Origin of the sequence: Pseudodonghicola xiamenensis DSM 18339 (assembly GCF_000429365.1) — a bacterium.
In the GTDB taxonomy this organism is placed as follows: domain Bacteria; phylum Pseudomonadota; class Alphaproteobacteria; order Rhodobacterales; family Rhodobacteraceae; genus Pseudodonghicola; species Pseudodonghicola xiamenensis.
Window position 1 is genome coordinate 1 of record NZ_AUBS01000030.1, and the last position, 49,574, is coordinate 49,574.

The 49,574-nt window shown below is 65.0% G+C and carries 50 protein-coding genes and 1 tRNA gene; 26 read left to right on the forward strand and 25 right to left on the reverse strand.

All coding sequences use genetic code 11. The annotated features are described in order from the left end of the window. Positions 1 to 202, forward strand: a 202-nt coding sequence (locus G455_RS26820; protein ID WP_035366968.1) for a hypothetical protein, incomplete at its 5' end; no start/stop codon positions are given. 47 nt (positions 203 to 249) lie between these two features. Here G455_RS26820 and G455_RS0117550 read toward each other — a convergent pair. Genes G455_RS0117550 through G455_RS26980 form a run of 3 tightly spaced genes read right to left on the reverse strand, consistent with a single transcriptional unit; the run spans position 250 to position 1,843 of the window. Beyond that, on the reverse strand, positions 250 to 522 hold the full coding sequence (locus G455_RS0117550) for a hypothetical protein (protein ID WP_028094893.1): 273 nt from the start codon (positions 520 to 522) through the stop codon (positions 250 to 252). Continuing rightward, positions 522 to 1,079: a tyrosine-type recombinase/integrase gene (locus tag G455_RS26975; protein WP_229861830.1), complete on the reverse strand. Its 558-nt coding sequence runs from the start codon at positions 1,077 to 1,079 to the stop codon at positions 522 to 524. Before G455_RS26975 ends, G455_RS0117550 begins: the two co-directional genes overlap by 1 nt. Continuing rightward, complete coding sequence (locus G455_RS26980) at positions 1,019 to 1,843, reverse strand: tyrosine-type recombinase/integrase (protein ID WP_051312601.1); 825 nt, start codon at positions 1,841 to 1,843, stop codon at positions 1,019 to 1,021. Before G455_RS26980 ends, G455_RS26975 begins: the two co-directional genes overlap by 61 nt. A 344-nt stretch (positions 1,844 to 2,187) precedes the next feature. Here G455_RS26980 and G455_RS0117560 point away from each other — a divergent pair. After that, positions 2,188 to 2,262 (forward strand) — tRNA-Glu (locus G455_RS0117560). Positions 2,263 to 2,466: 204 nt separating this feature from the next. On the opposite strand, the gene G455_RS0117565 is transcribed toward G455_RS0117560, so the two are convergent. Next, positions 2,467 to 3,090 (reverse strand): cytochrome b/b6 domain-containing protein, encoded by a 624-nt coding sequence (locus G455_RS0117565; RefSeq protein ID WP_028094894.1) that lies wholly within the window; start codon positions 3,088 to 3,090, stop codon positions 2,467 to 2,469. Positions 3,091 to 3,303: 213 nt separating this feature from the next. Between G455_RS0117565 and G455_RS0117570 the strand changes: the two genes are divergently transcribed. The 3 genes from G455_RS0117570 to G455_RS24525 are packed head-to-tail and all read left to right on the forward strand — an operon-like array spanning position 3,304 to position 5,650. Continuing rightward, on the forward strand, positions 3,304 to 3,612 hold the full coding sequence (locus G455_RS0117570; RefSeq protein ID WP_229861829.1) for a PepSY domain-containing protein: 309 nt from the start codon (positions 3,304 to 3,306) through the stop codon (positions 3,610 to 3,612). Continuing rightward, positions 3,612 to 4,274, forward strand: coding sequence for a response regulator transcription factor (locus tag G455_RS0117575; RefSeq protein WP_028094896.1), 663 nt, complete (start codon positions 3,612 to 3,614; stop codon positions 4,272 to 4,274). Before G455_RS0117570 ends, G455_RS0117575 begins: the two co-directional genes overlap by 1 nt. Further along, entirely contained in the window at positions 4,271 to 5,650 is a 1,380-nt protein-coding gene (locus tag G455_RS24525; RefSeq protein WP_051312602.1) for a sensor histidine kinase, read from the forward strand. Before G455_RS0117575 ends, G455_RS24525 begins: the two co-directional genes overlap by 4 nt. Here G455_RS24525 and G455_RS0117585 read toward each other — a convergent pair. From G455_RS0117585 to G455_RS0117620, 8 genes are all read right to left on the reverse strand, one after another. Beyond that, entirely contained in the window at positions 5,647 to 6,738 is a 1,092-nt protein-coding gene (locus G455_RS0117585; protein WP_028094897.1) for a DUF1513 domain-containing protein, read from the reverse strand. The two genes, G455_RS24525 and G455_RS0117585, sit on opposite strands and share 4 nt — an antisense overlap. 2 nt (positions 6,739 to 6,740) lie before the next feature. Further along, complete coding sequence (locus tag G455_RS0117590; RefSeq protein ID WP_028094898.1) at positions 6,741 to 7,760, reverse strand: imelysin family protein; 1,020 nt, start codon at positions 7,758 to 7,760, stop codon at positions 6,741 to 6,743. Beyond that, positions 7,761 to 9,335, reverse strand: coding sequence for a di-heme oxidoreductase family protein (locus G455_RS0117595; protein WP_084437121.1), 1,575 nt, complete (start codon positions 9,333 to 9,335; stop codon positions 7,761 to 7,763). It lies immediately after the preceding gene. Beyond that, on the reverse strand, positions 9,271 to 9,756 hold the full coding sequence (bfr, locus tag G455_RS0117600; protein WP_028094900.1) for a bacterioferritin: 486 nt from the start codon (positions 9,754 to 9,756) through the stop codon (positions 9,271 to 9,273). The genes G455_RS0117595 and bfr overlap by 65 nt, the downstream gene beginning before the upstream one ends. Positions 9,757 to 9,763: 7 nt before the next feature. Next, positions 9,764 to 10,015, reverse strand: a complete 252-nt coding sequence (locus G455_RS0117605) for a (2Fe-2S)-binding protein (RefSeq protein WP_028094901.1) — start codon at positions 10,013 to 10,015, stop codon at positions 9,764 to 9,766. Between the two features lie 167 nt (positions 10,016 to 10,182). Next, positions 10,183 to 11,202, reverse strand: a complete 1,020-nt coding sequence (locus G455_RS0117610) for a hypothetical protein (protein WP_028094902.1) — start codon at positions 11,200 to 11,202, stop codon at positions 10,183 to 10,185. Positions 11,203 to 11,321: 119 nt separating this feature from the next. Continuing rightward, positions 11,322 to 12,581: an imelysin family protein gene (locus G455_RS0117615; RefSeq protein ID WP_028094903.1), complete on the reverse strand. Its 1,260-nt coding sequence runs from the start codon at positions 12,579 to 12,581 to the stop codon at positions 11,322 to 11,324. A 259-nt stretch (positions 12,582 to 12,840) separates the two neighbouring features. After that, positions 12,841 to 14,385: an acetolactate synthase large subunit gene (locus G455_RS0117620; protein ID WP_028094904.1), complete on the reverse strand. Its 1,545-nt coding sequence runs from the start codon at positions 14,383 to 14,385 to the stop codon at positions 12,841 to 12,843. A 659-nt stretch (positions 14,386 to 15,044) separates the two neighbouring features. Here G455_RS0117620 and G455_RS24530 point away from each other — a divergent pair. Together G455_RS24530 and G455_RS0117635 are read left to right on the forward strand one after the other, a co-directional pair. Beyond that, positions 15,045 to 15,986 (forward strand): HNH endonuclease, encoded by a 942-nt coding sequence (locus G455_RS24530; protein WP_229861828.1) that lies wholly within the window; start codon positions 15,045 to 15,047, stop codon positions 15,984 to 15,986. 239 nt (positions 15,987 to 16,225) lie between these two features. Continuing rightward, a complete protein-coding gene (locus tag G455_RS0117635; RefSeq protein ID WP_028094905.1) occupies positions 16,226 to 16,918 on the forward strand; it encodes a sirohydrochlorin chelatase in 693 nt (230 codons plus the stop codon). Here G455_RS0117635 and glpD read toward each other — a convergent pair. Then, positions 16,908 to 18,455, reverse strand: a complete 1,548-nt coding sequence (glpD, locus tag G455_RS0117640) for a glycerol-3-phosphate dehydrogenase (protein ID WP_028094906.1) — start codon at positions 18,453 to 18,455, stop codon at positions 16,908 to 16,910. The genes G455_RS0117635 and glpD overlap by 11 nt on opposite strands. 209 nt (positions 18,456 to 18,664) lie before the next feature. Between glpD and G455_RS0117645 the strand changes: the two genes are divergently transcribed. The 11 genes from G455_RS0117645 to selD all read left to right on the forward strand — a co-directional run bounded on the left by G455_RS0117645 (position 18,665) and on the right by selD (position 31,052). Continuing rightward, positions 18,665 to 19,531: an FAD binding domain-containing protein gene (locus G455_RS0117645; protein ID WP_028094907.1), complete on the forward strand. Its 867-nt coding sequence runs from the start codon at positions 18,665 to 18,667 to the stop codon at positions 19,529 to 19,531. After that, entirely contained in the window at positions 19,528 to 20,007 is a 480-nt protein-coding gene (locus tag G455_RS0117650; RefSeq protein ID WP_028094908.1) for a (2Fe-2S)-binding protein, read from the forward strand. Before G455_RS0117645 ends, G455_RS0117650 begins: the two co-directional genes overlap by 4 nt. After that, on the forward strand, positions 20,007 to 22,253 hold the full coding sequence (locus tag G455_RS0117655; protein ID WP_028094909.1) for a xanthine dehydrogenase family protein molybdopterin-binding subunit: 2,247 nt from the start codon (positions 20,007 to 20,009) through the stop codon (positions 22,251 to 22,253). The genes G455_RS0117650 and G455_RS0117655 overlap by 1 nt, the downstream gene beginning before the upstream one ends. Next, positions 22,246 to 22,491 carry a MoaD/ThiS family protein gene (locus G455_RS0117660; protein ID WP_028094910.1) on the forward strand — a complete coding sequence of 82 codons (246 nt, stop codon included), beginning with the start codon at positions 22,246 to 22,248 and terminating at the stop codon, positions 22,489 to 22,491. The genes G455_RS0117655 and G455_RS0117660 overlap by 8 nt, the downstream gene beginning before the upstream one ends. Positions 22,492 to 22,955: 464 nt before the next feature. Further along, on the forward strand, positions 22,956 to 25,814 hold the full coding sequence (locus G455_RS0117665) for a monovalent cation/H+ antiporter subunit A (protein WP_028094911.1): 2,859 nt from the start codon (positions 22,956 to 22,958) through the stop codon (positions 25,812 to 25,814). Between the two features lie 3 nt (positions 25,815 to 25,817). Beyond that, positions 25,818 to 26,159: a Na+/H+ antiporter subunit C gene (locus G455_RS0117670; RefSeq protein WP_028094912.1), complete on the forward strand. Its 342-nt coding sequence runs from the start codon at positions 25,818 to 25,820 to the stop codon at positions 26,157 to 26,159. Next, entirely contained in the window at positions 26,156 to 27,706 is a 1,551-nt protein-coding gene (locus tag G455_RS0117675) for a monovalent cation/H+ antiporter subunit D (RefSeq protein ID WP_028094913.1), read from the forward strand. Before G455_RS0117670 ends, G455_RS0117675 begins: the two co-directional genes overlap by 4 nt. Before the next feature lie 3 nt (positions 27,707 to 27,709). Next, positions 27,710 to 28,207, forward strand: coding sequence for a Na+/H+ antiporter subunit E (locus G455_RS0117680; RefSeq protein ID WP_028094914.1), 498 nt, complete (start codon positions 27,710 to 27,712; stop codon positions 28,205 to 28,207). After that, positions 28,204 to 28,476 (forward strand): K+/H+ antiporter subunit F, encoded by a 273-nt coding sequence (locus G455_RS0117685; RefSeq protein WP_407636250.1) that lies wholly within the window; start codon positions 28,204 to 28,206, stop codon positions 28,474 to 28,476. The genes G455_RS0117680 and G455_RS0117685 overlap by 4 nt, the downstream gene beginning before the upstream one ends. A gap of 12 nt (positions 28,477 to 28,488) precedes the next feature. Next, positions 28,489 to 28,878: a Na+/H+ antiporter subunit G gene (locus G455_RS0117690; RefSeq protein WP_028094916.1), complete on the forward strand. Its 390-nt coding sequence runs from the start codon at positions 28,489 to 28,491 to the stop codon at positions 28,876 to 28,878. Between the two features lie 14 nt (positions 28,879 to 28,892). Further along, on the forward strand, positions 28,893 to 31,052 hold the full coding sequence (gene selD, locus G455_RS0117695) for a selenide, water dikinase SelD (RefSeq protein ID WP_028094917.1): 2,160 nt from the start codon (positions 28,893 to 28,895) through the stop codon (positions 31,050 to 31,052). Here the strand turns inward: selD and G455_RS0117700 are convergent. Further along, complete coding sequence (locus G455_RS0117700) at positions 31,049 to 31,591, reverse strand: DUF2087 domain-containing protein (protein WP_028094918.1); 543 nt, start codon at positions 31,589 to 31,591, stop codon at positions 31,049 to 31,051. The two genes, selD and G455_RS0117700, sit on opposite strands and share 4 nt — an antisense overlap. Before the next feature lie 186 nt (positions 31,592 to 31,777). Beyond that, on the reverse strand, positions 31,778 to 32,836 hold the full coding sequence (gene mnmH / locus G455_RS0117705; protein WP_028094919.1) for a tRNA 2-selenouridine(34) synthase MnmH: 1,059 nt from the start codon (positions 32,834 to 32,836) through the stop codon (positions 31,778 to 31,780). A gap of 318 nt (positions 32,837 to 33,154) precedes the next feature. Between mnmH and G455_RS0117715 the strand changes: the two genes are divergently transcribed. Next, the gene (locus G455_RS0117715; RefSeq protein ID WP_028094920.1) at positions 33,155 to 33,406 is read left to right on the forward strand and encodes a hypothetical protein; all 252 of its coding nucleotides are present in this window, start codon (positions 33,155 to 33,157) and stop codon (positions 33,404 to 33,406) included. Positions 33,407 to 33,414: 8 nt separating this feature from the next. On the opposite strand, the gene G455_RS0117720 is transcribed toward G455_RS0117715, so the two are convergent. Together G455_RS0117720 and G455_RS0117725 are read right to left on the reverse strand one after the other, a co-directional pair. Continuing rightward, complete coding sequence (locus tag G455_RS0117720; protein WP_028094921.1) at positions 33,415 to 34,089, reverse strand: SOS response-associated peptidase; 675 nt, start codon at positions 34,087 to 34,089, stop codon at positions 33,415 to 33,417. A gap of 291 nt (positions 34,090 to 34,380) precedes the next feature. Continuing rightward, positions 34,381 to 35,961: a bifunctional metallophosphatase/5'-nucleotidase gene (locus G455_RS0117725; protein ID WP_028094922.1), complete on the reverse strand. Its 1,581-nt coding sequence runs from the start codon at positions 35,959 to 35,961 to the stop codon at positions 34,381 to 34,383. A gap of 158 nt (positions 35,962 to 36,119) precedes the next feature. Here G455_RS0117725 and G455_RS0117730 point away from each other — a divergent pair, with 158 nt between their 5' ends. Continuing rightward, complete coding sequence (locus G455_RS0117730; RefSeq protein WP_028094923.1) at positions 36,120 to 36,575, forward strand: carboxymuconolactone decarboxylase family protein; 456 nt, start codon at positions 36,120 to 36,122, stop codon at positions 36,573 to 36,575. Beyond that, positions 36,565 to 37,458, forward strand: coding sequence for an RNA polymerase sigma factor SigJ (gene sigJ / locus G455_RS0117735; protein ID WP_028094924.1), 894 nt, complete (start codon positions 36,565 to 36,567; stop codon positions 37,456 to 37,458). Before G455_RS0117730 ends, sigJ begins: the two co-directional genes overlap by 11 nt. On the opposite strand, the gene G455_RS0117740 is transcribed toward sigJ, so the two are convergent. Beyond that, a complete protein-coding gene (locus tag G455_RS0117740) occupies positions 37,455 to 38,057 on the reverse strand; it encodes a TetR/AcrR family transcriptional regulator (RefSeq protein ID WP_028094925.1) in 603 nt (200 codons plus the stop codon). The genes sigJ and G455_RS0117740 overlap by 4 nt on opposite strands. 83 nt (positions 38,058 to 38,140) lie before the next feature. On the opposite strand from G455_RS0117740, the gene G455_RS0117745 reads away from it, so the two are divergent. From G455_RS0117745 to arsC, 4 genes are read left to right on the forward strand one after another with little or no spacing between them, the layout of a single operon-like run. Then, positions 38,141 to 38,377: a hypothetical protein gene (locus tag G455_RS0117745; protein ID WP_028094926.1), complete on the forward strand. Its 237-nt coding sequence runs from the start codon at positions 38,141 to 38,143 to the stop codon at positions 38,375 to 38,377. Between the two features lie 52 nt (positions 38,378 to 38,429). After that, positions 38,430 to 38,768, forward strand: coding sequence for a DUF952 domain-containing protein (locus G455_RS0117750; protein WP_028094927.1), 339 nt, complete (start codon positions 38,430 to 38,432; stop codon positions 38,766 to 38,768). Beyond that, on the forward strand, positions 38,765 to 39,823 hold the full coding sequence (locus G455_RS0117755; RefSeq protein ID WP_028094928.1) for a quinone-dependent dihydroorotate dehydrogenase: 1,059 nt from the start codon (positions 38,765 to 38,767) through the stop codon (positions 39,821 to 39,823). Before G455_RS0117750 ends, G455_RS0117755 begins: the two co-directional genes overlap by 4 nt. Then, on the forward strand, positions 39,820 to 40,164 hold the full coding sequence (gene arsC, locus G455_RS0117760; protein WP_028094929.1) for an arsenate reductase (glutaredoxin): 345 nt from the start codon (positions 39,820 to 39,822) through the stop codon (positions 40,162 to 40,164). Before G455_RS0117755 ends, arsC begins: the two co-directional genes overlap by 4 nt. Before the next feature lie 139 nt (positions 40,165 to 40,303). On the opposite strand, the gene mraY is transcribed toward arsC, so the two are convergent. From mraY to mraZ, 7 genes are read right to left on the reverse strand one after another with little or no spacing between them, the layout of a single operon-like run. Continuing rightward, on the reverse strand, positions 40,304 to 41,386 hold the full coding sequence (gene mraY, locus G455_RS0117765; protein WP_028094930.1) for a phospho-N-acetylmuramoyl-pentapeptide-transferase: 1,083 nt from the start codon (positions 41,384 to 41,386) through the stop codon (positions 40,304 to 40,306). A 16-nt stretch (positions 41,387 to 41,402) separates the two neighbouring features. After that, positions 41,403 to 42,815 carry a UDP-N-acetylmuramoyl-tripeptide--D-alanyl-D-alanine ligase gene (locus G455_RS0117770; protein ID WP_028094931.1) on the reverse strand — a complete coding sequence of 471 codons (1,413 nt, stop codon included), beginning with the start codon at positions 42,813 to 42,815 and terminating at the stop codon, positions 41,403 to 41,405. Continuing rightward, positions 42,812 to 44,293: a UDP-N-acetylmuramoyl-L-alanyl-D-glutamate--2,6-diaminopimelate ligase gene (locus G455_RS0117775; RefSeq protein WP_028094932.1), complete on the reverse strand. Its 1,482-nt coding sequence runs from the start codon at positions 44,291 to 44,293 to the stop codon at positions 42,812 to 42,814. The genes G455_RS0117770 and G455_RS0117775 overlap by 4 nt, the downstream gene beginning before the upstream one ends. Positions 44,294 to 44,321: 28 nt before the next feature. Beyond that, positions 44,322 to 46,109, reverse strand: coding sequence for a peptidoglycan D,D-transpeptidase FtsI family protein (locus G455_RS0117780; protein ID WP_028094933.1), 1,788 nt, complete (start codon positions 46,107 to 46,109; stop codon positions 44,322 to 44,324). Then, positions 46,106 to 46,462, reverse strand: coding sequence for a cell division protein FtsL (gene ftsL, locus G455_RS0117785; protein WP_028094934.1), 357 nt, complete (start codon positions 46,460 to 46,462; stop codon positions 46,106 to 46,108). Before ftsL ends, G455_RS0117780 begins: the two co-directional genes overlap by 4 nt. Beyond that, the gene (gene rsmH, locus G455_RS0117790) at positions 46,459 to 47,472 is read right to left on the reverse strand and encodes a 16S rRNA (cytosine(1402)-N(4))-methyltransferase RsmH (RefSeq protein WP_028094935.1); all 1,014 of its coding nucleotides are present in this window, start codon (positions 47,470 to 47,472) and stop codon (positions 46,459 to 46,461) included. The genes ftsL and rsmH overlap by 4 nt, the downstream gene beginning before the upstream one ends. A 2-nt stretch (positions 47,473 to 47,474) precedes the next feature. Next, a complete protein-coding gene (mraZ, locus tag G455_RS24535; RefSeq protein WP_028094936.1) occupies positions 47,475 to 48,002 on the reverse strand; it encodes a division/cell wall cluster transcriptional repressor MraZ in 528 nt (175 codons plus the stop codon). 1,128 nt (positions 48,003 to 49,130) lie between these two features. Between mraZ and G455_RS0117800 the strand changes: the two genes are divergently transcribed. Next, positions 49,131 to 49,349, forward strand: a complete 219-nt coding sequence (locus G455_RS0117800; RefSeq protein ID WP_028094937.1) for a DUF1127 domain-containing protein — start codon at positions 49,131 to 49,133, stop codon at positions 49,347 to 49,349. The last annotated feature ends 225 nt before the right edge of the window (positions 49,350 to 49,574 follow it).

Genomic DNA, 49,574 nt, shown 5'->3' on the forward strand with positions numbered 1-49,574 from the left:
GCGGTGTGAGCCGCGCAAACAGGCCGGACACAAGACCGCTTCTGAAAAGGTACATGAGATCATTTACGACTTGCTATGCGGGAGCCATCCACACAGGACGGTCGGCACAAGCTGCGAAGGCGCGAACTTGGGCGTTTCAGCCGCTGCGGCGGCGGTCGAACTGGTCAGGGCATTCATGGTGGAAGTCCTCAAATGTTTCTGAGGATCACCATATGTCAGGCGAAAATTGCCTGTCGTGGGGATTAATATTTAGGCGCTATTGGCGCGAAACTCTTTAATTCGATTGGCAATATCGCGAAGCCGGTTGTTGCGCTGTTCCGCGTCGAAACCTTCACTGCCGTATTTCGGCGCAAATAGCTTGGCGGCTTCGCGTTCACTTTTGACTTCGCCACGATCAATCGCGGCAGATGCTTCGGCGTCAAGCGCGGCAAGCCGTTCGCTGTTCTTTGGCCCGCGACGAATATTCTTGATCGCTTCGAAGATTTCGTCAGGAACGGCCCCGACCGGAAATTTGCTGATCATCATGCCACCCCTGCCCGGATCGGCACGACCTTCGCCGCTGCGGCATCACCGCGACAGAACCCGGCCCATGCCGTCATCATGGCGCGGCGCTGTTCGACAAGATCGGTGCGGCGATACCGCTGTTCGACTTCGTTGCCGACGCGGTGCGCCAGCGCGATTTCGGATTGAATGTTGTCGATACCGGCTTCCGTCGCCCAATCCTTGAAGGTCGAACGCAGGCCATGCGGCACGGCGGGGCGCGGCTGCGGTTCTTCGGCGGGGTCTTCGGGCTGCGTCAGAACATGCGGGTCAATCCAGCCCTTGCCGTCCTTTTTCGCCTTGGCTTCGTGCATCCGCTTCATAACTGCGGAAATCGTCATGTCCGACATTACGCCGCCACACGGAGCCGGGAAGACAAGCGCCTTGGGGTCTTTGTGATCGGCTTCGAAGTTCGGAAGCGCCTTCAACAGCGCGACCGCAGCTTCGGACAACGGGACCGCGTGCGGCTTTTTCATTTTCATGCGGGTTGCGGGGATCGTCCAGACCTTCGCTGCGAAATCGACCTCGCCGAAAACCATGCCCCGGACCTCACCGGAACGGCTGGCGCACAAAACGCCGAAGGCCAGCGCCGCCGCCATGCCTTCGCGCCGGCGCAGTTCGGCGAACCATGCAGGGAAACCGCCCTGCTGAATGGCCGGATGGTTCTGCGCTTCGGCCTTCTTCTGATCTGATTGCCGACCCAAACTTCAAGCGCCTTCACCGACGCCGGGTTGTCATGTTCGCGGCAACCTTCGTCAATCGCCCATGCGAAGACGCTTTCCATGCGCCCGCGAACGCGGCGAGCCGTGTCAGTCTTCGTCGCCCAAATCGGCTTCAACACGTCCTTCACGTCGTCAATGGTCAGGGTGCCCACGTCCTTCGCCCCGATCTTGGGAACGGCGTGAAAGTCAAGGCTGGCCCGCCATTGCTTGCGGTGCTTGTCGCTGCGGAAATCTTCGATGCGGCCCGACTTCATGTATTCGTCCAGCGCGTCAGCAAAGGTCACGATCTTCGGCGCATCCTGCACGGCATGAAGTTCGCGGCGTTCTTCGATGGGGTCACGTCCTTCACGAACGACAACCCGCAGCCGTTCGACTTCGTTGCGGGCCTGCGCAAGCGTCAGGTCTTCGATAGACCCAAGACCCATGCCGCGCGTCTTGCCGCGAACCGTGTAGCGGAACACCCACGATTTCGTGCCCCAAACCGACACTTGCAGATACAGGCCCTTCCCGTCGCGGTAGTGCCCCGGCTTCGTCGTCGCCTTGATCGTCTTCACGTCCAGAAGGTCGGAACCCCGCGCCATGACCACTTCCCCTACTACATTCTTACTACAGAAATTTCGCAGAAACAGGCGGGCATATCAAGACAGTGACGGACGCAACAGAACCGCAAGCAATTGGAAACAAAACCATTTTTAGACGCACCTGGACGCAGGCAGACATATGAATGGAAGCCCTACGGGCTGCCACTTTTCTCCCCCCTAAAGTGAAGCAAAACCTTTTCCTATGCGGAAAAGATCGACGTATTGGATGCTCGCAAGCGATGCATGACCAGCCTGCGACCGCTTCACGAGAAAGCCGAAAATTTCTTCTCTCTCCCTCTTGCGCCCGGCTCCAGAGTTGCATAGAGAAGCGCTCACCACAGCGTGGCCCGTTCGTCTATCGGTTAGGACGCCAGGTTTTCAACCTGGAAAGAGGGGTTCGACTCCCCTACGGGCTGCCACTTTTCTCATGACAACAGTCCAAGACAGACAAACGCTGTTGGCGTTTTGTGTTATGACCCTAGGTCGTTAGACGCCTTCCTTCACCCGACACATGAACACGGAAAAGCGGGCGCGGCGTGCCGCATCCCGCTCCAAGTCTGGCCGTTCCGGAGGCAGAGCGAAACCCGAAACGGCCCGCGGATCATCCCCCGATCATTCGGCGATCATTCGGCGCGCTTGTATCCCGTCACCATCGACCGCGGCAGATTCTCGTGGTGCCGGTAACTCGCCAGCGCCACACCGCCGAGATGGAAGAGCACCAGAAGCAGGGTCAGATTGGCGAAGGCCCCATGCACTTCTTTCCAGGGGTTTTCCTCGCCCTCCTCGCCCTCTTCCTCATGACCGGCGCGCTCGACCTTCATCGCCTCCTGCGGCAGTTGCTGGATGATCCCGGCCAGCGGCCCCCGCCCGTCTTCCGAGGCAAGCGTGGCCATGCCGGCAAAGGCCGTCACCGCCAGAGAGACCAGCAGCGCGACCACCATCACCCCGCCGGCCGGGCTGTGACCGACATAGCGCGGCGACCGGCCAGCGATCAGCGCCCGCAGGTAATCGAGCGCACGAAAGGGGCCGGTGACGAAATCAGTGAACCGCGCCCGACGCGGCCCGACCACTCCCCAGAGGATGCGGATCGCCACGGTCACCGCGATGGCATAGCCCGCGAAGGTATGCAGCCACTCGGGTTCCCCTTCCGTCAGATAAGCGATGACGAATCCCACGATCAGTACGAGGTGGCCGATCCGGACCAGCGGATCCCAGACCTTGATCTGCGGCGTTTCGGTCTGTGTCATCCTCAGGCCCTCCGCCTGGGTAGCGACAGCCCCTTGGGGGCAGACATGGGGCAGCCATCCGCGGCACGTGGGACGGACAATTCTGCGACAGGTTTCATTCCTCGGGTCTCCGGCTTTCTGTTTCGGACTGCACCCTTTTGCGCCCCTGCGCCTGACATCCCGCTGACAATCTCTGTCAGCTTGCCGTCAGCGCCGGAAGGCTAGAGAATGCGGATGATGAGACCCCTGCTGTCGCTGCCCCTGTTGATCACGCTCGCCCTGCCCGCGCTGGCGGATGCCGACGATCATGACCGCGCCCGCAATGCATTGGAGCGGGGGCAGATCCTGCCGCTGACCGATATCCTGACCATCGCCCGCGACCGGATCGGCGACGGGCGGCTGATCGAGGTGGAATTCGAATATCATGAAGGTCGCTATATCTATGAGCTTGAGATGATCACCCCCGATGGCCGCATGATGGAACTGGAACTGGATGCCGCCACCGGGACCGAGATCGGCGCCCACCCGGGCCGGGACGACTGATGCGCGCGCTGGTGGTCGAGGACGACCCGAGGATCGCCGCCGATCTGGCCGCAGCGCTTGGCGGCGCCGGTTTCCTGACCGAGATCTGCAGCGACGGAGAAGAGGCCTGGTTTCGCGGCGATACTGAAGAGTATGACCTGATCGTGCTCGATCTGGGGCTGCCGGGGCTTGATGGGTTGAGCGTGCTGAAACGCTGGCGCGCCGGCGGCCAGGCGGTGCCGGTGCTGATCCTGACCGCGCGCGGCACCTGGCAGGAGCGGGTTGCCGGCATCGAGGCCGGCGCCGACGATTACCTGCCGAAACCCTTCCGGATGGAGGAGTTGGTAGCCCGCGCCCGCGCCCTGATCCGCCGCGCGGCGGGCCACCCGGCGGCAGTGCAGCAGGCCGGAGTGCTCAGCCTCGACACCAACCGGATGACCGTGGCTCTCGCCGGCGCCCCGGTGCCGGTCACAGCGCTGGAATATCGGCTGCTGTCCTATCTGGCGCTGAACCGCGACCGGGTGGTGCCGCCCTCGGAACTGCTGGAGCACCTCTATGGCGATGACGACGCCCGCGAGGCCAACGCGCTCGAGGCGGTGGTGGCGCGGTTGCGCCGCAAGCTGGGCAAAGGGGTGATCGGCACCCGGCGCGGTTTCGGCTATTTCCTGGAAGGCGAGGCATGAGGCATCCGTTGCGCCACCTGTCCCTGCGCCTGCGGCTGGGGCTGGCCGGCGCGCTGGCCGTCGTGCTGGCATTGGGGCTGGCCGCCCTTGGCCTGTCGCTCCTTTTCGGCACTCATGTCGAGCGCCGCGCGCAGGCGGAACTCTCGATACAGCTTGATCAGGTGTTGGCCGGGCTGGCGCGCAAGGACGGAGTGCTGACGCTGGTGCGCGAACCGGCCGATCCACGGTTCGGCCAGCCCTATGGCGGGCTCTATTGGCAGATCGTCGATGGCGACAGGATCCTGCGCTCCCGTTCGTTGTGGGATTACCGGCTGCCACAGGTGGACGATCTGGGCGACGGGCTGAGCCACAGCCATCGCCTGCCCGGGCCCGACGGCGGGCCGCTCCTCGTGGTCGAACGGCAGGTGACCTTGCCGCCAAGCCTTGGCGGAGATCGCATCCAGGCCTCCGTCGCGGTAGAAGCCGGATCGCTTGCGGCGGCGCGGCAGGATTTCCTGGCCGACATGCTGCCCTATCTGGCGCTGCTCGCACTGGTGTTGATCGTCGCGGGCGGCGCTCAGGTGATGGTCGGGCTACGGCCACTGCACGATCTGGGAGCCCGGGTCACCGCGTTGAGACAGGGCACCGCCCGGCGGATGGGACAGGACTGGCCGCAGGAGGTCCGCCCTCTCGCCACCGAGATCGACGCGCTGATCTCGGCCCGCGAGGAAGATATCGACCGCGCCCGCGCCCGGGCCGGTGATCTGGCGCATGGAATGAAGACACCGCTGCAGGCCCTGATGGGCGAGGCCGGGCGGCTGCGCCGCGCCGGCGAGGCGCAGAGCGCGGCGGGGATCGAAACCATCGCCCGCGCGCTGCAACGCCATGTCGACCGCGAACTGGCCCGCACCCGCGCCGCGGCCCGCGCCCGCGATGCCCGTGCCGATGTGGCACAGGTGGTGCGCGGTGTCACCGCCGTGCTGCGCCGCACGCCCGAGGGCAGCGGCCTAGACTGGCAGAACAGCACCACACCCGGGTTGATCGCGGCAATGGAAGAATCCGATCTGGCCGAAGCCTTCGGCGCGCTGGCGGAAAACGCGGCGCGCCATGCCAGCGCCAGGGTGCAGATCGCCGCGGCGATTGCGGAGGACGGGCTGATCCACCTCAGCCTCACCGACGACGGGCCAGGAATTGCCGAGGGGCAGCTTTCCGCCCTCATCGCGCGCGGTGCGCGGCTCGATCAGGGCGGCAGCGGGCTCGGCCTCGCCATCGCGAGCGATTTAGCCGAAGCCTCGGGCGGTGGCCTGCATCTGGAGAACACCGGCGCCGGGCTCAGGGCAGAGCTGCGACTGCCCCCTGCCCCGCCCGGGCATCCGGATGACCCGCCCCCGGCCTAAACGCGAGCGAGCGGCACCAGGTGATTGTCCCAGCGCACGTCAGACCTGCCCAGATCATGCGGGCCGTCGGCCTCGAACATGATCATCCGCCCGGTGCCGGACGACGCCAGGAAGCCATCGGGCCGCGCCCCCAGGCCGCAGACGTCCTCCATCGGCAGGATCTGCGCCAAGGCGCCGGTTTCGGCGTCAAAGACCTGTACCCGCGCCCCGCGCGGCGAAGAGACCGCCAGATAGCGCCCATCTCCGGAAAAGGCGACGCTGCCACCATATCCGTCCATCTGCGCGGCCACCTCAGGGTCGGTTCCGAACAACTGCAGCCGCGGCGCCTCGCCCCGACGATGCACGCCCAGGATCGCCGGCTGATCACCCTTGCCGCCCTGCCACTGCATGGCGAAGCCCACCAGCCCGTCGGCCCGCACATCGATATGGCGGATCGAGTTCTTGTGCAGCGCCGGCTCCAGTTCGACCGCCTCCAGCAGACTGCCGTCGAGCCTGAGATAGGTCAGGTTCGGTTTCATGAAGGGGATATTCAGCTTGGTCCGACCGCTGTCGGGATGGGTTTCGATCCCGCCATTGGCCACCACGAGCGTCTTGCCGTCGGGCATCAACCGCAGCTCATGCGGACCGACACCATTCGAATCGAACTCCCCCACCCGGGTATAGTTCGATGCGACATCCCAGACCCCGATCACCCCGCGTGCGGCGTCATAATCGTTCTCGACGGTGAACAGCAGCTCCCCCTCGCGGGAGAACGCCCCGTGACCATAGAAATGCCGCCCCTCGGGCGCCTCAAGCTCGGCCCTTGTGGTGCCGGCGGCGCAGTCGATGACAAAGGCGAAGGTGCCCGGTCGGCGGGCAAAGCCCACCGCTTCGGCGCGATGGGGATGGGCGGCGGCGGCATGACCGCGCCCGGGGATCGGCTGGCGGAAGCGGATCGAGCCATCGGCCCCCACCCCCAGCAGGCAATAAGACCCGTCGGGCGCCTGCGCTGCCGAAAGGTAATCGGGGGCGCCCACCTCGGCCCAGGTGACCGCCGGGGCCAGTCCGCTGGCCATCAGGCCTGCCAGGAAACCACGCCGTGAGGTCATGATCAATCTCCGTCCAGTGAGTTGAAGCCGGCCGCCACCCCCAGCATCGGACCCATGTACTGGTTGACGTCGGTCCGGATGGTGCGGATCGCATCCTGCAAGGTCTCCACCCGGATCCGCCCCTGCGGCGTCGCCACCCCGGCAAAGATCGGATCCCCGGTCAGCTTGTCGGCCCGGCTGAAGGCATAGTCGAAATCCTTGTCGATCCGGCCCGCGACCTCGGCGTCGCCCTCGTCCAGCAGGTCGGAAAGCTGGCGCAGCGCGGTCAGCGACAACACCACATGCCGCAGCGACCTGCCCGAGCGCCAGGCCTCGGCCCGGGTCGGACGCGGCGCGTCGATCTTGCCCATCGGTCGGCCCAGCCGCAGATCGGCGTCGACTTCCAGATCGGTGACCACGGCCTTGAAGAACTCCTGCAGCACCTCCTCGTCGGTCTTGTAACGGCTGTCCGGCCCCGGATTGCGCATCACATCGGCATAGCTCTCGCGCCAGTCGGCCTCCATCGCGGCGGCAGTGCGGGCGATGTCGGCGGCCTGGGCCCGGACCAGCCGGCAACGATAATCAGCGGTCTCGTGGGTGGTGAGATCGGTATCATAAAGCAGATATTCCATCGCATAGAAGCCGCGGCCGGCGACCGAGACGGTGGCAAAGCCATCGGGCGTATCGACCACCGAATCCTCCTGCGCGATCATCGCCTTGACGGTTTTCAGGATCATGCCGCGACTGTCAGGCCAGAAGGCCAGAGCAAAGCCGCGGGTGTCGGTTTCCGCCGGACCGAAGCGCAGATGGCTAACCCCGATCCAGGCGTCGAAGGCCTGATTGTAGGCGGCACGCAACGCTGTGCTGTCAGCCGCGCAATCAGCCTGGGCAGTTGCATCCAGATCGGCGGTGCGCTCCGCCAGGTTGCGCATGCCAGGTAGCACCAGTTGATCGAGGATCGCTTCGGTCTTGGGCCCCGCCTGCGCCACCGGTGCGGCCAGCGCGGTGAACAGGGTGACGGCGGCGGGGATGAGATATCGCATTCAAAGGCTCTCCAGAAACCGGATCAGGGCGGCGCGTTCGGTGGGCGGCAGGCCGATCACCCGGTCGCGCTGGGGCTGCGCCTCGCCCCCGTGCCAGAGGATCGCCTCGAGAAGGCTGCGCGCGCGCCCGTCATGCAGGTATCCGGCGCGCGGATCGACCACCCGTGCCAGCCCTATACCCCAGAGCGGTGCGGTGCGCCACTCCGCCCCGGAGGCGCGGCCTTCGACCAGATCGTCGGAAAGCCCCGGCCCCATGTCGTGCAGCAGAAGATCGGAATAGGGCCAGATCAGTTGAAAGCTCTGTTCCGGCTGCTCTTTCAGCCGGTGGGTGACGAATTTCGGCCGGTGGCAGGCGGGGCAACCTGCGTCGTAGAACACCTGTTTGCCCCGCAACACCTGCGGATCGTCCACATCGCGCCGCGCCGGCACGGCGAGGTTGCGGGCGTAGTAGACCAGCACATCAAGCGCCTCTGCATCCACTTCGAACACCCGGGCATCGCCATCGCCATGGGGGGCGGCGCGACAGGCAGCTTCGGCCTCGGTGCAATCTCCCCAGGGCGCCGGATAGAGCGGGGTCGAGATGCCGATGTCGTCCGAAAAGGCCCGGGCGCTCTGATCCTCAACCGTGGGCTGGCCGGCCTTGAGACCGAAGCGGCCCAGCATCGGACGCTGGTAACGTTGCGACCAGACGATATTCGCCCGTCCCGAGATACCATCACCATTGGCGTCATCCGGATCGGCGCCGGCCAGGATATCCGCCGCCGGGATCGCCTCGAGCAGCCCCAGACCGATCATCGCCGGCGCCACCCTCGGGCTAACGGCGCTGCCCGCGGCCAGCGGACCATGGGCCAGTTCATCCAGGCGATACTGCGGCGCCCTGAGATGCGCGATCTCGCCCCCCTCAAGCGGAATTGCGATCTCATCATAGCTGACGGTCAGCCGATACTCCGGTTTCAGCCCCACCACGGCGCGGTTCTGCATCTGCCGGCCATAGACCGGATCCGGACCAGTGGGCTGAAACCCCGCGATCCCGGCCATCGTGCCAGGCCCCTGCCCCATCGGGCGGGCGACATGCAGGACCAGTGACAGCGCGTCTTCGCCCACTGCCGGCGCATGACCACGCCCGTCGCGGGGGTGGCAGCTCAGGCAGGAACGCGCGTTGTAGAGCGGACCGAGCCCGTCCGATGCCTTGGTCGAAGACGGAGAGGACACCCAGAGCTTTTCGAACATCCCGTGGCCCAGGCGAAAATCCAGCCCTCGCGCGGCCTCGAGATTGGCCGAGGGTTGCAGGAATGTGTCCTTGTCGTCCCGAAATACCGTAGAGGCACCACCAGCGCGCGCCTCGAAAGCCTCGGGGGCAGAGAACTCCGTGGTCGGCTGCTCGACTGCGGCAATCCGAGCGGCCTCCTCGGCACTGCGCGGCAGGAATTTGAGATGCGGCTCGGTCAAGGCCGCCTCTTGGGCGGAGCCGGCGCCCGCGATCAGGGCGAGCGCCAGCGCAAGAGCAGGCTTATTCGCCTGCGTCCATCTTGGTGGCGTTGAGCTGCGCGTATTTTTCGGCGCCAAGGCGGTCATAGAGGTCCAGTTGTGTTTCAAGGAAGTCGATATGCCCTTCTTCGTCGGCCAGAAGCTCGTCAAACAGCTTCATCGACACGAAATCCCCCACCTTGTCGCAATAGGCGCGCGCCTCGGCATAAAGCGCACGGGCGTCGACCTCGGCGGCAAGATCACATTCCAGCGTCTCTTTCGGGGTCTGGCCGATCCGCAGGGGATCGAGCTTTTGCAGGTTCGGATGGCCTTCGAGGAAGATGATCCGTTCGATCAGCTTGTCGGCATGTTGCATCTCCTCGATGCTTTCCTCGCGGCTCTTGGATGCCATCGCGCCCAGCCCCCAATCTTCCTGCAACCGGTAGTGCAGCCAGTACTGGCTGACCGCCGTCAGCTCGTGCCGCAGGGATTTATTGAGGTATTCAATAACCTTGGCGTCGCCCTTCATCGTCTTGCTACTCCCGTCCATTCACTTCGGTTCTATGCACAGGGTCGAGACTGCGCATGAGGAGAGGAATTTGCAAATTGGAATTCTTCCGCATGGTATCCAGAAACAGCGGCATGCAACCGCCACAATCCGCCGATTTTCCCAGCGCGCGATAGACCTTGCGCGGGGTGATCAGCGTGTCGGGGTCGGCGGCCCGCATCCAGTCGACAGCGGCGTGAATATCGGAATCACTGATGTTCATGCAGTGGCAAACGATCATGCGGCGACCTTCTGACTGGGGGGCGGCAATTATCTTAGTCTATTAGTCGGCTTTTTCGGCTCTCGCCAGCGTTTTCTGATATTTTTAGTCGGATACCTCTTCAGAAATGCGTGAGGCCGCACCTGCGGCACGGCCCCGATCGTCAAACCTTCCCAGAAGCGTCGAAATCAATCGCCGAAGGGAATCACCAGATTGACCCCCAACGCGGTATCCTTGGTGCCGGCCTCGTCGACATAGGCCAGCGCGCCGCCCAGGACGAACCCGTTGGCAAAGGCATATTCCGCCCCGACCGACGTCAGGTTGGTGCGCCCCTCGCTGTCGATATCCCGGCTGGCAAAGGTGCCGGACAGGGTCCAGTCGCCGATCGCATAGGCCGCGTTCAGCGTCGCATAAGTGGCATCGTCGGCGGTGCCGCCATATCCGTCGAAGGCCGCGACCTCGGCCAGCACATCGACCCCACCAGCAAAGGAATGGCCGATCCCGAGCAGATAGCCCTTTTCGTCCTTCACGTCGCCGGTGCCTGCGTGCAGATATCGCACACCGACATGGACATAGGTATCATCCCATTCCTTCGCCCACTGCATCGAGACGTTGTTCAGCTTGCCCGTATTCCCGGCGCCACCGTCGTTCGACGAATTGCGCCCCCGATTGTAGCCCAGCGATCTGCTGAACACGGTATCGTCGGCATAGAACACCCCATAGGACAGCGCACCGGCCTGCCCCAGATCGACGCTGGCCAGGATACCGATCTGCTCGGACAGCTCGTAATCCTCGGCAAGGGTCGTGCCGTAGAAGCCGGCGGCCACGTCCCAGGCCACGCCCCAGACCGGGTGCACCTTACCAGCCTGAACTGCCGCCGGGCCGAAATCGAATTCGACGCCCAGCTCATGCGCATAAAGCCCCATCTGCTGGAACGTTCGGTCTTCGGTCGGATCAACCACCGATTCCCAGGTCAGCCCACCGAACAGCACGACGGTGTCGGTCAGGGCGAAACGGGCGTTGATCTCACCGGTGGCGTAGGTGTCGCGAATCTCGCGGCTGGACTCGTCGGAATGGATCACCTGATCGTTACCGATCTCAAGCGACCCGCCCAGAGACAGGCGGCTGGCCTCCTGCGCCTGGGCGACAGATGACAGCAGCAACAGCGGCACGCTGGAGTACAGCGCGACAGTCAATTGTTTTTTCATGATTTTCTTTCGTGGGGAAGATAAGGCCTAGCGACCGCGCGACAATGGCGCAGCCCGGCTTGGCAAAACTGTGGAGCCCCGAAGGGCCCCACCGAGATTTCAGAATGTCACCCTGGCCCTTACTGGAAGACGGCGGAAGGGTTGTCGAGGCTGTCAGAGCCTTCGAATTCCAGCTTGTCGACGTTCAGAGCGCCGACGATACGCTCGATGGTCTTGGTCTGGTCGATCAGCCCATTGACGCCCCCCATGATCAGCGCCTCGCCCGCGGCATTGCCGCGCGCCAGCATCTGGTCATAGGCAAAACCGGCCTCGGCCGCGATCTTGATATCGAGCAGTGCATTGACGGTGGCATTCAGCTTGGACTTCATCTCGCGGTCCAGCTCCGGGTTGGTCTCGGCCACCATTTCGGACAGCGAAGGCCCCGACACCACCGCGCCATCGGCACCGACATAGCGGCCCAGATAGACGTTACGGATACCGATGCCATCGTAGAAGTGGCTGTTATAGGTGTTGTCCGAGAAGCAATCATGTTCTTCCTCAGGATCGTTCAACATCAGGCCCAGCCGCATGCGCTCGCCCGCCTGCTCGCCATAGGACAGGCTGCCCATGCCAGTCAGAATGATGGTGATGCCGGCATTCTCGTCCTGCAGCACATTGGCCCGCGCCGCACCGCCCTCGGCCCATTGCGCCTCCATCCAGTCCAGATCGCTGACCAGCAGATCGGTCGCGGCCTTCAGGTATTCGCCCCGGCGATCGCAATTGTCGTTGGTGCAGGCATCGCCCTTGGCGTAATCGGTCCAGCGCCGCTCTCCGGCGCCGGCCTCGGTGCCATGCAAATCCTGCCCCCAGAGCAGGAATTCGATCGCGTGATAGCCGGTGGCAACGTTGGTTTCGATACCTTCGGCCTCTTGCAGAGTGCCTTCCAGCAGCTCCGGCGTAATATGGGTGGCATCGACCTGCTTGCCAGCAATCACCGGCTTGGGATTGGCGATCACGTTCAGCGCGGCCAGCGGGTTCTCATCACTCTCGCCATAAGAGGAATCGACATAGTCGATCAGCCCCTCGTCCAGCGGCCAGGCATTCACCTTGCCTTCCCAATCGTCGACGATCGGGTTACCGAAGCGGAAGACCTCGGTCTGCTGATAAGGCACCCGCGCCTCTTTCCAGGCCGCCTTTGCAGCCTCCAACGCCTCGGGCGAGGGATCCGCGATCAGCGCATCGACTGCCAGCTGTAACCGCTTGGCCGTCGCGGCGCTGTCCCCATAGGCGGCAGCGGCGATAGTCACGTAGGTATCCAGCACCGCAGCCTTGTCGGCGGCCAGCGCCGGCACGGCTGCGACCGAGCCGAAGAGTACGGCAGTCAGGGCGAGACGTTTCATTTCGAAATCCTTTCAGTCGGCGACCGACCCCGAAAGAGCCTGCCCTACCGCCCCCTGGGCGCGGCCGGCAATCCTGGCGCTTTCGCGATCCTGAAACACAGATGTCCCCGCACGGGCGGGAGCTCGGCCAGAACCTGATTAAATTCGTCGGAATTGTCAAGCCTACGCCAGTCCCCCGCTGAAACGTTCCCTCTCCCGCCCGCCCCTCCCGATCCGGGGGCCCACCCCACCGGGAATGAACCGACGGGGCGGGACCCGGTCACATCACCGCTTCGATCAGCACCGGCCCTGGCGCTTCAAGGCCTGCGTCCAGCGCCAGAGCGAGCTGTGCGGTATCCTCGACCCGGGTCGCCTCCACCCCCATGCCACGGGCAAGCGACACCCAGTCCAGCGTCGGCCGGTCCAGCGACAGCATGTCAATGGCGCGCGGCCCGGGGTTCTGCACGCCGACATTGGTCAGCTCACCGCGCAGGATGTTATAGGCGCGGTTGGCAAGGATCACGATGGTGACGTCCAGCCCCTCGCGCGCCATGGTCCAAAGGCCCTGCGGCACATACATGCCACTGCCGTCGCTGATCAGCGCCAGCACCTTGCGATCCGGACAGGCAACCGCTGCGCCGACCGAAACCGACAGCCCATAGCCGATCGAGCCGCCGTTGTTCTGCAACAGGCTGTGCTGCGGCGCGCCCTTGGTGGCCGCAGGCAGATAACCACCGCTCGAGACCGTCTCGTCGACCAGAATGGTGCCTTCGCGAATCGCATTGGCGATCACCGGCGCGATGGTTTCGGGCGTCAGCGGCGACAGCGGCGGCAGATCGGGCAGGCTGGCGGCCTCGATCAGTGCCGATTTGGCCGCCGCCCCGGTGGCCGCCACCAGCGCCTCCAGCGCGGCACCGGTATCCATCGCGGCAGTCGCCAGCGGCACGAAATCTGCATCCGGCCGGGTCAAACGCGCCGGCTTGCCTGGATAGGCGAAAAAGCCGATCGGTTCGCGCGCCCCCAACAGCACGATCTTGCCGTAGGGCTCCAGCGCCTTCAGCGCCAGGTCGATCGGATAGGGCACCCGCGGTATCGCCACCCGACCGGCGCCGCGTTCGGTGCGCGGGTTTGCCCATTCCGACATCAGCGCGCACCCCGTCGCGGCGGCGATCTTGCCGGCCAGCGCCAGGTTTTCCTCGGTCAGGGCGCCGGCGCCCAGCAGCAGCAGGCTGCCTTCACCGGCCAACGCCCTGGCCGCCTCTTCGACCAGCGCGGCGTCGGGGCGCTCCGGGGCCTCGGGCGCCAGGGCCTCGGCCACCGCGCCGCCCTCGGTCCAGGCGGTATCCCCCGGCAGGATCAGCGTCGCCACCCGGCCCGGCGTTGTGCGCGCCTGCTGCACTGCGCGGGCGGCATCGGCACCGACATCCGCCGTCGAAAGAGAGGTGTGAACCCAAGCAGACATCGGCCGCGCGATGCCTTCGATATCCGCCGTCAGCGGCGCATCCAGCGCGATATGGGTCGAGGCGTGTTCACCGACGATATTGACGATACCCGACCCCGCCTTCTTGGCGTTGTGCAGGTTCGACAGACCGTTGGCCAGACCCGGCCCGAGGTGCAGCAGGGTCGAGGCCGGCTTGCGCGCCATCCGCCAATAGCCATCGGCCGCCCCAGTCGCCACACCTTCGAACAGTGCCAGAACCGAGCGCATTCCCGGCACATGATCAAGCGCCGCGACAAAGTGCATTTCAGAGGTTCCGGGATTGGTGAAACACACGTCCACATCGCTTGCCAACAGGCTACGCACCAGGCTTTCGGCGCCGTTCATGTCATTCTCTCCTCAAGACAATAGGCGGAGATGCCTGCGGCATCCCCGCCGGCACCGTTTCATGCCCCGCCCACCGGGGCCAGAGCGAATTCACTTTACAGCGCGTCCGATGCCCTCCCGTGTCTCCATCGCGTGCAAAGTCCGGGCGACAGGGACCGATATGCCGACTGCCAGGTCCATCGCGATGGTCTGATCGACGCCGATCCCCCCAGCCCCTCCCATCTGCCATTCTGGTGATCGCCAACGAAGAACTGGCCTCACCAGAGGCCGACGGGGCCCCCGCCCCGCACGTCAATCTCGTCAGCCGGGGGGACGAGAGCCCTCCCCAACGGATGCCCAGGGGCATCGACAGGCCAGCTCCGGACAGGCCTCCCAATCACGCGACAACGGTCACTTGGCGGAGGAACCACGCCCCAACCGACCGAGGCACGACGACAGGGGAAAACGCCCTGTAGATGACCAATTTCAATCCCCGCACGCCGGACAAAGACAGGCAGCGGCTGGAAGGCCTCAACTGAGCCGACCTCGAAGATGGTGCCGAGGACCAGGTCGGCGTCGATGTCCCGCAGCTCGAAGCCCGCGCCATCGTGGCCAGCCCCCGGGAGGACAGACCAAGGCAGCAAAAACTTTTAGATCAAAGGGCTTGCACTCCCAGAGCCATGGGTTTTTCTGATGGCATGGTAAAGCTGGTTCTCCTGCACAAGGCCGACTCGATCTACGAGGACGAGCCGGATGTCGTCTATGATTTTCCCCGGGCCTATCTGAAAGCCGTTCGGGAGGCCGAGGGCGATTGGATCGTCTATTACGAACCGGTCAAGGCAGGGGCGCGTGGATATTTTGCCGTCGCGAAAATCCAGCGGATCATTCCCAAACCGGGCGTGGAGGGGCGGTATCTCGCCCTCATCGAGCCGGGCAGTTACCTGCCCTTCGATGCCGAGGTTCCGCGTCTCGTCGAGGGACGCCCGCTGGAGGCCTCTTTGACAGAACCGGACGGGTCGCCGAAGAAGGGTGGCGCCGTTCAGCTTGCCGTGCGGCGGCTTCCCGAGGCCGACTTCGCGCGAATTGTTGATCTTGGCTTGCCTCAGGATCTCGAGCGCCGCGAGGCAACGCGCTACAATCCCGTTCCCGACGATCTTGCAGAGCAGAATACCCCCTTTCAGAGGCCGATCCTGGAACGGCTCACACGTCGTCCCTATCGGGACGTCGCCTTTCGCAGGAAGGTCCGCGAGGCCTATGACTACCGCTGCGCCATGTCCGGCCTTCAGCTCCGCAACGGTGGCGGCCGCCCCGAAGTGCAGGCCGCGCATATTCGCCCCGTGGAGCGGCAGGGCAGCGACGCCATCCGCAATGGTCTGGCGCTGTCCGGAACGCTGCACTGGATGTTCGACCGCGGCCTGATCTCTGTCGCCGAGGATTGCGAGACCATCCTGGTCTCTCGCAACAAGGTGCCGGGAGACGTCGTGGCCCGCCTGCTGCGGCCCGACGGCAAGCTGTGGAAGCCCTCTGATCGGAAGAACTGGCCCAGCCCCGCAAACCTGAAATGGCATCGCGAGAACGTCTTTGGCCAGGTGGTGACGGACGAGCCGATCAGCTGGGGATAGAGTGCCCGGGGATAGGTTATCTGGGGACAGGAGGGCCAGCCACGCCGCCGGACCTGTCTTGTTGCACAGACAGGACGGCTGTCCGGAAAAGGGGGGGGCTCCCCCCCCGACGCCCATATAGGGCGCCTCCCCCGCCGTATTTGAACCGAGAAGAAGGGCGAAATCATGATGCTGCATTTTTTCCCCTCTGCCCTTGGCGGGGCGGCCGGAGCGCGCCACATATGAAAGAGGAGGTTTCCATGCCGGACTGTCTCGATGCGCTGATCGTGGCCCATGGCCAGCCCTCTGCCCCCGCACCGGCGGAAGTGGCGCTGGCAAGGCTGGCGACCGAGGTCGCGCGCCTGCTGCCCGCGCAGCGCATCGGCTCTGCCACGCTGGCTGCCGCCGGCGCATTGGAGGCGGCACTGGAGCGGCTGGGGACCGACGGGGTGATCTATCCATTTTTCATGGCCGATGGCTGGTTCGTTCGGCAGGCACTGCCGAAACGGCTGAACGGACATCCGGCCCGGGTGTTGCCGCCTTTGGGCCGTGATTCCGCGCTGGTCGATCTGGCGGCGGAGCATCTGATGCAGGAATGCGCCGTGCGCGGTTGGGAGCCCGCGGAAACCGCGCTGCTGATCGCCGCCCACGGGTCTGCCCGCGGCCCCCGCGCGGCGGCGGCGGCACGGGATTTCGGCGCGGCCCTTGCCGCGCTCTGGCCCGGGCGCTCTCCGGTCTATGGCTTTGTCGAGGAGGCGCCTTACCTCGTCCAATCGGCCCGCGACCTGCCGGAGCAAACGCTTTGCCTTCCGGTCTTTGCCGCCGAGGGCGGCCATTATCGCCAGGATGTGCCCGAAGCGCTGGATCAAGCCGGTTTTCCCGGGGCGCTGCTGCCACCGCTGGGCCAGCATCCCGGGGTGCCGGCGTTGATCGCCGCTGCGATCAGCGGCTAGTGGCGCGAATATAGGCCTCGATCTCGGCCACCTGTGATGCGCTCAGCCTGAGGCCCAGCTTGGTGCGGCGCCAGACCATATCCTCCGCCCCGCGCACCCATTCATTAGCCACGGCCCAATCGAGTTCCGCCTGGCTCAGCGTGGCGCCGAAATCACGGCCCAGATCAGCGGCGGTCCTGGCCTTGCCCAGAAGCGCCCGCGCCTCGGTCCCATAGGTGCGGATGAGCCGCCGCGCCCAGGGCTGCGTCAGGAAAGGATAATCTGCCTGCAGCCGTTCGATCTGATCCGCCACGCCCGCAACCGGGAAATCGCCACCGGGCAGCGCCTCGCCGGCGGTCCAGTTGCCCTTGGCCACCTCGATCGCCTGACCGATCTTGGCCAGGGCCGCTTCCGCCAGCCGGCGATAGGTGGTGATCTTGCCGCCGAAGACGTTCAACACCGGTGCGCCGTCGCGGTCGAGTACCAGCACGTAATCCCGCGTCGCTGCCGTCGCCGATTTGGCGCCGTCGTCATAGAGCGGGCGGACCCCGGAATAGGTCCAGACCACATCCTCCGGCGCCAGTTGCCGTTTGAAATACTCATTGGCGAAGGCCAGCAGGTAATCACGCTCTGGCTCGGTACAGGTCGGCGGCGTGTCCGGGCCCGGGTGATCGGCGTCGGTGGTGCCGATCAGGGTGAAGTCATCCTCATAGGGGATCGCGAAGATGATCCGCCCGTCATGCCCCTGGAAGAAATAGCATTTGTCATGATCGTAAAGCCGCGGCGTCACGATATGGCTGCCGCGCACCAGCCGCACGCCGTCGGGGGCGGAACTGTGAAGCATGCCATGCAGCACCTCGCCCACCCAGGGGCCGGCGGCGTTGATCAGCATCTTCGCTTCGACCACCGTCTCGGTTCCATCGGCGTGGCGCAGGGTGATCGCCCAATGATCCGTCTCGCGGCGCGCGGCGATCACCTTGGTGCGGGTCAGGATTTCGGCCCCGCGGGCGGCGGCATCACGGGCGTTCAGCACCACCAGACGCGCGTCCTGTACCCAGCAGTCGGAATATTCATAGGCCTGCGCGAACCGCTCCTTCAGCGGTGCGCCAGCGGGGTCCTGGCGCAGGTCGAGCGTGCGGGTCGCTGGCAGGATCTGCCGCCCGCCCAGGTGATCGTACAGAAAGAGACCAAGCCGGATCATCCAGGCCGGCCGGCGCCCCTTCATCCAGGGCATCACCGCTCCGAGAACCTTGGAGGCCGGTGTTGCAGTGTCGAACCGCATGGCGCGCTCGTAGGGCAGCACGAAGCGCATCGGCCAGCTGATATGCGGCATCGCCTTCAGCAGAACCTCGCGTTCGATCAGCGCCTCGCGCACCAGGCGGAATTCGAAATATTCGAGATACCGCAGCCCGCCATGAAATAACTTGGTCGAGGCGGAGGAGGTGGCGCCGGCAAGATCGCCCTGTTCGGCCAGTGTCACGCTCAAGCCCCGGCCAGCGGCGTCACGTGCGATTCCGCAGCCGTTGATGCCGCCGCCGATGATGAAAAGATCGCGCATGTCACCCCGCCCGTCCTTGTTTCGCCTCCGCGGTTAGCGCGACGAAGATCAAAAGTCACCCGCTCGCTTAAAATTCCCGTGTAACAGTTTGATCAAATTTCAGCGGAAGCTTGCCACGGGCCGATCAGGCGCTAGAGTTTGCACAACGCTCCGCCGGGCCTAGGCCCGCGTCCCGGGGGGACAATCCCAGCCAGTCGCAAGGAATGCCCATGCACTATTACAAACCCGCCAGTTTTGCAGAGGCCGTGGCGCTTGCCGCCGGGGCCGAGGGGATCACCCGCATCCTTGCCGGAGGGACCGATGTCCTGGTCCAGATGCGGGCGGACATCGTCACCCCGGACACGCTGATCGACATCAAGGCGATCCCCGGCACCCATGAGATCGCCCGGACCGCAGAAGGCGGCTGGCGGATCGGCGTTGCCGTCACCGGCGCCGAAATGAGCGAACATCCCGAATTGGGCAGGGACTGGCCCGGCGTGGTCGAGGCGATGGATCTGATCGGCTCCACCCAGGTGCAGGGGCGCGCCACCCCCATCGGCAATCTGTGCAATGCCTCTCCGGCGGCCGATTCCGTCCCCGCGATGATCGCCGCCGGTGCGGTGCTCAACGTCATCGGTCCCGACGGCTCTCGCGATATCCCGGCCGAAGAGGTTCCCGCCGGCCCCGGCAAGACCACCCTCAAGAAGGGCGAGATCGCCACCGCCCTGACCCTGCCGCCACGCGGGCAGAACGGCGGCGACGCCTATCAGCGCTTCATCCCGCGGACCGAGATGGATATCGCCGTGGTCGGATGCGCCCTGAACCTGACGGTCGAGGGCGATCAGATCACCTCGGCCCGCATGGCGCTTGGCGCGGTGGCCCCCACCGCCCTGCTGATCCCGGCGGTGACCGAGGTACTGGTCGGCAAGACGCTGGACGACGACGCCTTGGCGGCGCTGGCGGCGCTGGCCGAGGCCAATTGCAATCCGATCGACGACAAACGCGGCACCGTGAAATTCCGCACCCATGTGGCGGGCGTCCTCGCCCGGCGGGTGGCCCAGATCGCCTATGACCGCGCCAAAGGAGCCAAGGCATGAGCAAGACCCATGTAACCACGAAAGTGAATGGCGATGAGGTCGAATTCCTCTGCGATCCGCGCGAAACCCTGCTGGACGTGCTGCGTGACCGGCTGGGGCTGACCGGCGCCAAGGAAGGCTGCGGCACCGGCGATTGCGGCGCCTGTTCGGTCACCGTCGACGGCCGGCTGGTCTGTTCCTGCCTGATGCTGGGGGTCGAGGCCGAGGGCAAGGAGATCGGCACCGTCGAAGGCATCGCCCAGGGCGAGACCCTGCATCCCCTGCAGAAGAAATTCATCGAATATGCCGCCCTGCAATGCGGCATCTGCACCCCGGGCATTCTGATCGCGGCGAAATCGCTGCTGGAAAAGAACCCCGCCCCGACCGAGACGGAAGTACGTTACTGGCTGGCCGGCAACCTGTGCCGCTGCACCGGCTATGACAAGATCATTCGCGCCGTGATGGATACCGCGGCCGAGATGCGGGAGGCCTCGTAATGGCGCTGGACAGCTCGAAAACCACAGGTTTCAAATATGTCGGAACCCGGCCCAACCGGCCCGACGGGCTCGACAAGGTGACCGGCCGCGCCAAGTTCGGCGCCGATGCCACCGCCCCCGGGATGCTGTTCGCCGCGATCAAGCGCAGCCCGCATGCCCATGCGAAGATCGTCAAGATCGACGCCAGCAAGGCGCTGGCGATGGAGGGCGTCAAGGCCGTGGTCACCCGCGCCGATTTCGCCGAGGGGCTGACGGGCGAGGATTGGAACATCCTGGAAAACGTCATGGCCGGCGACACCGCGCTCTATGACGGGCACGCGGTGGCTGCCGTCGCCGCCACCTCGGCGCTGATCGCCAAGGATGCGATCAAGGCGATCGAGGTCGAATATCAGATCCTGCCGCATGTCACCGATGTCGACAAGGCGATAGAGCCCGATGCCCCGGTGATCCGTGCCGGCGCGGCGGATGCCTCCGTCCCCGAGGGGCTGCATCCCAACGTCGTGCGTTATTACGAAAGCGGTCATGGCGATGTCGAGGCCGGCTTTGCCGAGGCCGATCTGGTGATCGAAGAGCATTTCACCACCGAGGCGACCCATCAGGGCTATATCGAACCGCATGCCTGCCTTGGCACCTTGGGCGGCGACGGCAAGGGGGAGCTTTGGTGCTGCACCCAGGGGCACTGGAACGTGCAGAAGGTCTGCGCCGCGCTGCTGGGGCTGGAAACCAGCCAGTTGCGCGTCACCGCCTCGGAAATCGGCGGTGGCTTCGGCGGCAAAACAACCGTGTTCATCGAGCCGGTGGCGCTGGCGCTGAGCCGCAAGGCCAACCGCCCGGTCAAGCTGGTGATGACCCGGTCGGAAGTGTTCCGCGCCTCCGGCCCGACCTCCTCCACCTCGATGAACGTCAAGATCGGGATGAAGAAGGACGGCACCATCACCGCGGCGCAAGGCATCTTCCGGCTGCAGGGCGGCGCCTTTCCGGGGGCGCCTTGCGACATGACGGCGATGTGCGCCTTCGCGCCCTACAATCTGAAGAACGTGCATCAGGTCGGCTATGACGTGATCACCAACCGCCCGAAACAGGCCGCCTATCGCGCGCCGGGGTCCCCGATGGCGGCCTTCGCGGTGGAATCGGTGATGGACGAGCTGTGCAATCAGCTTGGCCTCGACCCGATCGAGGTGCGGCTCAAGAATGCCTCGCACGAAGGCACGACGGCGAATTTCGGCATCACCTGGCCGCGCATCGGCCTAGTGGAAACGCTTGAGGCGGCCAAGGCCCACCCGCATTACGCGGCGCCCCTGAAACCGGGCCAGGGGCGCGGGATTTCCTGTGGCTTCTGGTTCAACCATGGCGGCGAAACCTCGGTCTCGCTGGCGATGTCCGAGGACGGCTCGGCCCAGATCATGGTGGGGACGCCGGATATCGGCGGCTCGCGCGCGTCGATGGCGCTGATGGCGGCCGAGGTGCTGGGCATTCCCTACGAGAACATCCGCTGCACCATCGCGGATACGTCTTCGCTGGGCTATAACGAGATCAGCCATGGCAGCCGGGTGACCTATGCCTCCGGTCTCGCTACCATCAAGGCGGCCGAGGCGGCGGTTGAGGAACTGTGCCGCCGCGCGGCGGCGAAATGGGATATCCCGGCAGAGGCGGTCTATTGGGAAGATGGCTATGCCAAACCCTCAGGCCCCAATGCCGGCGATCACGAGCCCCTGCATATCACCGAGCTGACCGCCGACATGGGCGCCACCGGCGGCCCGATCAACGGCCATTTCGAAGCGACCCCGGAAGGCGCCGGCGTCAGCTTCGCCACCCATATCGTCGATGCCGAGGTCGATCCCGAAACCGGTGCGACCAAGGTGGTGCGCTATACCGTGGTGCAAGACGCCGGCAAGGCGATCCACCCCACCTATGTCGAAGGCCAGTTCCAGGGCGGCGCCGCCCAGGGCATCGGCTGGGCGCTGAACGAGGAATATATCTATGGCGAGGACGGGCGACTGCAGAATGCCGGCTTCCTCGACTATCGTATTCCCGTGGCCTCCGACCTGCCCTTCATCGACACGGTGATCGTCGAGGTGCCGAACCCCGGCCACCCCTTCGGCGTGAGGGGCGTCGGCGAAACCTCGATCTGCCCGCCGCTGGCAGCCATTGCCAATGCAGTGTCGAATGCCGTGGGCGTGCGGATGCGACAATTGCCGATGCGCCCCGCCCGCGTGCTGGAGGCGCTGGAGAGCAAGAATGGTTGAGGTCCGGCTCTGGTCCGGGCTGCGCCCCCTGGTCGAAGGGCGCGACAGCGTCGCGGTCGAGGGGCGCACCGTCGGCCAGATCCTGACCGCGCTCCGCCGCGATTACCCCGCACTGGGGCCGACCCTCGATGCCGGCGTCTCGGTCGCCGTCGATGGCAAGATGATCGCCTCCTCCCTGACCGAACCGGTCGGGGAGGATAGCGAGGTCGTGCTGATGGCGCGACTGAAAGGTGGATAGATCAGGCATCCGGCGAAGGGCGGGCCCTTCCCGCTCAGAATGGGCCAATTCACCACCGCGCCTCCCGCTCCGTCGGCTCGCCGCCATCGCGAGGTGCCCCACCCCACAGCAAAACCGCCCCGCTGCGTCCCCTTGTCCTGCGGTTTTCTGCCGCTTTCGGGTGACATCCCGGGGCGTTCGCGCTATTTCCCCGGCAAGACCAAGACACCCGACAGGAGGAGACGGCCGGATGACAGATCGGCACTCAGACGCACCACGCGCCAAAGACGCCGCGTTCCGGCATGATCTTCAGCCCTGTCCCGCCGCCTCGGTCCTTGTCCCTGCCCGAGTCGGCACCATGTTCTGAAAAATTCGTGATCGCCCTGTGAAACTGTGCTGTCCTGCCTCTGCCGGGTCTGGACAGTGTCACGAAATTGCTTAGGCAAGATGAAACCCGCTGTCGCCCGCTACGTTGGAGAACCGACTTGTCCCTCTTTCTGATCGCGGCCCTGCCCTTTCTCGGCGCCGTGTTCCCAGCCCTTCTGATCCGCGCCGGGCGCAATGCCGCCTCGCTCTCGACCGGGGGCGTCACCCTGCTGGCGCTGATCGGCCTTCTGGTCAACGCCCCCGCCGTGCTGCGGGGTGAGGTCGTCACCGCCCGGCTCGACTGGCTGCCCGACCTCGGGCTGAATGCCAATTTCCAGCTTGATGGTCTGGGGTTGCTGTTCGCCACGCTGATCCTGGGGATCGGCCTGCTGATCATCGCCTACGCGCGCTTCTATCTCAGCCGCGAAGACCCCATGGGGCAGTTCTACAGCTATCTGCTGCTGTTCCAGGGCGCGATGGTGGGTATCGTTCTATGCGACAACATCCTGCTTTTGCTGATTTTCTGGGAGCTGACATCACTGTCGTCCTTCCTGCTGATCGGGTTCTGGAAACACCTGCCCGAGGGACGGCAGGGCGCGCGGATGGCGCTGACGGTGACCGGCGCCGGCGGGTTGTCGATGATCGGGGGCATGCTGATCCTGGGCCATATAGCCGGCAGCTATGACCTGAGCGTCATTCTCCAGCACAAGGATCTGATCCAGGCCTCGCCGCTCTATGCCCCGGCGCTGATCCTGATCCTGCTGGGCTGTTTCGCCAAATCGGCGCAATTCCCCTTCCACTTCTGGCTGCCGCACGCCATGGCCGCCCCCACCCCGGTGTCGGCCTATCTGCATTCGGCCACCATGGTAAAGGCGGGGCTGTTCCTGATGGCGCGGATGTGGCCGGTGCTGTCGGGCACCGATCTTTGGTTCTACCTGGTCGGCTCGGTCGGGCTGATCACCATGGTGCTGGGCGCGGTGATCGCGCTGTTCAAGGACGATCTGAAGTCACTTCTGGCCTTCTCGACCGTCAGCCACCTGGGTCTGATCACCATGCTGCTGGGCTTCGGCACCGAGGCCGCTGCCGTCGCCGCCGTCTTCCACATCATCAACCACGCGACCTTCAAGGCCTCGCTGTTCATGAACGCGGGCATCATCGACCACGAGACCCATACCCGCGACATCAAGCTCTTGGGCGGGCTGCGTCACCTGATGCCGCTGACCTTCACCTTGGCGGGTATCGCGGCGCTGTCGATGGCCGGCATCCCGCCCTTCAACGGCTTCCTGTCGAAGGAAATGATGCTTGAGGCCGCGGCCCATACCGACTGGGCCGGAGTGGCCTGGCTGGTGCCGGCGCTGGCGGTCTTCGGCGCTCTCTTCTCGGTCGCTTATTCGCTGCGCTATATCGCCCATGTCTTCCTGGGCAAGAAGCGCCACGATTACCCCAGCCACCCGCATGATCCGGGCCCGGGCCTGTGGCTGCCGCCGGCGATCCTGGTGGCGCTGGTGGTGCTGATCGGGCTGTTCCCGAATGTCTTCGCGACGCCGATCGTCACCGCCGCCGCCACAGCCGTCACCGGACACGAGGTGCATTTCCACCCGGCGCTCTGGCATGGGCTGACGCCGGCGCTTTACATGTCGATCGCGGCGGTGCTGGGCGGCATCCTGCTGTTGCTGGCCTATCGCGGCGCCCGCGCCGTCTGGAACAACCTGCCCCGTCCCGAGGCCAAGGCGATCTTTGACGCCATCATCGGCGCCGTGACCACGCTGGCGCGGGGGATCACCCAGGGCCTGCACAACGGATCGCTGACCCGCTATGCCGCGATCTTCCTGGTCTTCACCCTGGCCATCGGCTGGTACGCCTTCGACAGCGGTGTGCTGGGGCCGCAGACCCATGCCACCCTGCCGATCACCCCGATGCCGCTGCTGGGCTGGTTCTGCCTGGTCGGCTCGGCACTCTGCGTGGTGGCCTTCCACCGCAACCGCCTGCTGTCGCTGGTGCTGATCGGGGTCTCCGGGCTGATGGTGTCACTGACCTTCAGCTATCTCTCCGCCCCCGACCTGGCGCTGACCCAGATTTCGGTCGAGGTGGTGACGATCATCCTGCTGCTCCTGGCACTGAACTTCCTGCCCCAAGACACGCCGAAGGAAAGCAGCCCGATGCGGCGGACCCGCGACATCGCGATCTCGGTGGTTGCCGGGCTTGGCATGGGTGGGCTGATCTATGCGATGATGACCCGCGATTTCGCCATGCCGTCGATCTCGGAATATCATCTGGCCAATTCCTACAAGGGCGGCGGCGGTCATAATGTCGTCAACGTCACCCTGGTGGACTTCCGTGGCTTTGACACCTTCGGCGAGATCACCGTGTTGGGGATCGCCGCCATCATCATCTTCGCCATCACCGAGGCGACGCTGGGCAGCCGGGTGCGCGCGCGCCTGCTGAACCGCAAGCCATGGAAACCGCTGGCGGGCGATGCCCACCCGCTGATGATGGTGGTCGCCACAAGGGTGATGATGCCGATCGCCTTCATGGTCGCCGCCTATATCTTCTTCCGTGGCCACAACATGCCCGGCGGCGGCTTTGTCGCTGGCCTGGTCGCAGCCATCGCCGTGATCATGCAATATATGGCCTCGGGCTTCGGCTGGGCGGCGGAACGTCAAAGGCTGCCCTATCACGGCATCATCGGCATGGGCGTTCTGGTCGCCGCCGCCACCGGCATGGGCGCCTGGTTCAACGGCAAGCCGTTCCTGACCAGCGATTACGGCTATATTCATCTGCCCTATCTCGAGAAATTCGAGGTGGCCACCGCTGCGCTCTTCGATCTGGGCGTCTTCCTGGCGGTCTGGGGTGCGGTGCTTTTGGCGCTGCAAAGCCTGTCACGCTTTGCCTGGCAGCCCGGCATCGCCAGCACACACCCGATGGATATCAACCCCGAACGCGAAGACGACGACACCAACGAGAACGAGGGGCACTGAGCGATGGAGATCCTTCTGGCCAGCGCGGTCGGCATCCTGACCGCCGGCGGCATCTATCTGATCCTGCGACAGCGCACCTTTCCGGTGATCCTCGGGCTGTCGATCCTCTCCTATGCGGTGAACCTGTTCCTGTTCGCCACCGGCCGGCTGGCGCTGAACCAGCCGCCGATCCTGAGCGAACACGCCACCGGCTATACCGACCCGATCCCGCAGGCGCTGGTGCTGACCGCCATCGTGATTTCCTTCGGGATGACCGCCGTGGTGCTGATGATGGCGCTGAGCGCCTATCTGGCCGCGCGTGACGACCGCATCGACATGTCCGACGACAAGGGAGAGGACGCATGAACAACCTGATCATCGCGCCCATCGTCCTGCCGGCGGTTGTGGGCCCCTTCATCCTGATGGCGATCCGCTTTCACAGCGATCTGCAACGGGTGTTCTCGGTCGCCTCCGTGGTGCTGTTGAACCTTATCGCCTTCACCCTGCTGTGGCACAGCATGGACGGCTCGATCCAGGTCTATGAGCTGGGCGACTGGCCGGCCCCCTTCGGCATCGTGCTGGTGCTGGACCGGCTGTCTGCGATGATGGTGATGCTGACCACGCTGCTGGCGCTGCCGGTGCTGCTTTATGCCATTGGCTCGGGCTGGGATACCCGGGGCCGGCACTTCCATGCGCTGTTCCAGTTCCAGCTCATGGGTATTCTCGGCGCCTTCCTGACCGGCGACGCCTTCAACCTCTTCGTCTTCTTCGAAGTGCTGCTGATCGCCTCCTACGGGCTGATGATCCATGGTGGAGGCTCCAAGCGGCTACGGGCGGGGGTGCAATATGTTGTCTACAACCTGCTGGGCTCCAGCCTGTTCCTGATCGCGCTCGGGGCGATCTATTCGGTCACCGGTACGCTGAACATGGCCGATCTGGCGGTACGCGTCGCCGCCCTGCCGGTCGAGGATACCGCGCTGATCCGGGTGGCCGCGGTGCTGCTGCTTCTGGTTTTCGCCATCAAGGCGGCGGTGCTGCCCCTGCACTTCTGGCTGCCGGCCTCCTATGCCAACGCGCCGATGCCAGTGGCGGCGCTTTTCGCCATCATGACCAAGGTCGGCGCCTATGCCATCCTTCGGATGTACACGCTGGTCTTCGGCCCCGACGTGGCGGTGACCCAGGGGCTGGTCGGCGACTGGCTGCTGCCGGCAGCGCTGCTGACGCTGACCGTGGGCTCGATCGGCATCCTGGGCGCCAAGGAGCTGGGCCGGTTGGTGGCCTTCAGCGCCATCACCTCGATGGGCACCCTGTTGATCGCCATCTCGCTCTTCACTCCGCAATCGGCGGCGGCGGCGCTTTATTACGCGATCCATTCGACGCTGACCGCAGCGCTGCTGTTCCTGGTGGCCGATCTGGTGATGGAGCGGCGCGGCGGCAAGCTGATCCCCTGCCCCGCCATGCCGCAAAGCGGGTTGATCTCTGCGCTCTATTTCGCCGGGGCCATCGCCATGGCCGGGATGCCGCCCCTGTCGGGCTTCATCGGCAAGCTGCTGGTACTGTCAGCGGCCTGGCCCAGCTCCGAGGTCTGGCTGATCTTCGCCGTGGTGCTGACCACCTCGCTGATCACCATCGTCGGGCTGACCCGCGCCGGCAGCATCCTGTTCTGGAAATCGCACGACCGCAGCGTCCAGCCACCGGAAGACGATGAAGAGGACGATATCGCCAAGCCGGTGAGCCCCGAGCTCGCCTCGGCGCCAGTGCCCGGCCTGGCCTTCGTCTCGGTCTTCGCGCTGCTGGCGGGGCTGGTGGCCTTGACGGTGCTGGCCGGCCCGGTGCTGAAATATACCGAAGCCACCGCCGGGCAGTTGTTCGACCCCACCGCCTATATCGAAACCGTTCTGCAAAGGCCCTGACCCATGAGATTGCTTGCCCGGATCTTTCCCCACCCGATCCTGACCGGCCTTCTGACGCTGGTCTGGCTTCTGCTGGTCAACCGATATTCCATCAATTCGCTGCTGTTTGGCCTGTTTCTGGGCACGGTGATCCCCTTCATCACCCGCCCCTACTGGCCGAACCGCCCGCGCCTGCATCATCCGATCAAGATCGTGGTCTATATCGCGATCGTGATCTGGGATATCATCTTGGCCAATTTCACCGTCGCCAAGATCGTGCTGTTCAAATCGAACGCGGCGCGCAAACCGGCGTGGATCACCGTGCCGCTGGCACTGAAGAGCCCAGAGGCGATCACCGCGCTGGCCGGCACCATCACCCTGACGCCCGGCACCGTCAGCGCCGATCTGTCCGCCGGCGGGCACTACCTGCTGGTCCATTGCCTCGACGCGCCCGACCCCGATGCCGTGCGTGACGAGATCAAGACCCGTTACGAACGCCGCCTGATGGAGATTTTCGAATGATCCTGAGCTATGCCATCTATTTCGCCACGGGCTGCTTCGCGCTGGCGCTGCTGATGAACCTCTGGAAGATCGCCACTGCCGCCGGCGTCGGCGACCGGGTGCTGGCGCTGGATACCATGGTGATCAACGCTATCGCTCTGCTGATCCTTTACGGGCTGGCCAACGGGACCGAGATCTTCTTCGAGGCGGCGATGATCATCGCCATGCTGGGCTTTGTCTCGACCGTCGCTTACGCGCGCTTCATGCTGCGCGGCAACATCATCGAATAAGGGGGCAGACCGATGTCAGCGATCTTCGAATATATCATCGCCGCCGCCGTCGTTCTGGGCGGGGTCTTCGGGCTGGTCGGCTCGTTCGGGCTGATCAAGCTGAACGATGCGATGTCCCGACTGCATGCGCCGACCAAGGCCACCACCCTGGGGGTCGGCGGCGTGCTGATCGCCTCGATGATCCACGCCATCGTGTCGGAGGGGCAGATTTCCTGGCACGAGCTGCTGATCACGCTGTTTCTGTTCCTGACCGCGCCGATCACCGCCAATTTCATTGCCAAGGCGCATATCCATCGCCACGAGACCCCCGAGAGCCTGCCTCCGGCGGGAGAGGACCGCATCTGGGCCACCCATGACATCCGGCCCGAGGAACAGCCCGCCCCCCTCCCGCCCCACAACTGAGCATCGGGCCTGCCATGGACCGCACCACCCAGCCGCTGACCCGGGATCTAGTCCTGGTCGGCGGCGGCCATGCCCATGCGCTGCTGTTGCGGATGTGGGGGATGGCGCCACTGCCCGGCACCCGGGTGACGTTGATCAACCCAGGCCCCACCGCGCCCTATTCCGGCATGCTGCCGGGCTTTATCGCCGGTCATTACCGCCGCGACGATCTGGATATCGACCTGATCCGGCTGGCCCGCTTCGCCGGCGCCCGGCTGGTGCTCGGGGAGTGTCGGGGACTGGACCCGCAGGCCAAGCTGATCCATGTGCCGGGCCGGCCGCCGATCGGCTATGATGTCTGTTCGGTCAATGTCGGCATCACCTCCTCGATGCCGGATCTGCCCGGGTTCACCGATTTCGCCGTGCCGGCCAAACCGCTCGGCCCCTTCGCCAATCGTTGGGACAGCTATCTTGCCGGCGACGGCCCGGCCCGCGTCGCGGTGATCGGTGGCGGCGTCGCCGGCGTGGAGCTGATCCTGGCCATGGCACATGCGCTGCGCAGCCGAGGCCGGCCGGCCGAACTGACGCTTGTCGAGCGCGCCCGCGCGCTCTCCGCGCTGGGGCATGCGGCGCAAAAGCGGCTACGGGCGGCGCTTTCGGCCCATGGGGTGACGATCCGCGAAGGGGTGGAGATCGCCTATGTCGATCAGGGCGCCGTGGTGCTGGCGGGCGAGGAGCGGATCGCGGCCGATTTCATCACCGGCGCTGCCGGCGCCCGCCCCTATGAATGGATCGCCGAGACCGGGCTGGCGGTAACCCGCGGCTTCATCGCCGTCGATCCCAGCCTGCAAAGCAGCGATCCTGCCGTCTTCGCCGCCGGCGATTGTGCCGATCTGATCGAGACGCCGCGCCCCAAGGCTGGTGTCTATGCGGTGCGCGAGGCGCCGATCCTGCTGGAGAACTTGAAAAATGCCCTTATGGGGGACGCGCGGCGGCGCCGCTATCACCCGCAGCGCGATTACCTCAAGTTGATCTCGCTGGGCGAGCAATCGGCACTGGGGGAGAAATGGAGGCTCCCCTTCTCGGGCCCGCTGATCTGGCGTTGGAAGGATCGGATCGACCGCCGCTTCATGGACCGGTTCCGCGACCTGCCGATGATGCCCCCCCCTGTCCCGCCCAAGTTGCGCGCCGCCGGCAGCGATGAGCTGCCCGACAAACCGATGTGCGGCGGATGTGGCGCCAAGCTGGGACGCGGCGCGCTGCGGATGGCGCTGGCAAGCTTGCCGGCGGGGGGGCGCCAGGACCTGACCCCACTGCCCGGCGACGATGCCGCGATGCTGACGCTTGGCGGCCAGCGGCAGGTGATCACCACCGACCATCTGCGCGCCTTCATCGAAGACCCGGTCACCATGACCCGGATCGCCGCCGTCCATGCGCTTGGCGATATCTGGGCGATGGGGGCAGAGCCGCAGGCGGTGACCGTCACGCTGATCCTGCCGCGGATGACCACGGCGTTGCAGCAGCGGACCGCGACCGAGATCATGGGCGCCGCCGATGCGATCTTTCGCGCCGAGGGGGCGGAGATCGTCGGCGGTCACAGCTCGATGGGACCCGAGCTGACCGTGGGCTTCACCCTGACCGGGCTGCTCGACCGCGATCCGATCACATTGGCGGGGGCGCGGCCGGGCGATGCGCTGATCCTGACCAAGCCGATCGGCACCGGCGTGCTGATGGCGGCCGAGATGCAGGGCGCCGCGCGCGGCGACTGGATCGCTGCGGCCTTCGCCCAGATGACCCGGCCGCAGGGCGATGCCGCGCGGCTTCTGGCCGGGGCGCATGCGATGACCGATGTCACCGGCTTCGGCCTGGCCGGGCATCTGCTGAACATCTGCGAAGCCTCAGGGCTGGCGGCGCAGCTCGACCTTGCCACCGTGCCGCTGATGGCCGGCGCGCTGGAGCTGTCGCGACAGGGCTATCGCTCGACCCTGTTCCCCGACAACCGGGCACTGGCGCCGGAATTGCCGAGCGATCCGCTCAGCGATCTTCTGTTCGATCCGCAGACCGCCGGGGGCCTCCTCGCCGCCGTCGCCGCCGAAGAGGCCGAGGAGCTGATCGCGGCGCTGCGCGCGGCAGGGCATCCGGCGGCACGGATCGGGAGCCTCACCGCCGGTGGCCCAAGGCTGAGCCTGATCTAACCTGCCTCACGCGACCGCAGCCGGCGGATCAGCTCCCGCGCCTCAGGCGGAGGTGACAGTTCCTGGCGGCGATAATCGCTACCGTCCCGTGATCGGGTGAAGAGGCCCAGCCCGCAGAGATCGCGCCGCAAAAGCGCCGCATCACCGAATGCATGCTCCGCGCTGAGCCGCGCGTTCACCTCGCGCTCGTGCAGCGAAACGCCGGCCGGAAACCGCGACCACAGCGCCCAGAGGCAAAGCTGTTGGATCTGGCGCCGCGACGGCCAGCGCAGCAGCCGGCCTGCGGCATCGAACTGGGTCAGCGCGCGTTCTACCAGCCGGAAATCGACGACGGCGACCAAGGCAGGCGTATCGAGCCGCGCCTCGGCCGCATGGGCGGCGCGCAGGTGCTGGAAGTTGCGATAGCCCGCCGCCCGGGCGAGCATATTCATCACCTCCAGATGCGACGGCGGAGCCTCGCGCGCCTGCAACTGCCGGCCAAGCGCGCGGGCAAAGGCGGAGATATCGGGGCTATTCAGGGGGAAAACCTGTTTCGACATGACATGTCCTCAAGGGGCCGCGTGAGACTGTCGTGGTCGCTGACTTACGACGCGGCACTGGACGGAGATGTCGAATGCTGTCGATGACTAGGAGCAGGTTTAGCTGCCCCTCTCGGGGCCAGCGACGCCTCGGTGAACTGCCGACCGTGCAGGAAACCTAGCCGACCTGCACAGCCGGAGCAAGGATCAGCCGACCCAACCTTCGACGATCCGCTCGATCTCAGCCGCGACATGATCGAGTCCCGGGGCATCCAGCCGATCCGTCGTGATCCGTGCCAGAACCTCGGCCCCGATGGCGCGGCGGGATTTGTCATAGGAAGGATCGTAATGCTGTTCCATCAGCGCCCGGGTCAGCGCCAACTTGTCGCCCGCCGCGATCAGCGCGCCCCAGCCATCGACCACCGCATGGCCGCGATGGGCGCGCAGCGGATCAAGCCGGTCGCGCAGCCGGTCGCCGCCGGACAGGATATCGTCATAGGCCCGCGCCAGATAGGCCGCTCGCGCCTCGATCGGCGCGGCGATCTCGATCCGGGGCGCGGCCTTCATCACCTCCCAGAGCGCGGGGGGAATGATCCGCTCGCCGATCTTGCTCGATTCAGCCTCGATCACCACGGGGCGAGAAGGGTCGAGCGTCAGCAAAACCCCGACCAATGCGGATTCGAACCCCTTCTGGCTGGGCTGCTTCTGCCCCCTCTCGCCCAGAAGCGAGCCGCGATGCACCGCCAGCCCCTCGAGATCGAGCACCTGAACGCCCCGCCGGTTCAGCAGATGCAGCAGATCGGTCTTGGCGGTGCCGGTATAGCCGTCGAGCAGCACCACCCGGTAAGGCAAGGAGCCATCGTAGAGCGCGCGATAGACCAGCCGGCGATAAGTCTGATAGCCGCCCTTGATGCTGTCGGCCCGCCAGCCGATCTGCCCCAGCATCCAGGTGAAGGAGCCGGAGCGCTGACCGCCGCGCCAGCAATAGACCAGTGGCCGCCAGCCGCCTTCTTTATCCTTCAGCACCGTCTCGATGTGATGGGCGGCATTGTGGAACACCAGCGCCGCGCCCAGCTTGCGGGCCAGAAACGGGCTTTCCTGGGTGTAGATAGTGCCGACGCGGGCGCGTTCGTCATTGTCCAAGACCGGCAGCGAGATCGCGCCCGGCAGGTGATCCTCGGCATATTCGGCGGGGCTGCGGACGTCGATCACGGTGTCGAACCCATGGGCAGCAAGATCGGCGAGCGTGGCGAATTCGATGGGCATGAGACTGCTTAGCGCGGACGAGCTGGGAGGGGAAGCGCGCGGTGCAAGCGCCGGGAGATCAGGGGGCCTTCCGCCCCCTCTTTGCGCGAACCGCGCAAATTCACCCCCGAGGATATTTGCAGCCAGAAAAAGGCCGGGCCACGGGGCGGCGTGAAAGAGGAATGTCATTGGTCAATATGGGGTTGGGTGATGGCCTGAGGCGGAACCGGCGAGAATGGAGGTTCCTCGCATGCCCGGGCGTGCTGATCCGGCGGTGCTGTTCATCAGCTGGATGGAAGCCGCGGGGCTGGCGCGCATGATCGCGCGTGCCTTGGCAAGATGATCGACCGGCGCGCCGGGGAGCTTCGGCGACGTCCGGAGAGCGCGGCGTTGGTGGCGTGGCACATCGAAGTCTTGCAAACCGATACCCTTGTCGATCTCGGCAGCCCGGAGCCGGCGCATTTTTTGCGCCTTCTGCCCAAGGTCGCCATAGCCGACAACGACCGGCGCCGCCGCCCCCTGAAGGCGCACGAGGGCAAGGCCTCAGACAACCAGACCGCCAACCAGACCGCCAGCAGAACCGAGAGCTGAAGACCGGCTTATTCCGCCTCGAAGGGTTCGATCAACTCCTCGATCAGATCGGGGCCTTCGGCGCGGTTCGAATTGATCTTCGGACTGACACGATATCTTTGAACCACATCTTCGGCTGCCGGGCGCATCAGCCGGGCGGCGCCATGCCCGGCCTCGCCCAACCAAAGCGGCCAGTCCTGCGGATCGAGGATCAGCGGCATGCGGTCATGCACCGGGGCGAGCTTGGCATTGGCGGCGGTGGTGACGATGGCGCAGGTGGCGACCGGGTCGGCATCCCCCCAATACTGCCAGATGCCGGCAAACGCCATCGGCGCGCCATCGCGACGGAACACATACCAGGGCAGCCGGGTCTCTGCGCGGCGTTCCCATTCATAGAATCCCGACGCGATCAGCAGGCAACGGCGCTGGCGGCAGGCATCGCGAAAGGCGGGCTTTTCGGCCAGGGTTTCGGCCCTGGCGTTGAAGAGCAACGGTCCGCCGGACAGGCTTTGATACCAGCTTGGGACAAAACCCCAGCGCATCGGCCGCAACCGCCGCTGCCCTTCGAGGTTGAGAACCACCGGCACCTGATCGGTCGGGCAGATATTGTAATCCGGCACGACCGGCAGATCGTTGGCCGGCTGCGCCTGGAACACCTGCGCCATGGTCTGGACAGACAGGGTCAGGGCATAGCGTCCGCACATCTGCTGATTTCCCGCGCTGGGTTTCGCATTCTTGCCGCGCCCGGCACACTGAGGCTCTTGGCAAAGAGCGGACCGGTCGGCACCGACACACAAAGGGTGAGCGAAGATTAGGCGAGGTCATCTGTCAGGGACAACCGCGAATGCCATCGCCGGCCCCATGTCAAGCCGGGGCACCAGTTGGAGGATAGCATGTCAAGCGCCCGGCAGGACGGGGCACTATCCCCCCGGGGACAGGCATCTGCCCTTTGGCGCAGGCCCTGCCCCGCGCCGGACGAGGGCCTGCGACAAAGGTTATTTCCGGCTGATCCGTTCGTCGGTATAAGGTTGATAGGGCGAATTGGCCGCCAGGTATTCGGCGGTCACATCGGCGAGATCGGGGCCGAAGTCATAGGCGTTCTTGTCATCGCCCGAGAACATCTTGTAACCGTCGCCGCCGTTGCGGACATAGTTATTGGTGACCGCCAGATAAGAGGCCTCCGGGTCGATCGGCACATAGCCGTCCTCGCTGGCGACCAGCACCTCGGTGATGCGCCCGCCCATCGGCGGTTTCGTCGGATCCCAGGTGAAGGCCAGGCCCGAGACCTGGGGGAAGCGACCACCGCCCTCCTCGGCCTGCGACACCCCGCTTTCCAGCGCGTCGATGATGGTCTGGCCAGTGACCTCGAAGGTCGACAGCGTGTTCTGGAACGGCAGCACCGTCAGCACCTCGCCCATGGTGACATCGCCGGCGTCAATGCTGGCGCGCAGCCCGCCGCCATTGGTGATGGCGATGGACACGCCCTGATCGGCGACCCGGTCCAGCATGGCGTCTGCAACCAGATTGCCCATGGCGCATTCGCCGATCCGGCAGCTATCGCGCGACCCGTCGATCGTCGCGGCGGCACTGGCGATCACCTTGTTGCGGATTTCTTCTAGCGGGGCTGCCGCCTCCTTGACCCGGGCGCTGACTGCCGGATCCTCGGTGACGCTGGCGTCCATCACCAGCGGCTCGCCCTCGGCGGTGATCAGGTTGCCGGCATCATCGAAGGTGACGTTCAATTCGCCCAGGAACTTGCCATAGGCATAGGCCTGCACGATCGCCACCCCGTTCACCATGGTGGGATAGGGACCGGAGGCCTTGTCGGAGGTATTGCTGAGCAGCGTATGCGAATGGCCGCCGACGATCACGTCGACGCCCTTGGTTTCCGCCGCGATACGCTGGTCGACACCATAGCCCGAATGGCTGAGCACGATGATCTTGTTCACGCCTTCGGCGGTCAGCCGATCGACCTCGGCCTGCACCGCATCGACCGGATCGGTGAAGATGATGTTCGGCCCGGGGCTAGAGAGTTCTGGGTTGTCCTGCGGTGTCAGCCCGATGATCCCCAGCTTTTCGCCACCGCGTTCGATTACCACCGATTTCTGCACCGGCCCGCCCTTCAGCGCCGGTTCACCGCTGAGATCGGCGTTCGCCATCAGCACCGGGAACTTCACCAGTTCCAGAAAGCTGGCCAGCACCTCGGGCCCGTTATCGAATTCGTGGTTGCCCACCGCCATGGCGTCATAGCCGAAGCGGTTCATCAGCTCGGCCGCAAGCTTGCCGTGATAGTAGCTATAGAACAGCGAGCCCTGGAACTGATCGCCGGCATCGAGCAGCACATAGGTATTGCCTGCGGCCTTGGCCGCCGAGATAGCGGACGACAGCCGGGCCGAGCCGCCAAAGCATTTGCCAGCCTCGTTATCCCCGGCCGAACAGCCACTGTCGTATTTGCTGATGGGTTCGAAACGGGAATGAAAATCGTTGGTATGAAGAATGGTCAGCTTGTAATCGGCGGACGCGGCCCCGGCGCTGAGCGCCAGCAGCGCGGCGGAGGCAAAAAGGCGAAACGACATCGGATTCCTCTCCGTCGGGTTGATATGGCGAAAGCTTGCCCCGCGCCCAATCCCAAGTCAAAGCGTGTCTTTCGCGGAAGTTCTCGCCCCCGAGCTGTCACAAATCCACCGCCCGGATCGTCATCATTTCTGTTAGACAAGATGAGGAAGCTGCGATCATGAACGAACGACTGAGTTATTACAAAGCCTCACCCGAGGCGCTGGCGGCCATGCGGGCGCTGGAGGAGGCGACGCAGGGGCTGTCGATCCCGCTTCGTTTGCGCGAGTTGGTCAAGATGCGGGTGTCGCAGATTAATGGTTGCGCCTATTGCCTGAACATGCATGCGCCCGACGCGCGGGCGGCGGGGGTGTCGCAACAACAGCTCGACGTGCTGGCGGCCTGGCGCGAAAGCCCGGCTTTTGACGCCCGCGAACGCGCCGCACTTAGCTGGGCCGATGCGCTGACCCGGCTGGAAAGTTCAGGAGCGCCGGATGCGGATTACGCCACGCTGACCGCCGCCTTCAGCCCGCGCGAATGCGTGGATCTGACGCTGGTGATCAATGCGATCAACGCCTGGAACCGCTTTGCGGTGGGCTTCCGGTCAGTGCATCCGATGCGCAAAGATGCCGCCTGATCCGCGCCTGCCCCTGTTCCTGAGCGAGCGCCGCCGCCTGGCGGGGCTCGCCTATCGCATGACGGGATCGGTCGCCGATACCGAGGATATCCTGCAACAAACCTGGCTGCGTTTCGCCGCACAACCGCTTGAGGCGATCGAGACGCCGCCGCGCTGGCTGCGGGCCGTGGTGACGCGGCTCTGCCTCGATCACCTGAAATCCGCCCGGCACCGGCGTGAAAGCTATGTCGGTGCCTGGTTGCCCGACCCGCTGGTGCGGAACAGCGCGCCGGATGCCGAACAGGACTGGATGGTAACCGAGGATGTCAGTATCGCACTGATCCTGACGCTCGATACCCTGACGCCGGACATGCGGGCGGCCTTCCTGCTGCGCGATGCCTTCGATTACGGCTTCGAGGAGATCGCGCAAGCGATCGACAAGACGCCCGCGGCCTGCCGTCAACTGGTATCGCGCGCTCGCAAACGCCTGGCCGGGGCCGCGCCCCCTGCCCGCCCTGCACAGCCGGATCAAGCGGCCCCGATCGTCGCCGCCTTCTGGCACGCCAGCCGAACCGGCGATATGCGGGCGCTGCTTGATCTCTTCGCCGAGGAGATCGAGGTACGCACCGATGGCGGCGGCAAGGTGCCGGCGGCGATCAACGTGCTGCATGGGCGCCGGAGGGCAGCGGGGCTGTTCGCCGGGCTCGGGCGCAAACGGCCGCTGCCGCCGCCGCCACTGCCGCCAATCCGCACGATCAACGGCGCCCCGGGCTTTGTGACGCGGGAGCCGGGCAATGTGCTGCAAACCACCGCCCTGGAGATCCGAGGCAACCGGATCGTGGCCGTCTGGATCGTCCGAAACCCTGATAAGCTGAGACATCTACCATGCGGCGCGATGCCCTAGGCGGTATGCCCCCAGCCCCGCACCAGCACCCGCGCGAGCGCCACCGGATCGGCATCGAGCTGCCCGGTCAGCAGATGCAACCAGGCCATGGCCATCACCGCACGGGCCATATCGGCGACAGGAAGGTCCTGGGCCAATTCGCCACGGGCAGCAGTACGGCCGATCACCTCGGTCAGGCTTGCCAGACGCTCCTTCCGAAAGGTCTCCAGCGCCTCTGCCAACTCCGGATCGCTCTGGGCCGCCGCGACGATATGCCGAAAGAGCGCGCCTTCGGGGCGTTTCCAATACGCGAAGAGCAACCGCAGCACTGCCGCCATATCGCCTTCGAGCGTGCCAGTGTCGGGGTAGCCATCGGTCTGTTTCTGCCGCTCATAAACCGCCAGCAGCAATGCCCCCCGGGTCGGCCACCAGCGGTAGACCGTCGCCTTGCCGGCCCGTGCCCGACGCGCCACCGCCTCCATCGTCAGCGCCCCGATACCGCCTTCGTCGACGATGGCGCCCGCCGCGTCGAGGATCGCCACCTCTGTCGCCGGATTGCGCCGCGCCCCGATGGAACCGCGTTTTCCAGCACATGCGTCGCCCCCGTCACTTTTCGCCATTCCCGCCCCTTTACTTTCGCCCGACCTGCCACATACTAACGGAACGTTCCGTTTCATTAAAGGGAAATCCAGAGGGAAACCCGATGTCCACCACCTCTCCTCCTCCCCAGCTGACACCGCGCCCGTCGCGGTTCCGCTTCGCGCTTTTCGTCTTCTGTGGCGTCTACCCTCTGGTCACAGCACTGCTCTATGCGCTGATCCCGCTGACCCGGGATTGGGAAATCTGGCAGCGCAACCTGGTCATGGTGCCGATCATCGTGGCCTGCATGGTCTATGTGATCATCCCGCAAATCCAGCGCCGCTGCGCCCGCTGGATGTAGCAGCCACCCGCCGGGGATTGACCGTGGCCGCATTCCCCGGCAGATGATCCTCATGCTGATCTACAAGATTTTCCGCGCCAATGAATGGGCCGCCCTGCAAGCCGCGGGCGAGACCACGGGCGCGCCGGTGGATGTGGCGGACGGTTTCGTCCATTTCTCCACCGCCGAACAGGCCGCCGAAACGGCAGCCAAACATTTCGCCGGAGCCGAGGGGCTGGTGCTGCTGGCCTGCGAGGCCGACACCATGGGCGAGGCGCTGAAATGGGAGGTCTCGCGCGGCGGCGCGCTGTTCCCGCATCTCTACCGACCGCTGCAGATGGACGATGTGCTCTGGTCCGCATCACTGCCGCTGATCGAGGGCCGCCACCAGTTTCCGGAGCAGATGCAATGAGGTTGATCGACCGCGCAGGCCTTGCGATCCTGCACCGTTTCGACCCTGAGGTGGCGCATGGGCTGTCGCTCAAGGCGCTGAATGCCGGGCTGGTTCCCGGCTCCGGCCCGGTGACGTCGGCGCGCCTGCAGACACGTCTGGCAGGGCTCGATCTGGCCAATCCCATCGGCCTTGCCGCCGGGCTCGACAAGAATGCCGAGGCGCTGGCGCCGCTGGCACGCTGCGGTTTCGGCTTTCTCGAAGTCGGTGCCATCACGCCCCGACCACAGCCCGGCAACCCCAAGCCGCGCTTGTTCCGGCTGGATCAGGACCGCGCCGCGATCAACCGCTTCGGCTTCAACAACGGCGGCATGGAGGCGGTGCTGCCGCGCCTGACCGCCCGGCCACGCGACCTGCCCGTCGGCCTCAACCTCGGGGCCAACAAGGACAGTGAGGACCGCGCCGGCGATTTCGCCCGGGTGCTGAGCCATTGCGGCGCAGAGCTTGATTTCGCCACCGTCAACGTCTCCTCCCCGAATACCGAAAAGCTGCGCGATCTGCAGGGCAAGGCGGCACTGACCGCGCTGCTGTCCGGCGTGATGGCGGCCCGCGATGCGTTGGAGCGGCCGATCCCGGTGTTCCTCAAGATTGCCCCGGATCTGAGCGAGGCCGAGATCGCCGATATTGCCGATGTCGCCCGCGAGACGCGGGTCGATGCGGTGATCGCCACCAATACCACCCTGTCGCGTGAGGGGCTGAAAAGCCCGCATCGCGATCAGGCAGGAGGCCTCTCCGGCGCGCCGCTGTTCGAGAAATCGACCCGGGTGCTGGCCCGGCTGAGCCTGTTGACGGACGACCAAATCCCGCTGATCGGCGTGGGCGGCATCGCCTCGGCCGAAGATGCCTATGCCAAGATCCGCGCCGGCGCCTCGGCCGTGCAGCTTTACACCGCGCTGATCTATCAGGGCATGGGGCTCGTCGCGCAAATCGCCCAAGGGCTCGATGCGCTTCTCGCCCGGGATGGGTTCGGCAATGTGGCCGAGGCGGTGGGCACCGCAAGAGAGGATTGGCTATGATCGACTATTGGCACAACCCGCGCTGTTCGAAATCGCGCGAGGGGCTGGCTCTGCTGGAGGGGAAAGGTGCGGTTCTGAAGGTGCGGCGGTATCTGGAAGACGCCCCGAGCCTAGAGGAGCTGACAGCCGCACGCGCCGCTCTCGGCAATCCGCCGGTGATCGAGATGATGCGCCCCAAGGAGGCGAAGTTCAAGGAACTCGGCCTGTCGAAGAGCGACAGCGATGAGACGCTGCTGGCGGCGATGGCGGCGAACCCGGTTCTGATCGAACGGCCCCTGGGCATCTCGGGCGATCGCGCGGTGATCGGGCGGCCGCCGGAAAAGCTGTTGGAGCTGCTCTGAGCCGGTGATGTCGCGCTGAGTGCTGGGGGGCTCCGCCCCCACGGCCTTCGGCCTCCCCCGGGATATTTGGGGCCAGAAAAAGAAGAAAAGGCGCGCCGGACCACCGGACGCGCCTTTTTTCTGCAGGGCCGTGACGCGCTCAGCGCACCTTGAGCGTCGCGAGGCCGATCATCGCCAGGATCAGAGAGATGATCCAGAAGCGGATCACCACAGTGGGCTCTGACCAGCCCTTCTTTTCGTAATGGTGGTGAATCGGTGCCATCAGGAAGACCCGGCGACCTGTGCGTTTGAAGTAGAGCACCTGAATGATCACGCTGAGCGCCTCGACCACGAAGAGGCCACCGACAACGGCGAGGACCAGTTCGTGTTTGGTCGCGACCGAGATCGCCCCCAGAGCGCCGCCCAGGGCAAGGCTGCCGGTATCGCCCATGAAGACGGCCGCCGGTGGCGCATTATACCACAAGAAGCCGAGCCCGGCGCCGAAGAGGGCGGCAGTGAAGATCAGCAGTTCACCGGTGCCGGGCACGTAATGAACATCGAGATATTCGGTGAAGTCGATCCGCCCCACCGCATAGGCGATGATGCCGAGCGTACCGGCGGCGATCATCACCGGCATGATCGCCAGCCCGTCGAGCCCGTCGGTCAGGTTCACCGCGTTGGCGGCCCCCACGATGACGATGACGACGAAGGGGACATAGAAATAGCCCAGGTTGATCAGCACGTTCTTGAAGACCGGCAGCGCAAGCTGGTTCTGGAGATCAGCCGGATGGCTCCAGCCCGCCCAGAAGGCCGCGATCACCGCGATGATAACACCCAGGGCCAGCCGCAGCTTGCCCGGCACTCCCTTGGTATTCTGCCTGGAGACCTTGGCATAATCATCGGCGAAGCCGATCAGCGCGAAGGCCAGCGTCACGAAGAGCACCAGCCAGACGAAGGAATTGTCGAGCCGCGCCCAGAGCAATGTCGCGGTGACGAGTGAGCCGACGATCAACAGCCCCCCCATGGTCGGCGTACCGGCCTTGGACAGGTGGCTTTGCGGGCCATCGTCGCGGATCGGCTGGCCCTTGCCCTGTTTCTTGCGCAGCACGTCGATCAGCGGCCGGCCGAACATGAATCCGAACACCAGCGCCGTCAGAAACGCCCCGCCCGCGCGGAAGGTGATATAGCGAAACAGGTTGAAGAAATCCCCCCCGTCCGACAGCGCGGTCAACCAATAGAGCATTTAGCCGGTCCTATCCTTACGTCTTGTCACCCGAAAACGCGCCCCCTTGGCCGATTCCGCGCAACCCGTCAACGAGTTTCGCCACCTCCATGCTGAGCGAGCCTTTCGCCAGCACGACATCGCCGGGCCGTATCAGCGCCGGAAGCTCGGTGGCAAGCTCGGCACTGGTGGCGGTATAGAGCCCGCGTTTGTCCCGTGGCAGCGCGGCGTAGAGCGCCCCCATCAGCGGGCCGACACAATGCACCACGTCGATCTGCGCCATCGCCGGCAGGCTGGCGAGCCCGGCGTGAAGCGCCGCGGCCTGCGGCCCCAGTTCCTTCATGTCGCCCAGGCAGGCGATCCGGCGCCCGGCCGCCTCGGGTTCTATCGTCGCCAGAACCGCCAGGGCTGCGGCCATGGAGACCGGATTGGCGTTATAGGAATCATCCAGCAGCGTCAGCTCGCCGCCGGGAATCGCGATCCGTTCGCGGGCCCCGCGCCCCCGATAGGGCGACCAGCGCGGCAGACTGTCGATGATCTTGCCGGGCTCGGCGCCAAGTGCCGTGGCCGCAGCCAGTGCCCCCAGCGCATTCATCGCGAAATGCCGCCCCGGCGTGGCAAGACGGAACAGCACCGGGCCGAAGGGCGCCTCGGCCCGCACCTCGGTCTGATCGCCATCGACCTCGGCAGCGATCAGCCGGTAATCGGTCGCCCGCCCGCCAAAGCCCAGGGCGGGGACGTTCAGCGCGCGCGCGTGTTCGAAAAGGATCGGTGATTCATCGAGATCGGCGTTCAGCACCGCCACCCCGCCCGGTTCCAGCCCATCGAGGACCGATGCCTTTTCACGGGCGATATCCCCGACACTGTCGAATGCCTCGAGATGCGCCGGCGCCACCGTGGTGATCAGCGCCACATGCGGCCGTGTCATCCGGGCCAGCGGCGCAATCTCTCCGGGGTGGTTCATACCGATCTCGATCACCGCGAAACGGGTGTCGCGCGGCATCCGCGCCAGGGTCAAGGGCACACCCCAGTGGTTGTTGTAGCTGGCAACGCTGGCATGGGTGGCGCCCTGATCCGACAGAACCCGCAGCAGCATCTCCTTGGTCGAAGTCTTGCCGACAGACCCGGTGATCGCCACCACCCGCGCCCCGGTCCGGGCCCGCGCGGCCAGCCCCAGCGCCTCGAGCGCCTTCAGCACATCCTCGACGATCAGCAGCGGAGCATCCGCGGCCACCCCTTCGGGGATATGGCTGACCAGAGCCCCGCCGGCCCCGGCCCGCAGCGCCTGGGCAACGAAATCATGGCCATCACGCGCCGCCTTGAGCGCCACGAAGAGATCGCCCGTCTCCAATGTGCGAGTGTCGATGGAAACCCCGGTGACCGACCAGTCGCCGATCACCCGGCCACCAGTGGCCGCCGCCGCCTCTGCCGCAGTCCAGAGCGCGGTCATGCCGGTCGCCCGTCAAGCGCGGCGACCGCCACGCTGGCCTGTTCGGCATCATCGAAATGCAGCACGTCATCCCCCACGATCTGGCCGGTTTCATGGCCCTTGCCGGCGATCAGCAGCGCGTCACCGGGTTGCAATGCATCGACGCCCCTGAGGATCGCCTCGGCGCGGTCGCCGACCTCGACAGCGCCCGGAGCCCCCGCCAATACTGCAGCGCGGATCGCCGCCGGGTCCTCGCTGCGCGGGTTGTCATCGGTCACGAAGACCAGATCGGCATTTTCGGCTGCCGCCTGCCCCATCAGCGGACGCTTGGTGCGGTCGCGATCACCACCAGCGCCGACGATGGCGATCAGCCGGCCCATCACATGCGGGCGCAGCGCCGTCAGTGCGGTGGCGATGGCATCCGGCGTATGGGCGAAATCGACAAAGACAGCGGCGCCGTTGTCCCGGGTGGCGACCAGTTGCATCCGACCGCGCACGGTGGTCAGCTCTGGCAAGGCGCGAAACACCGCTTCGACCTCATCACCGCAAGCGATCGCCAGCCCCGCAGCCACCAGCACATTCTGCGCCTGAAACCCGCCGATCAGATCAAGCCGTGTCTGGTAGGTCTGGCCGCCCCAGGCAAAGCGTAAATCCTGCCCCGTGGCGTCGAAGCGCTGGCCCAAAAGCAGCAGATCGCCGGTCTTACGCCCCACCGTAATCACCGACTGGCCCCGCGCTGAGGCGATCGCGCGCATTTCGGCGCCTTTGGGATCATCCAGGTCGATCACGGCCGTCCCGTCCGGCGGCAGCACCCGGCGGAACAATTCCGCCTTGGCGGCGAAATAGGCCTCGAAGCTTTCGTGATAATCCAGATGATCCTGGGTGAAATTGGTGAACCCCGCCGCCGTCAGCTGCACCCCGTCGAGCCGGCGCTGATCCAACCCATGGGAGGAGGCCTCCATCGCCGCATGGGTCACGCCCTGGGCCGCAGCCTGGGCCAGGACGCGATGCAGAGTGATGGGATCGGGCGTGGTGTGATGCAGCGGCGCGGTCCAGGCGCCCTCGACACCGGTGGTGCCGAGGTTGATCGCGCTGTGCCCCAGCGCCGTCCAGAGCTGACGCAGAAAAGTCGCAACCGATGTCTTGCCATTGGTGCCAGTGACCGCGGCCATGATCTTGGGCTGGCCGCCGAACCACAGCGCGGCGGCACAGGCCAACGCTTGGCGCGGGTCCTCGACCACCACCAGCGCCGCATCGCTCGCCGCCAGCGCGGTTTCGGCGATCTCGGCGCCCCTGGCATCGGTCAGCACCGCCGCCGCGCCCAGCCCCAGCGCATATTCGATGAAGCTGCCACCATGCACCCGGGTGCCCGGAAGCGCCGCGAAAAGGAACCCCTCCTTCACCTCGCGGCTGTCGACCGCCAGCCCCGCAATCAGCGGGTCACGCCCACCCCGCGCGGTCAGGGCAAGCTGGCTGAGCGGTTTCGGGGAACTGTTCATGAGTGTCCTCACCCGGTCCTTCCGGCGGTCAATGCGATGACGTCAGCGTTATAGCAGCCTGCCGGTCGTGTTCAATGTCGGGTCGCAGCCCCAGGAGCGGCGCCACCCTCCGGATCATCTCGGCGGCGACTGGCACCGCAGTCCACCCCGCGGTACGGCGCTCTTCTTTCAGCGCCATCACCTGCGGTTCGTCCAACGTCAGGATCAGCACGTATTTCGGGTCATTGGTGGGGAACATCGAGGCGAAGGTGGCGATCACCTTGTGATCGTAATAGCCACCCTGCGGTTTCGGCTTGTCGGCCGTGCCGGTTTTCCCCCCCACCGAATACCCTTCGACATCGCCGAAGCTGGCGGTGCCGCGTGTCACCACCGCACGCAGCATCTTGCGGGCTTCGCGGGAGACCTGCTCCGAAATCACCCGGGGGCCGTATTGCGGCCCATTACGCTTCAGAATCGTCGGGCTGACATAATGGCCGCCATTTGCGATGGTCGAATAGGCTGCCGCCAGGTGCATCGGGCTGGCCGACAGGCCGTGACCATAGGAAATCGTCACCGTGCTGAGGTCGGTCCAGCGTTTCGGGATCAGCGGCTGACCGCCCCGGGCCTCGACGATCTCGAAAGGCGTCGGATCGAACATGCCAAGCGCCCCGAGAAAGGCCTTCTGCCGCTCGGAACCGATTTCCAGCGCGATGCGCCCGGTGCCCCGGTTCGAACTGTGCACCATCACATCGGCAACGCTGAGCTTGCCATAGTTCTTGCCATTGAATTCGCCGATCAGATGCCCCCCGACCCGCATCGGTCCCGCGGTGTCGATGATCGTCTCGGGCGTCACCAACCCCAGTTCCAACGCCTGGGCGGCGGCGAAAATCTTGAAGGTCGAGCCCAGTTCATAAACCCCCTGCACCGCGCGGTTGAACAGCGGGCTGTCGCTGGGATCGCCGGTCAGGGCCGGGCGCGGTCGTTCGTTGGGGTCGAAATCCGGCAGGCTGACGACCGAGATCACCTCGCCGGTGTGCACATCCATCAGGATCGAGGCGGCACCCTTGGCGTTCATCAGCCGCATACCGCCTTCGAGCACCTGTTCAGCCGCCGCCTGCACCGTGAGATCGAGAGAAAGCTGCAGTGGCTTATCGCCGTTCGAGGGATCGCGCAGATAATCATCGAACTGCTTTTCGACACCGGCGACACCGATCACCTCGGCAGCGTTCACCCCTTCCTTGCCAAAGCCCGCGCCTCCCAGGATATGGGCCGCCAGCTTGCCATTGGGGTAAAGCCGCATCTCGCGCGGGCCGAACAACAGCCCGGGGTCGCCAAGATCGTGAACCGCCTGCTTCTGCTCGGGGCTGATCCGCTTCTTGATCCAGACAAACTTCCGCTTGCCGGTGAAGTCCTTGATCATTCTCGCTTCGTCGAGGTCGGGAAAGATCTGCTTCAGCCCCTTAGCCGCGGCAATCGGATCAACCATCTGCGGCGGCTGGGCATAAAGAGAGTGCGTTTCGAAGTTGGTGGCGAGGATTCGCCCTTCGCGATCGACGATATCGGCCCGCTGCATGGCAATCGCCGCGCCGGGCAAGCTGGCGACGGGCTCCTCCGGTTCAGAGGTTGACATGAACGCCATCCGGCCAGCCACCACCACATAGGCGCAGAAGAAGAACAGCCCCAGCATCAACAACCGCCCCTCGGCGCGGACACGGGCGCGGTTCTGCATCTCGGCGTGACGGCGACGAATGTTCTCGCGCTCGATCGCGTCGGGGTTCTCCCCCTTGTCGCGCGCCGGCAGAATACGGGCCAGCGGGCGCAGCGGCGTGCGGATCATGGGTTGCCCTCCTCATCCCCGGCCATTGTCGAAACATCGACGGGATTGGTCACCTGAAGATCCGGTTTCGGCGGGAAGCTGACCTCGTCGATGCGACCGAACTGATCGGGACGCAGCGGCAACAGGCCAAGCCGGCCAAAGTTGATCTCGGTCAGCTCGATCAACCGTTCGGGTCGGTTGAGATAGGCCCATTCGGCCTTGAGGATACCGATCTTCATCCGCGCGTCGCCAATATCGCGTTGCAGTGTGCGAGTGTCCTTCAGCACCTGCTGCGTGGCGTAGTTTTCCCGATAAGCCCAGAACGCCAGGCCGAAGACCACCAGGGCGGCGAGAACATAGGCTATCCCCTTCATCGTCCTTTTCCTTTCGCATGGCGATCTTTCAACAGCGGCATCCCGATCCGCCCCGGGTCGATATCGCCCGAGGCCGCGCCGGTACGCACTGCCACCCGCAACCGGGCCGAACGGGCGCGTGGATTCTCGATCAGCTCATCCTCGTCCGGCGCGATGGCCTTGCGGAACTTGAGCGTGAACTGAGGCTCTGGCACCTCGATCTCCGGGGCATAGCGGTTGGCCCGGCCAGTGGCGCCAGCGCGTTCCTGAAAGAACCGCTTGACCATGCGGTCCTCGATCGAATGGAAGGTGACGACCGCAAGCTGACCGCCCGGGCGCAGGGCACGCTCTGCCGCCAGAAGGCCACGGAACAGCTCTCCGAATTCGTCATTCACCGCGATGCGCAGCGCCTGAAAGCTGCGGGTGGCAGGATGCGACTGGCCCGGCTTGGATCGCGGCAGACAGGATTCGATGACCCGCGCCAACTGCAGCGTGGTTTCAAACGGCATCTTTTCGCGCTCACGCACGATGGCATGGGCGATGCGGCGGCTGGCACGTTCCTCGCCATAGAGAAACAGGATGTCGGCCAGTTCGACCTCGGACAGGGTATTGACCAGATCGGCAGCCGATCCGCCCTGTTGCGACATCCGCATATCGAGCGGCCCGTCCCGCATGAAGGAGAACCCGCGTTCCGCCCGATCGAGCTGCATCGACGACACGCCGAGATCGAGCACCACACCGTCAAGACCCGTCGCATATTCATCCATGCGGGAGAAGACGCCCGGCTGCAGCACCAGCCGATCACCATATTGCCCGATCCAATCGGCGGCCATCTCGAAGGCCAACGGATCGCGATCGACGCCGATCACCTTGTCGGCACCTGCCTCGAGCAGGCCGCGCGTATATCCGCCAGCGCCGAAGGTTCCGTCCAGCCAAACCCCTGAGACCGGCGCCACTGCCTTCAGCAGGGCACGCAGGAGAACCGGAATGTGGGGACGGGCAGAGCTGGTGGAGGGCGCATCTGCTGCCATGATCAACCCCCAGCCCCGTCGGCGTTCCGTTTGCTGAGCACCATGTCCAGCGCATCGAGCGCATTGGTACCCTCAGGCAGATCGAAGCCCAGATCCTCATCCTCTTCCTCGGCGAGGTGGGCGTCATAAGTCTCGGGGTTCCAGATCTGGAAGGTGCCCGAGGTGCCGACGAACAGCGCCTCGTTCTCCAGCCCGATCTTGTCGCGATAGCGCGCCGGCAGCACCAGGCGACCATCGGGATCGACTTCGGTGTGATGCGACCGGGTGGTGATCTGACGGACCAGCTTTCGTTTCAGCGGTGAGCTGGGCAGGCTTTCGATCTTGGCTTCGAGCTTGTCGATCTCGTTCACCGTATAGGCTTCGAGATACTCCTGATCTCCATCACCGTAGACGATGACCAGCTGCGGACGCAGACCTTCGGTGTAATCAGGGTCTCCGGCTTCGAGCACACGGCGAAACAGGGCCGGGATCGACACCCTGCCCTTGCTGTCCACCTTGAAGGTGTATTCGCCTCTGAAGCGCCGGCTCACACCATCTGTCCCTTTGCCCGTATCCTCGGGTCGTTGTTGCCACCCCCCGGATGAAAAAACGGCGGGTTGATCTGCTGCCACTGATCAACCCGCCGCTTGTCCCGCCTTGCGGGGTGTCCGACTGCGCGCGCCACCTGGGGGGATGTCTGCTCGCTCGCGCGCCGGATCTCTTGGTTCGGTGAAAGCGAAGTGCCTGTATGAAACCTGCTTTTATTATGTGCTTCGGGGTCTGTTTGCTTTGCCCCTTGCCTCGTCTTCATCCGATGATCAAGGGATGCCACGGGAATTTATGGAAAGCAACTGGAATTTACGGGAATAGTCGGCGCCCCTTTGCCTGATTCCCTCCAGACAGGCAAGACAAAGCGTGACGATCGAGAATCTACGCAGCCTCCTTAGCGTTAAGACCGAATCGACACACTACATGTTGTTAGAGACCTCCCAACCCAACTAATCCCAGTCTTTCCCATAAAAAATTCCACCCACAGCTTCACCGGCACAAGCGTTCCCCATACGTTCCCACAACATGCCGCGAATCACCTGGACGAGCACCATCGGGAAAGTCGTTCCCGTAAATTCCCATCATCGCCGGACGCGCCCTCCGATCCGACGGGAAGTCCCAATCCCCCCAAAACAGGAAAGAGACCTCGGGGCGCGTTAAATTTGTCACAGTTCCGGCAGCAACCCGGACAACATGACATCCTGGCCGCGCAAGACAGGGGCCGGATTGCATAGCTTCCGCAAAACCCTTCCGCTCCACCCCAGCTTGATCACCCCAGAGCAAAACCGCAGCGACAGCAATAATCGGACCCAAATCGAACCATGTTTGGAACATCCTTTCATAAAATGAGCATAAACACCCCATTAACTCTGTGATGCGCCACGCATTGGACACGCCCGACCGTGATGCACCCAAAACCCCGTTCCGGAAGGGCATGACAGCATCGTCTGACGACCTTACGTCAGCAATGCTGCCCAACTAATATGCAGCCAATCTATGCACTTGCCGCATAGCAGCATTGAATAACTCCTCTATTGTGCAATTGCAGCATTTGCCTATTTTCATCCTCAACACGGCGCCGCAAACGGGGCCGGTACGAAACAAGACACGACGACATAAGGTTACAAACGATGGCTGCTCTGACGCATAGCGATGATCGCGCCGCCTCCCCGACCGGGCGACTGGCTGCTTGGATCGACGATGCGCGTGTTCGCTTCGAACGGCACCGGGTATATCGCCGGACCATGAGCGAAATGGGCGCCCTCAACAATCAAGAGCTGGCCGATCTCGGCCTGCATCGCTCGGAACTGCGGCGGGTGGCTTACCAAGCCTCTCGTGAGGTTCGCTAAGAGGCGAAACGAAGACATAAACGGTTCAGGCCCTCATCTCCTCCTCCCTTGAGGGTCTGTACATAGCGGCGGCATCTCTCCTCCTCCCTGATGCCGCCGCGCCTTATACCGGCCCCGAATGCCGGAACCTGATACATCGGGCGCTCTCCTCCTCCCTGCGCTCGATGTTGGATCGGCCGGCAACGCTCTCCTCCTCCCTGCGTTGCCGGCCACTCCAGCCCCACG

Excerpts from the sequence above, each read along its gene's own strand:
- mraY (WP_028094930.1), bottom strand. The coding sequence starts at position 41,386 with ATGCTCTATTGGTTGACCGCGCTGTCGGACGGGGGGGATTTCTTCAAC.
- G455_RS0117730 (WP_028094923.1), top strand. The coding sequence starts at position 36,120 with ATGAACGAACGACTGAGTTATTACAAAGCCTCACCCGAGGCGCTGGCG.
- G455_RS0117755 (WP_028094928.1), top strand. The coding sequence starts at position 38,765 with ATGAGGTTGATCGACCGCGCAGGCCTTGCGATCCTGCACCGTTTCGAC.
- G455_RS26980 (WP_051312601.1), bottom strand. The coding sequence starts at position 1,843 with ATGGCGCGGGGTTCCGACCTTCTGGACGTGAAGACGATCAAGGCGACG.
- G455_RS0117720 (WP_028094921.1), bottom strand. The coding sequence starts at position 34,089 with ATGTGCGGACGCTATGCCCTGACCCTGTCTGTCCAGACCATGGCGCAG.
- G455_RS0117575 (WP_028094896.1), top strand. The coding sequence starts at position 3,612 with ATGCGCGCGCTGGTGGTCGAGGACGACCCGAGGATCGCCGCCGATCTG.
- G455_RS0117595 (WP_084437121.1), bottom strand. The coding sequence starts at position 9,335 with ATGACCGCCTTGGCGCCGAAAAATACGCGCAGCTCAACGCCACCAAGA.
- G455_RS0117715 (WP_028094920.1), top strand. The coding sequence starts at position 33,155 with ATGATCGACCGGCGCGCCGGGGAGCTTCGGCGACGTCCGGAGAGCGCG.
- G455_RS0117675 (WP_028094913.1), top strand. The coding sequence starts at position 26,156 with ATGAACAACCTGATCATCGCGCCCATCGTCCTGCCGGCGGTTGTGGGC.
- G455_RS0117745 (WP_028094926.1), top strand. The coding sequence starts at position 38,141 with ATGTCCACCACCTCTCCTCCTCCCCAGCTGACACCGCGCCCGTCGCGG.
- G455_RS0117615 (WP_028094903.1), bottom strand. The coding sequence starts at position 12,581 with ATGAAACGTCTCGCCCTGACTGCCGTACTCTTCGGCTCGGTCGCAGCC.
- G455_RS0117750 (WP_028094927.1), top strand. The coding sequence starts at position 38,430 with ATGCTGATCTACAAGATTTTCCGCGCCAATGAATGGGCCGCCCTGCAA.
- G455_RS0117660 (WP_028094910.1), top strand. The coding sequence starts at position 22,246 with ATGGTTGAGGTCCGGCTCTGGTCCGGGCTGCGCCCCCTGGTCGAAGGG.
- G455_RS0117725 (WP_028094922.1), bottom strand. The coding sequence starts at position 35,961 with ATGTCGTTTCGCCTTTTTGCCTCCGCCGCGCTGCTGGCGCTCAGCGCC.
- selD (WP_028094917.1), top strand. The coding sequence starts at position 28,893 with ATGGACCGCACCACCCAGCCGCTGACCCGGGATCTAGTCCTGGTCGGC.
- G455_RS0117670 (WP_028094912.1), top strand. The coding sequence starts at position 25,818 with ATGGAGATCCTTCTGGCCAGCGCGGTCGGCATCCTGACCGCCGGCGGC.
- G455_RS0117680 (WP_028094914.1), top strand. The coding sequence starts at position 27,710 with ATGAGATTGCTTGCCCGGATCTTTCCCCACCCGATCCTGACCGGCCTT.
- G455_RS24525 (WP_051312602.1), top strand. The coding sequence starts at position 4,271 with ATGAGGCATCCGTTGCGCCACCTGTCCCTGCGCCTGCGGCTGGGGCTG.
- G455_RS0117700 (WP_028094918.1), bottom strand. The coding sequence starts at position 31,591 with ATGTCGAAACAGGTTTTCCCCCTGAATAGCCCCGATATCTCCGCCTTT.
- rsmH (WP_028094935.1), bottom strand. The coding sequence starts at position 47,472 with ATGGCAGCAGATGCGCCCTCCACCAGCTCTGCCCGTCCCCACATTCCG.
- G455_RS0117645 (WP_028094907.1), top strand. The coding sequence starts at position 18,665 with ATGCACTATTACAAACCCGCCAGTTTTGCAGAGGCCGTGGCGCTTGCC.
- G455_RS0117740 (WP_028094925.1), bottom strand. The coding sequence starts at position 38,057 with ATGGCGAAAAGTGACGGGGGCGACGCATGTGCTGGAAAACGCGGTTCC.
- G455_RS0117780 (WP_028094933.1), bottom strand. The coding sequence starts at position 46,109 with ATGATCCGCACGCCGCTGCGCCCGCTGGCCCGTATTCTGCCGGCGCGC.
- mnmH (WP_028094919.1), bottom strand. The coding sequence starts at position 32,836 with ATGCCCATCGAATTCGCCACGCTCGCCGATCTTGCTGCCCATGGGTTC.
- ftsL (WP_028094934.1), bottom strand. The coding sequence starts at position 46,462 with ATGAAGGGGATAGCCTATGTTCTCGCCGCCCTGGTGGTCTTCGGCCTG.
- bfr (WP_028094900.1), bottom strand. The coding sequence starts at position 9,756 with ATGAAGGGCGACGCCAAGGTTATTGAATACCTCAATAAATCCCTGCGG.
- G455_RS0117565 (WP_028094894.1), bottom strand. The coding sequence starts at position 3,090 with ATGACACAGACCGAAACGCCGCAGATCAAGGTCTGGGATCCGCTGGTC.
- G455_RS0117620 (WP_028094904.1), bottom strand. The coding sequence starts at position 14,385 with ATGAACGGCGCCGAAAGCCTGGTGCGTAGCCTGTTGGCAAGCGATGTG.
- G455_RS24530 (WP_229861828.1), top strand. The coding sequence starts at position 15,045 with ATGGGTTTTTCTGATGGCATGGTAAAGCTGGTTCTCCTGCACAAGGCC.
- G455_RS0117775 (WP_028094932.1), bottom strand. The coding sequence starts at position 44,293 with ATGAACAGTTCCCCGAAACCGCTCAGCCAGCTTGCCCTGACCGCGCGG.
- G455_RS0117655 (WP_028094909.1), top strand. The coding sequence starts at position 20,007 with ATGGCGCTGGACAGCTCGAAAACCACAGGTTTCAAATATGTCGGAACC.
- G455_RS0117800 (WP_028094937.1), top strand. The coding sequence starts at position 49,131 with ATGGCTGCTCTGACGCATAGCGATGATCGCGCCGCCTCCCCGACCGGG.
- G455_RS0117605 (WP_028094901.1), bottom strand. The coding sequence starts at position 10,015 with ATGATCGTTTGCCACTGCATGAACATCAGTGATTCCGATATTCACGCC.
- G455_RS0117690 (WP_028094916.1), top strand. The coding sequence starts at position 28,489 with ATGTCAGCGATCTTCGAATATATCATCGCCGCCGCCGTCGTTCTGGGC.
- G455_RS0117685 (WP_407636250.1), top strand. The coding sequence starts at position 28,204 with ATGATCCTGAGCTATGCCATCTATTTCGCCACGGGCTGCTTCGCGCTG.
- G455_RS0117585 (WP_028094897.1), bottom strand. The coding sequence starts at position 6,738 with ATGACCTCACGGCGTGGTTTCCTGGCAGGCCTGATGGCCAGCGGACTG.
- G455_RS0117610 (WP_028094902.1), bottom strand. The coding sequence starts at position 11,202 with ATGAAAAAACAATTGACTGTCGCGCTGTACTCCAGCGTGCCGCTGTTG.
- G455_RS26975 (WP_229861830.1), bottom strand. The coding sequence starts at position 1,079 with ATGGTTTTCGGCGAGGTCGATTTCGCAGCGAAGGTCTGGACGATCCCC.
- G455_RS0117590 (WP_028094898.1), bottom strand. The coding sequence starts at position 7,760 with ATGCGATATCTCATCCCCGCCGCCGTCACCCTGTTCACCGCGCTGGCC.
- G455_RS0117570 (WP_229861829.1), top strand. The coding sequence starts at position 3,304 with ATGATGAGACCCCTGCTGTCGCTGCCCCTGTTGATCACGCTCGCCCTG.
- G455_RS0117550 (WP_028094893.1), bottom strand. The coding sequence starts at position 522 with ATGATCAGCAAATTTCCGGTCGGGGCCGTTCCTGACGAAATCTTCGAA.
- G455_RS0117650 (WP_028094908.1), top strand. The coding sequence starts at position 19,528 with ATGAGCAAGACCCATGTAACCACGAAAGTGAATGGCGATGAGGTCGAA.
- glpD (WP_028094906.1), bottom strand. The coding sequence starts at position 18,455 with ATGCGCGATCTTTTCATCATCGGCGGCGGCATCAACGGCTGCGGAATC.
- G455_RS0117635 (WP_028094905.1), top strand. The coding sequence starts at position 16,226 with ATGCCGGACTGTCTCGATGCGCTGATCGTGGCCCATGGCCAGCCCTCT.
- sigJ (WP_028094924.1), top strand. The coding sequence starts at position 36,565 with ATGCCGCCTGATCCGCGCCTGCCCCTGTTCCTGAGCGAGCGCCGCCGC.
- arsC (WP_028094929.1), top strand. The coding sequence starts at position 39,820 with ATGATCGACTATTGGCACAACCCGCGCTGTTCGAAATCGCGCGAGGGG.
- G455_RS0117770 (WP_028094931.1), bottom strand. The coding sequence starts at position 42,815 with ATGACCGCGCTCTGGACTGCGGCAGAGGCGGCGGCGGCCACTGGTGGC.